The 55,416-nt window shown below is 70.0% G+C and carries 56 protein-coding genes (1 of these 56 only partly in view); 25 read left to right on the top strand and 31 right to left on the bottom strand.

All coding sequences use genetic code 11. From position 1 onward, the window contains the following. The 7 genes from DJ69_RS05010 to DJ69_RS04980 all read left to right on the top strand — a co-directional run. Window positions 1-132, top strand: partial view of an NTP transferase domain-containing protein gene (locus tag DJ69_RS05010; protein WP_099254590.1) — the 3' end only. It extends 552 nt beyond the left edge of the window; only the last 132 of its 684 coding nucleotides appear in the window; its start codon lies beyond the left edge, outside the window; it ends in the stop codon at window positions 130-132. Continuing rightward, window positions 129-1,187 (top strand): aminotransferase class I/II-fold pyridoxal phosphate-dependent enzyme, encoded by a 1,059-nt coding sequence (locus DJ69_RS05005; RefSeq protein WP_099254589.1) that lies wholly within the window; start codon window positions 129-131, stop codon window positions 1,185-1,187. Before DJ69_RS05010 ends, DJ69_RS05005 begins: the two co-directional genes overlap by 4 nt. Further along, entirely contained in the window at window positions 1,180-1,923 is a 744-nt protein-coding gene (locus tag DJ69_RS05000) for an adenosylcobinamide amidohydrolase (protein WP_099254593.1), read from the top strand. The genes DJ69_RS05005 and DJ69_RS05000 overlap by 8 nt, the downstream gene beginning before the upstream one ends. Next, entirely contained in the window at window positions 1,920-2,666 is a 747-nt protein-coding gene (locus DJ69_RS04995; protein ID WP_099254588.1) for a cob(I)yrinic acid a,c-diamide adenosyltransferase, read from the top strand. Before DJ69_RS05000 ends, DJ69_RS04995 begins: the two co-directional genes overlap by 4 nt. Before the next feature lie 25 nt (window positions 2,667-2,691). Further along, window positions 2,692-4,239, top strand: a complete 1,548-nt coding sequence (locus tag DJ69_RS04990; RefSeq protein WP_099254587.1) for a cobyric acid synthase — start codon at window positions 2,692-2,694, stop codon at window positions 4,237-4,239. A 55-nt stretch (window positions 4,240-4,294) separates the two neighbouring features. After that, complete coding sequence (locus DJ69_RS04985; protein WP_099254586.1) at window positions 4,295-4,477, top strand: hypothetical protein; 183 nt, start codon at window positions 4,295-4,297, stop codon at window positions 4,475-4,477. Window positions 4,478-4,614: 137 nt separating this feature from the next. Then, window positions 4,615-6,360 carry a globin-coupled sensor protein gene (locus DJ69_RS04980; RefSeq protein WP_245851515.1) on the top strand — a complete coding sequence of 582 codons (1,746 nt, stop codon included), beginning with the start codon at window positions 4,615-4,617 and terminating at the stop codon, window positions 6,358-6,360. On the opposite strand, the gene DJ69_RS18245 is transcribed toward DJ69_RS04980, so the two are convergent. Further along, a complete protein-coding gene (locus DJ69_RS18245) occupies window positions 6,345-6,515 on the bottom strand; it encodes a hypothetical protein (RefSeq protein WP_180271726.1) in 171 nt (56 codons plus the stop codon). The genes DJ69_RS04980 and DJ69_RS18245 overlap by 16 nt on opposite strands. 71 nt (window positions 6,516-6,586) lie before the next feature. Then, window positions 6,587-6,892 carry a MazG-like family protein gene (locus tag DJ69_RS04975; protein WP_099254585.1) on the bottom strand — a complete coding sequence of 102 codons (306 nt, stop codon included), beginning with the start codon at window positions 6,890-6,892 and terminating at the stop codon, window positions 6,587-6,589. A gap of 101 nt (window positions 6,893-6,993) precedes the next feature. On the opposite strand from DJ69_RS04975, the gene npdG reads away from it, so the two are divergent. Together npdG and DJ69_RS04965 are read left to right on the top strand one after the other, a co-directional pair. Beyond that, on the top strand, window positions 6,994-7,662 hold the full coding sequence (gene npdG / locus DJ69_RS04970) for an NADPH-dependent F420 reductase (RefSeq protein ID WP_099254584.1): 669 nt from the start codon (window positions 6,994-6,996) through the stop codon (window positions 7,660-7,662). A 58-nt stretch (window positions 7,663-7,720) separates the two neighbouring features. Further along, window positions 7,721-8,563 (top strand): polyprenyl synthetase family protein, encoded by an 843-nt coding sequence (locus tag DJ69_RS04965; protein WP_099254583.1) that lies wholly within the window; start codon window positions 7,721-7,723, stop codon window positions 8,561-8,563. A gap of 121 nt (window positions 8,564-8,684) precedes the next feature. On the opposite strand, the gene DJ69_RS04960 is transcribed toward DJ69_RS04965, so the two are convergent. From DJ69_RS04960 to DJ69_RS04940, 5 genes are all read right to left on the bottom strand, one after another. Beyond that, complete coding sequence (locus DJ69_RS04960; protein ID WP_099254582.1) at window positions 8,685-10,016, bottom strand: oligopeptide/dipeptide ABC transporter ATP-binding protein; 1,332 nt, start codon at window positions 10,014-10,016, stop codon at window positions 8,685-8,687. Continuing rightward, window positions 10,009-11,238, bottom strand: coding sequence for an ABC transporter ATP-binding protein (locus DJ69_RS04955; protein ID WP_099254581.1), 1,230 nt, complete (start codon window positions 11,236-11,238; stop codon window positions 10,009-10,011). Before DJ69_RS04955 ends, DJ69_RS04960 begins: the two co-directional genes overlap by 8 nt. Further along, a complete protein-coding gene (locus DJ69_RS04950) occupies window positions 11,235-12,254 on the bottom strand; it encodes an ABC transporter permease (RefSeq protein ID WP_099254580.1) in 1,020 nt (339 codons plus the stop codon). Before DJ69_RS04950 ends, DJ69_RS04955 begins: the two co-directional genes overlap by 4 nt. 139 nt (window positions 12,255-12,393) lie before the next feature. Beyond that, window positions 12,394-13,413, bottom strand: coding sequence for an ABC transporter permease (locus tag DJ69_RS04945; protein ID WP_099254579.1), 1,020 nt, complete (start codon window positions 13,411-13,413; stop codon window positions 12,394-12,396). A gap of 6 nt (window positions 13,414-13,419) precedes the next feature. Further along, window positions 13,420-15,078: an ABC transporter substrate-binding protein gene (locus DJ69_RS04940; RefSeq protein ID WP_099254578.1), complete on the bottom strand. Its 1,659-nt coding sequence runs from the start codon at window positions 15,076-15,078 to the stop codon at window positions 13,420-13,422. Between the two features lie 153 nt (window positions 15,079-15,231). On the opposite strand from DJ69_RS04940, the gene DJ69_RS04935 reads away from it, so the two are divergent. The 5 genes from DJ69_RS04935 to DJ69_RS04915 all read left to right on the top strand — a co-directional run bounded on the left by DJ69_RS04935 (window position 15,232) and on the right by DJ69_RS04915 (window position 18,931). Continuing rightward, window positions 15,232-15,687: a DUF7529 family protein gene (locus DJ69_RS04935; RefSeq protein WP_099254577.1), complete on the top strand. Its 456-nt coding sequence runs from the start codon at window positions 15,232-15,234 to the stop codon at window positions 15,685-15,687. Window positions 15,688-15,794: 107 nt separating this feature from the next. After that, a complete protein-coding gene (locus DJ69_RS04930; protein WP_099254576.1) occupies window positions 15,795-16,508 on the top strand; it encodes a phosphoribosyltransferase family protein in 714 nt (237 codons plus the stop codon). A 126-nt stretch (window positions 16,509-16,634) separates the two neighbouring features. Then, window positions 16,635-18,014: an NCS2 family permease gene (locus DJ69_RS04925; protein ID WP_099254575.1), complete on the top strand. Its 1,380-nt coding sequence runs from the start codon at window positions 16,635-16,637 to the stop codon at window positions 18,012-18,014. A gap of 188 nt (window positions 18,015-18,202) precedes the next feature. Beyond that, window positions 18,203-18,457: a glutathione S-transferase N-terminal domain-containing protein gene (locus DJ69_RS04920; RefSeq protein WP_099254574.1), complete on the top strand. Its 255-nt coding sequence runs from the start codon at window positions 18,203-18,205 to the stop codon at window positions 18,455-18,457. Window positions 18,458-18,541: 84 nt separating this feature from the next. Next, complete coding sequence (locus DJ69_RS04915) at window positions 18,542-18,931, top strand: DUF192 domain-containing protein (RefSeq protein WP_099254573.1); 390 nt, start codon at window positions 18,542-18,544, stop codon at window positions 18,929-18,931. Window positions 18,932-18,961: 30 nt separating this feature from the next. On the opposite strand, the gene DJ69_RS04910 is transcribed toward DJ69_RS04915, so the two are convergent. The 4 genes from DJ69_RS04910 to DJ69_RS04895 form a co-directional block, all read right to left on the bottom strand. Continuing rightward, window positions 18,962-20,380 (bottom strand): sensor histidine kinase, encoded by a 1,419-nt coding sequence (locus DJ69_RS04910; RefSeq protein WP_099254572.1) that lies wholly within the window; start codon window positions 20,378-20,380, stop codon window positions 18,962-18,964. A 66-nt stretch (window positions 20,381-20,446) separates the two neighbouring features. Then, window positions 20,447-23,044: a DNA topoisomerase I gene (locus DJ69_RS04905; RefSeq protein ID WP_099254571.1), complete on the bottom strand. Its 2,598-nt coding sequence runs from the start codon at window positions 23,042-23,044 to the stop codon at window positions 20,447-20,449. A gap of 139 nt (window positions 23,045-23,183) precedes the next feature. Beyond that, complete coding sequence (locus DJ69_RS04900; RefSeq protein WP_099254570.1) at window positions 23,184-24,392, bottom strand: DR2241 family protein; 1,209 nt, start codon at window positions 24,390-24,392, stop codon at window positions 23,184-23,186. Window positions 24,393-24,394: 2 nt separating this feature from the next. Further along, the gene (locus tag DJ69_RS04895) at window positions 24,395-25,264 is read right to left on the bottom strand and encodes a CbiX/SirB N-terminal domain-containing protein (RefSeq protein ID WP_099254569.1); all 870 of its coding nucleotides are present in this window, start codon (window positions 25,262-25,264) and stop codon (window positions 24,395-24,397) included. Window positions 25,265-25,404: 140 nt separating this feature from the next. On the opposite strand from DJ69_RS04895, the gene DJ69_RS04890 reads away from it, so the two are divergent. The 3 genes from DJ69_RS04890 to DJ69_RS04880 all read left to right on the top strand — a co-directional run bounded on the left by DJ69_RS04890 (window position 25,405) and on the right by DJ69_RS04880 (window position 27,294). Continuing rightward, the gene (locus DJ69_RS04890; protein WP_099254568.1) at window positions 25,405-25,956 is read left to right on the top strand and encodes a DUF7523 family protein; all 552 of its coding nucleotides are present in this window, start codon (window positions 25,405-25,407) and stop codon (window positions 25,954-25,956) included. Between the two features lie 132 nt (window positions 25,957-26,088). Beyond that, window positions 26,089-26,895 carry a prephenate dehydratase gene (gene pheA, locus DJ69_RS04885; protein ID WP_099254567.1) on the top strand — a complete coding sequence of 269 codons (807 nt, stop codon included), beginning with the start codon at window positions 26,089-26,091 and terminating at the stop codon, window positions 26,893-26,895. Between the two features lie 99 nt (window positions 26,896-26,994). After that, entirely contained in the window at window positions 26,995-27,294 is a 300-nt protein-coding gene (locus DJ69_RS04880) for a hypothetical protein (RefSeq protein WP_099254566.1), read from the top strand. Between the two features lie 6 nt (window positions 27,295-27,300). Here DJ69_RS04880 and cysS read toward each other — a convergent pair whose 3' ends face one another. From cysS to DJ69_RS04865, 3 genes are all read right to left on the bottom strand, one after another. Beyond that, on the bottom strand, window positions 27,301-28,800 hold the full coding sequence (cysS, locus tag DJ69_RS04875) for a cysteine--tRNA ligase (protein WP_099254565.1): 1,500 nt from the start codon (window positions 28,798-28,800) through the stop codon (window positions 27,301-27,303). Window positions 28,801-28,897: 97 nt separating this feature from the next. After that, window positions 28,898-29,275 (bottom strand): YccF domain-containing protein, encoded by a 378-nt coding sequence (locus DJ69_RS04870; protein WP_099254564.1) that lies wholly within the window; start codon window positions 29,273-29,275, stop codon window positions 28,898-28,900. Window positions 29,276-29,869: 594 nt separating this feature from the next. Then, window positions 29,870-31,255 carry a cryptochrome/photolyase family protein gene (locus tag DJ69_RS04865; RefSeq protein WP_099254563.1) on the bottom strand — a complete coding sequence of 462 codons (1,386 nt, stop codon included), beginning with the start codon at window positions 31,253-31,255 and terminating at the stop codon, window positions 29,870-29,872. A gap of 254 nt (window positions 31,256-31,509) precedes the next feature. Between DJ69_RS04865 and DJ69_RS04860 the strand changes: the two genes are divergently transcribed. After that, the gene (locus DJ69_RS04860) at window positions 31,510-32,931 is read left to right on the top strand and encodes a sodium-dependent transporter (RefSeq protein WP_099254562.1); all 1,422 of its coding nucleotides are present in this window, start codon (window positions 31,510-31,512) and stop codon (window positions 32,929-32,931) included. Between the two features lie 127 nt (window positions 32,932-33,058). Further along, window positions 33,059-33,433, top strand: coding sequence for a PLD nuclease N-terminal domain-containing protein (locus DJ69_RS04855; RefSeq protein ID WP_099254561.1), 375 nt, complete (start codon window positions 33,059-33,061; stop codon window positions 33,431-33,433). 37 nt (window positions 33,434-33,470) lie between these two features. Here DJ69_RS04855 and DJ69_RS04850 read toward each other — a convergent pair whose 3' ends face one another. The 13 genes from DJ69_RS04850 to ahaH all read right to left on the bottom strand — a co-directional run bounded on the left by DJ69_RS04850 (window position 33,471) and on the right by ahaH (window position 46,557). Next, window positions 33,471-33,866: a DUF6276 family protein gene (locus DJ69_RS04850; protein WP_099254560.1), complete on the bottom strand. Its 396-nt coding sequence runs from the start codon at window positions 33,864-33,866 to the stop codon at window positions 33,471-33,473. Window positions 33,867-33,913: 47 nt separating this feature from the next. Continuing rightward, complete coding sequence (locus DJ69_RS04845) at window positions 33,914-34,615, bottom strand: V-type ATP synthase subunit D (RefSeq protein WP_099254559.1); 702 nt, start codon at window positions 34,613-34,615, stop codon at window positions 33,914-33,916. 83 nt (window positions 34,616-34,698) lie between these two features. Continuing rightward, on the bottom strand, window positions 34,699-35,562 hold the full coding sequence (locus tag DJ69_RS04840) for a lycopene cyclase domain-containing protein (protein WP_099254558.1): 864 nt from the start codon (window positions 35,560-35,562) through the stop codon (window positions 34,699-34,701). Window positions 35,563-35,730: 168 nt separating this feature from the next. Then, entirely contained in the window at window positions 35,731-36,477 is a 747-nt protein-coding gene (locus tag DJ69_RS04835) for a bacteriorhodopsin (protein WP_099254591.1), read from the bottom strand. Window positions 36,478-36,598: 121 nt separating this feature from the next. Further along, window positions 36,599-38,263: a PAS domain-containing protein gene (locus DJ69_RS04830; RefSeq protein ID WP_099254557.1), complete on the bottom strand. Its 1,665-nt coding sequence runs from the start codon at window positions 38,261-38,263 to the stop codon at window positions 36,599-36,601. Between the two features lie 147 nt (window positions 38,264-38,410). Next, entirely contained in the window at window positions 38,411-39,832 is a 1,422-nt protein-coding gene (locus tag DJ69_RS04825; RefSeq protein ID WP_099254556.1) for a V-type ATP synthase subunit B, read from the bottom strand. Between the two features lies 1 nt (window position 39,833). Beyond that, entirely contained in the window at window positions 39,834-41,612 is a 1,779-nt protein-coding gene (locus DJ69_RS04820; protein ID WP_099254555.1) for an ATP synthase subunit A, read from the bottom strand. Window position 41,613: 1 nt separating this feature from the next. Next, window positions 41,614-41,943: a V-type ATP synthase subunit F gene (locus DJ69_RS04815; RefSeq protein WP_099254554.1), complete on the bottom strand. Its 330-nt coding sequence runs from the start codon at window positions 41,941-41,943 to the stop codon at window positions 41,614-41,616. Next, a complete protein-coding gene (locus DJ69_RS04810) occupies window positions 41,940-42,986 on the bottom strand; it encodes a V-type ATP synthase subunit C (RefSeq protein WP_099254553.1) in 1,047 nt (348 codons plus the stop codon). The genes DJ69_RS04815 and DJ69_RS04810 overlap by 4 nt, the downstream gene beginning before the upstream one ends. Next, complete coding sequence (locus DJ69_RS04805) at window positions 42,983-43,561, bottom strand: V-type ATP synthase subunit E (protein ID WP_099254552.1); 579 nt, start codon at window positions 43,559-43,561, stop codon at window positions 42,983-42,985. Before DJ69_RS04805 ends, DJ69_RS04810 begins: the two co-directional genes overlap by 4 nt. A gap of 22 nt (window positions 43,562-43,583) precedes the next feature. After that, window positions 43,584-43,835, bottom strand: a complete 252-nt coding sequence (locus DJ69_RS04800; protein WP_004049078.1) for a hypothetical protein — start codon at window positions 43,833-43,835, stop codon at window positions 43,584-43,586. A gap of 180 nt (window positions 43,836-44,015) precedes the next feature. After that, window positions 44,016-46,196 (bottom strand): V-type ATP synthase subunit I, encoded by a 2,181-nt coding sequence (locus DJ69_RS04795; RefSeq protein WP_099254551.1) that lies wholly within the window; start codon window positions 46,194-46,196, stop codon window positions 44,016-44,018. A gap of 4 nt (window positions 46,197-46,200) precedes the next feature. After that, window positions 46,201-46,557: an ATP synthase archaeal subunit H gene (gene ahaH / locus DJ69_RS04790; RefSeq protein WP_099254550.1), complete on the bottom strand. Its 357-nt coding sequence runs from the start codon at window positions 46,555-46,557 to the stop codon at window positions 46,201-46,203. 156 nt (window positions 46,558-46,713) lie between these two features. Here ahaH and DJ69_RS04785 point away from each other — a divergent pair, with 156 nt between their 5' ends. Beyond that, complete coding sequence (locus tag DJ69_RS04785; protein WP_099254549.1) at window positions 46,714-48,210, top strand: nucleotide-binding protein; 1,497 nt, start codon at window positions 46,714-46,716, stop codon at window positions 48,208-48,210. A gap of 49 nt (window positions 48,211-48,259) precedes the next feature. On the opposite strand, the gene DJ69_RS04780 is transcribed toward DJ69_RS04785, so the two are convergent. After that, a complete protein-coding gene (locus DJ69_RS04780) occupies window positions 48,260-49,231 on the bottom strand; it encodes a transcriptional regulator (protein ID WP_099254548.1) in 972 nt (323 codons plus the stop codon). Between the two features lie 175 nt (window positions 49,232-49,406). Between DJ69_RS04780 and DJ69_RS04775 the strand changes: the two genes are divergently transcribed. After that, window positions 49,407-50,855, top strand: coding sequence for a tRNA(Ile)(2)-agmatinylcytidine synthase (locus DJ69_RS04775; protein ID WP_099254547.1), 1,449 nt, complete (start codon window positions 49,407-49,409; stop codon window positions 50,853-50,855). A gap of 36 nt (window positions 50,856-50,891) precedes the next feature. Here the strand turns inward: DJ69_RS04775 and DJ69_RS04770 are convergent, their stop codons facing one another. Then, complete coding sequence (locus DJ69_RS04770) at window positions 50,892-52,217, bottom strand: outer membrane protein assembly factor BamB family protein (RefSeq protein ID WP_099254546.1); 1,326 nt, start codon at window positions 52,215-52,217, stop codon at window positions 50,892-50,894. 125 nt (window positions 52,218-52,342) lie between these two features. Here DJ69_RS04770 and DJ69_RS04765 point away from each other — a divergent pair, with 125 nt between their 5' ends. Next, a complete protein-coding gene (locus DJ69_RS04765; RefSeq protein WP_099254545.1) occupies window positions 52,343-52,708 on the top strand; it encodes a VOC family protein in 366 nt (121 codons plus the stop codon). Window positions 52,709-52,776: 68 nt separating this feature from the next. Here DJ69_RS04765 and DJ69_RS04760 read toward each other — a convergent pair whose 3' ends face one another. Continuing rightward, window positions 52,777-53,004 (bottom strand): DUF7543 family protein, encoded by a 228-nt coding sequence (locus tag DJ69_RS04760; protein WP_099254544.1) that lies wholly within the window; start codon window positions 53,002-53,004, stop codon window positions 52,777-52,779. 89 nt (window positions 53,005-53,093) lie between these two features. Then, window positions 53,094-53,237: a hypothetical protein gene (locus tag DJ69_RS18240; protein WP_180271725.1), complete on the bottom strand. Its 144-nt coding sequence runs from the start codon at window positions 53,235-53,237 to the stop codon at window positions 53,094-53,096. 96 nt (window positions 53,238-53,333) lie between these two features. On the opposite strand from DJ69_RS18240, the gene DJ69_RS04755 reads away from it, so the two are divergent. The 3 genes from DJ69_RS04755 to DJ69_RS04745 form a co-directional block, all read left to right on the top strand. Then, window positions 53,334-54,443 (top strand): aminopeptidase P family protein, encoded by a 1,110-nt coding sequence (locus DJ69_RS04755; protein WP_099254543.1) that lies wholly within the window; start codon window positions 53,334-53,336, stop codon window positions 54,441-54,443. Window positions 54,444-54,682: 239 nt separating this feature from the next. Then, window positions 54,683-54,970, top strand: coding sequence for a DUF5789 family protein (locus DJ69_RS04750; protein ID WP_099254542.1), 288 nt, complete (start codon window positions 54,683-54,685; stop codon window positions 54,968-54,970). Window positions 54,971-55,129: 159 nt separating this feature from the next. Then, window positions 55,130-55,416 (top strand): DUF302 domain-containing protein (locus DJ69_RS04745; RefSeq protein ID WP_144050387.1); only part of this gene is annotated, 287 nt, incomplete at its 3' end.

The following is a 55,416-nucleotide window of genomic DNA, read 5'->3' as shown; positions in this document are numbered from 1 at the left end:
CTCACCGACGACGTCCGGATCGCCGTCAACGTCAACTACCCGTCGGACGCGCGGACCGCGGAGCGACTGCTGAAGCACGACGTGACGCAACCACCGGTCGACGGTTCGGTCGACCACCACACGGACCAATGAACCTCGACACCGCGCTCGGACTCGACTGCGAACCGCACGGCAGCAGCGACGACCCCGACCTGCTGGACTTCTCCGCGAACACCAACCCCGAGGTCCCGCCGGGCGTCGAGACCGCGTACCGCGAGGCGTTCGCGGCCGCGCGGTCGTACCCCGCGGACCCGCCGGCGGCGTACCGCGAGGCCGCGGCCGAGTACGTCGGGTGCGACCCGGAAGCGGTCGTGCCGACGCCCGGCGGGCTCGCCGCCATCCGGGCCGCGATCGCGCTCGCGGTCGACGCGGGCGACACCACCCTGCTCCCGGCGCCGAGCTTCGGCGAGTACGCCCGCGAGGTGCGCCTGGAGGGCGGCGAACCCGTCTTCGTCGCCGCCGACGCGGTCCTCGACGCCGATCCGACCGATCACGCGCTCGCGGTGGTCTGCGCCCCGAACAACCCCACCGGGACCGACTACGAGCGCGCGGAACTGGAGCGGTTCGCCGCGCGGTGCCGCGCGGCCGACACGCCCCTGCTCGTCGACGAGGCGTTCCGCGGGTTCACCGACCGCCCCTCGATCGCTGGGACCGCGGGCGTCGTCGTCGCCCGGTCGCTCACGAAGCTGTTCGGCCTGCCCGGGATCCGGGCGGGGTTCGCGGTCGCGACGGGCGAGTTCGGCGCGGCGCTCGCGAGCGCCCGCCGCCCGTGGAACGTGAGCGTCCCGGCGCTCGCGACCGGCACGCACTGCATGCGGCGAGACGCGTTCATATCTGCCACCCGCGAGCGCGTCCGCTCGGAGCGGGCGCGGATGGCGGCGGCGCTCGAGGAGCGGTACGACGTGACTCCCTCCGAGGCGCCGTTCCTGCTGCTCGACGTCGGAGCCGACGGCCGATCGGTCGAGGCGGTCGTCGAGGGGGCCCGCGACCGCGGCGTCGCGGTCCGCGACGCGACCTCCTTCCGCGGACTCGACTCGCACGTCCGGGTCGCGGTGCGCCGGCCCGCCGAGAACGACCGCCTGCTCGCGGCGCTGGGCGTGGGCGACGACCTGACCGGCGGTGGAGGATCGGGGGGCGACGATGTTTGACGCGACCGTGCGCGAGGGCGTGCTCCGCGTTCGCCGGCCCGAGACGCGCTGGCTCTCGACCGGCTGGAACGGGGGACGATCGCGCGGCGACGCCGCCTACAACGCCTCGGTCCCGGAGGGGTTCGACCGGACGGACCTCGGCGCGTACCGCGACGAGCGACTGGCGCGGGCGGGGTTCGAGACCGGGACCGTCCCGCCGGCCCTGTTCACCGGCGTCTCGCTGTCGCACGCGCGCGGTGCGCGCCTCGGACCGGTGATCGCGTACGCGACCGCCGGGCTGTCGAACCCCGCGACGCTGCCGATGGAGCCGGAGCGAGCGGCAGCCGACGCCGACGCTGGGAGCACCGAGCGCGACGCCGCGACGCCGATCGGTGAGCCGTCGCGGCGCCCCGGCACGGTCAACCTGATCGTCGGGACGACCCGTCGGCTCGCGGACGGCGCGGCGGCGAACCTCGTCGCGGTCGCGGCCGAGGCGAAGGCGGCGACGCTGCTCGCGACGGCCGGCGTGCCGGGGACGACGAGCGACGCCGTCGTCGTCGGCGACGACCCGACCGGGGAGCCGGCGGCGTTCTCGGGCAGTGCCACTCCGGTCGGGTCGGCGGCCCGCGTCTGCGTCCGGGACGCGGTCCGCGCGAGCCTGCGGTCGCGGTATCCGGACGGCGACTACCCCGGCCCGCCGGCCGACGCCGAACACGGCGTCGTCGGCGACGACCGGGCGACGGTTTTCGAACCATGACACACGACGACACCACTCGCGACGACGGCGACAGCGACGACGAATCGACGGACGGAGCGCCTACCGAGAGCGACGATCCCGCCGCCGCGCGGACTCCCGGCGGCGGTACGGCCCCCGAACCGCAGCCGATCGAGCCGAGCGCCCCCGCGGAGTTCGGGCTCGTGCAGGCCTGGTGGGGCGACGGCAAGGGGAAGACGACGGCGGCGATGGGGATGGGGTTCCGGGCCGCGGGCCACGGCTACCGCGTCCACATGCTCCAGTTCATGAAGGGCGGCGCCGACAGCGTCGAGGGCGTCAGGGGCGAGTACAACGCGATCGCCGCGATGCCGGGGTTCTCCTACGAGAACGCCGGCCACTACGGCTGGCACGGGCTCCTCGACGGCTCCGCGGACGACGAGCACGAGGCGAAGGCGAGCGCGGCGTTCGAGCGCGCCGAGACGCTCGTCGCGGGCGCCGCCAACGCGGACCTGACCGACGCGCTCCCGCTCGACGGCGACCCCGACGACGGCGTCCACATGCTCATCTTGGACGAGGTGTTGTACGCCGCCGACCGCGGGCTCGTCGACCCCGAGGAGATCGTCGCGCTCGCGGCGTCGAAGCCCGAGGGCCTCGAGCTCGTCCTCACCGGGAGCCACGCCGAGCCGGCGTATCTGGAGGGAGTCGCCGACCTGATCACCAACGTCCGGAAGGAGGCCCACCCCTTCGACGCGGGCCACCGCGCCCGGCGGGGAACGGAGTACTGAGTCGCGTGACCCCTCGGAGTCGCACGTGACCGCCCCCGACACCGACACGATACTGGTCGCCGGCACGGCGAGCCACGCCGGCAAGAGCACGCTTGCGGCCGGGCTCTGCCGCCACCTCTCTCGGAACGGGGCCGCCGTCGCCCCGTTCAAGGCCCAGAACATGAGCAACAACGCCCGGGTCGCGCTCACGCCCGAGGGCGAGTGGGGCGAGATCGGCGTCTCTCAGTACGTGCAGGCCCGGGCCGCGCGCGTCCCGCCGTCGACCGACATGAACCCCGTGCTGCTCAAGCCGCGCGGCGACGGCGAGAGCCAACTGGTGATCGACGGCGAGGCGGTCGGCGACGCCGCGGCCGGCGAGTACTACGAGTCGCACTGGGAGGGCGCCCGCGAGGCCGCCGTCGCGGCGCACCGCCGCCTCGCGGCCGACCACGACGTGATCGTCGCCGAGGGGGCGGGGAGCATCGCCGAGATCAACCTCCACGATCGGGACCTCGCGAACGTCGAGTGCGCCCGCTTCGCCGACGCCGCGGTCCTGATCGCGGTCGACATCGAGCGCGGCGGCGCCTTCGCGAGCCTCTACGGTACCCTCGAACTCCTCCCCGACGACGTGCGCGAGCGCGTCGCCGGCGCGGTCATCACCAAGTTCCGCGGCGACCCGTCCCTCTTGGCGCCCGGCATCGCGGAGATCGAGGAGCGGACGGGCGTCCCGATCCTCGGCGTCGTGCCGCACGACGACCCGGGGCTCCCGGCGGAGGACAGTCTCTCGCTGCCGGACGAGACGGCCGCCGGCGATCGGGGCGTTCTCGGCGCGGACGACGCGGTTCCCGAGGAGGCGGCGGTCCGGATCGCGGTCCCGCGGCTCCCGCGCATCTCGAACTTCACCGACCTGGAACCGCTCGCTCGCGAGCCCGGCGTTCGGGTCGCGTACGTCCCGCTCGACGGCTCCGGCGACGCTCCGCTCGACGGCGCGGACGCGGTCGTCCTCCCCGGCTCGAAGAACACGGTCGACGACCTCCTCGCGCTCCGCGACGCGGGAGTCGACGAGGCGCTCCGCGAGTTCGAGGGCCCGATCGTCGGCCTCTGCGGCGGCTACCAGATCCTCGGCGAGCGGATCACGGGCGCCGACATCGAGGGCACCGGCTCGGCGTCGACCGTCGAGGGCGTCGGCGTGCTCCCCGTCGAGACCCGCTTCTCGCCGGAGAAGCGCGTGGAGCGCGTGAGCCGAACCGTCGACGGGGTCGGTCCCCTCGCCGGCGCGTCGGGGACCGCGACCGGCTACGAGATCCACATGGGTCGGTCGTCGCCGACCGAGCCGGTCGCGCGGCCGCTCGGTCCGGAGAGCGCGGCGACCGATCGCGCGCTCGGAACCTACCTCCACGGCCTCTTCGAGAACGGGGGGGTCCGCGAGGCGTTCGTGTCGACCGTCTTCGCGGCGGCCGACGCTTCGCGGCCGACGGACCGCCCCCAGCCGACCGGCGGCGCGGACGGCGGACGGTCCCCCTACGACCGCGCCGCGGACCTCGTCGCCGACAACGTCGACCTGAGCGCGCTCGGGCTCGGCGATGTCGCCTGAGCGCGCCGGTCGGGCGGCCGCAACCGATTTGACGGTGGCGACCGACGAGCCGCGCATGGTCTCCCGCGAGAACGCCGTCATCGGTGCCTGCATCCTCCTCACCGTCGCCCTCGCCTTGGCGATCGAATCGCTCGATACGACGTACCCGGAGTGGCTCCCGATCGCGCTGTTCCTCGGCGGCGGCGTCATCGTGCCGCTGGCGATCAACGGGGCGCTGGACCGCCGAGAAACGGCGTAACGCGGACTCCACGGCGATTCCCCTCCACGAGGTCTCGAACCGACGCCGCGCAGTTTCGGGTCCGCGTCGCCCGGACCAGTATCACCCGTGAGACGCGGATGTTATGTCTTATATAACGGGACAGGGGAGGGCCCAGCATGGCTATCCCGAGAGAGTACGGTCGGGACGACTTCGGGCAGGGCGGCTTGAACGACAGACTCGACGTTGCCGAGCTCGTCGAGGAGATCGGGCTCGACGCCGACGAGATCGCGTGGCGAAAGGAGTTCGTCGGCTTCGACGAGGCCGACGAGCGGCGGCTGCGCCAGTACGAGGACGCGTTCGCGGAGAACGCCGACCAGATCGCGGCGGACTTCTACGAGAACCTCACCGCCCACGAACAGACCACCGACGTGATCGGTCGGTCCGACAAGGGGATCGACCAGCTCAAGCGGACCCAGTCGGCGTATCTCGTGACGCTCGCGCAGGGCGACTACGGCCCGGAGTACTTCGCTGACCGGGCGCGGATCGGGAAAATCCACGACCTGCTCGAGATGCCGATGAAACACTACATCGGTCAGTACGCCGTGTACTACGACCTCATCCTCCCGCTCATCGGCGATCGGCTCGTCGACTCGCTCACAGACCGGCTGGCCGACGCCGGAGCCGGCGAGGCGGTCGCCGCCGAGACCGAGGCGGCCATCGAGGAGGAGGTCGACGACGCCGTCGAAGATCTCCTCTCCGTCCTCCGGATCGTCAACCTCGACATGCAGGTCGTCACGGACACGTACATCCACTCGTACAGCGAGAAGCTCTCCGACGAGGTCGAGCGGAACGAGCGTCTGATGGCCGAGGTGGAAGCCGAGGTCAGCGAGCCGCTCAGCGACCTCCGGGAGTCGGCGGCGGACGTGGCCGACAGCGCCGCCGAAGTGGGTGACGCGTCCGAGGACCAGTCTCAGCGCGTCGCCGAGATCTCCTCGGAACTGTCGAACCTCTCGGCGACCGTCGAGGAGGTGGCGTCGACCGCCGACGAGGTCGAGCGCACGAGCAGCCGGGCGGAGGCGATGGCCGACGACGGGCGCGCGGCGGCCGACGACGCCGCGGCGGCCATGGACGACATCGGCGCCGCGGTCGAGGAGGTGGCCGACGACGTCGCGTCGCTTCAACGCCGCGTCGAGGAGATCGACGAGTTCGTCGACGCGATCAACGGGATCGCCGACCAGACGAACCTGCTCGCGCTGAACGCCTCGATCGAGGCGGCGCGGGCTGGCGAGGCCGGCGCCGGGTTCGGCGTCGTCGCCGACGAGATCAAATCGCTCGCCGAAGAGTCACAGCAGCACGCGAGCGACATCGAATCGATGGTCGAGGGGATCCGGACGGACACCGAGGACACCGCCGAGAGCCTCGCGGAGACGACCGAGCGGGTGGAGGAAGGGAGCGAGCGCGTCGGCGACGCGACGGAGAGCCTCACCTCGATCGCCGAGGCGGTGACGGAGACGGCGAGCGGGATCGACGAGGTCTCCGACGTGACGGACGAGCAGGCCGCCGCGGCCGAGGAGATCGCCGCCACGGTCGACGAGGTGGTCCGGCAGTCGAACCGGATCTCCGACGAGATGCAGGACCTAGCGGCCGAAAGCGAGCGACAGTCCGAGGCGGTCGAAACGGTCGAGCAGACCGTGCGCCGGTTGGCCGAGAGCGACCGAGACGACGCCGGGTCGGCTCGAGCGTCTCGCACCGACGGCGGGGCGGTCAAGAGGGGGTCTGCCGGCGACCGATCGGTTCCGGCGGGACTTCCTGACGGGATACCCGACTTCGTGATCGACCGGCTCTCCGACGAGGAACTGCGGGCGGTCGCCGACGGGGAAATGGACCCCGCGGATCTCGGACTGGGTCACGGCGCGAAGTAGGCGTCCGGTCCCCGAACGCCGCGGAGCTCTCGGAGCGGGCGGGCGCCACACCGGGCGCAGGCGTCGGGCTCCGCGGGGTCGTCGGGCAGCGCGAACACCGTCCCGCAGGCGTCGCAGACGACGTAGCGCAGCGCGAGCGACGGAGCGTCTGTCATGTGTCCGGTACGCGGCCGGCCCACTTGAACCGACGCCTACTTCGGGAGGTCGGCGGTCGGACGCGCGGCCGCTATCGCCCCGACCCGGCGTCGCCAGACGCGTCGATCCGGGCCTCGTACTTCGACAGCGACGCCGCGAGCGCCTCGTCGGCGTCGATCCCTGTGGCCTCCGCGAGCGCGAGCAGCGCGAACAGCGCGTCGCCGACCTCGTCGGGCGCGACCGCGGCGGCGTCGGGGTCGCTCCCGTAGTCGGTCGAGGTCGTCACCTCCTTCGCGATCTCCCCGACCTCGCTCTCCAGGTCGAGGACCCGGTACGCGAGGTCGGTCTCCAGCCCGTGCTCGGCGACGAACGCGGCCACGCGGTCTTGCTCCTCCATACGGGTGCGTCTGCGAGAGCCCAAATGAGTCTCTCGGTCCGAACCGCGGCGAGGACGGCCGGTCGCGCAACCCCTAAGACGCGAGCGGTCCCACTGATCCCATGAAGATCGCGATACTCGGCGGCACCGGCGACATCGGCGAGGGGTTGGCCCTCCGGCTGGCCGCCGACACGCCGCACCGCGTCTCGATCGGTTCGCGAGAGGCGGAGAATGCGGAGAACAAGGCCGAGGAGTACACCACGGAGCTGGAGAGCCGCGGTCTCGACGCCTCGGTCGAGGGCGCCGAGAACGCGACGGCCGCCGCCGCGGCCACGGTCGTGGTCCTCGCCGTGCCGCCGTACCACGTGGGCGACACGGTCGAGGCGATCGCGGACGAGCTGGACGACGGCGACGTCCTCGTCTCGCCGGCGACGGGGATGAAACGCGACGACGAGGGGTTCCACTACCACAAGCCCGGCGCGGGGTCGGTGACGCGGATCGCGGCGGACGCCGCGCCCGACGGCGTCGACGTCGTGGGCGCGTTCCACAACCTCGCGGCCGACCGGCTCGCGAACCTCGACGCCGACCTCGGGATCGACACGCTCGTGATCGGCGACGACGAGGACGCCAAGCGGACGGTCACGGACATCGCGGAGGGGATCGAGGGGCTCCGCGCGCTCGACGCCGGCGGCATCGCTAACGCGCCCGAGATCGAGGCGCTCACGCCGCTTCTCATCAACGTCGCACAGCACAACGACGGGCTCCACGACCTCGGTATCCAGTTCACGTAAGCGGAGGCCGGGCGCCGTTCCGTTAGGCCTTTGCGCGACCGGCCCCACCGTGCAATAGATGGAGTACCTGGAGCGCCGGGTCGCGCTGGTCGAAGACCGGCTGGAGGCCGTCATCGACGAGGTCGAACCCGACGAGCTGTCCGCTGAGGTCGGCCACGTCGTCCTCGCCGGCGGCAAGCGGGTCCGCCCCGCAGTGACGATCCTCGCCTGCGAGGCGTTCGACGGCGACCCCGACGCGGCCGTCGACTTCGCGGCCGGGATCGAGTTCGTTCACAACGCGTCGCTCGTGATCGACGATATCATCGACCGCTCCGAGGTGCGTCGCGGCACGCCGTCGGCGTGGGCCGAGTACGGCTACGGCCCGGCGATCATCGCCAGCGACGGGCTCCTCGGGGAGGCGTTCGCGCTCTTCTCCGCCGAGCCCCGAGCGATGCGGACCGTCGCCGAGGCGCTCGTCGAACTCGGCGAGGGCGAGGCCACCGAACTCGCCGACCGCCCGACCACCGAGGCCGAGTATATGCAGCTGGCTCGCCGCAAGACCGGCGCGCTGTTCCGCGCGGCCGCCGAGCTGGGCGCGATCGCCGGCGGCGCCGACCCCGACGCGGTCGACTCGTTCGGCGAGTACGCGGAGCGCGTCGGCGTCGCCTTCCAGATGCGCGACGACGTGCTCGACGCGACCGCCGACGCCGACGACCTCGGCAAGCCGACCGGGCAGGACGCGGAGATGGACCGCCCCTCGGTCCTGCAGGTCACGTCGCTGTCGCCCGAGGAGATCGACGAGCGCGCCCGCGAGCAGTCAGACCTCGCGCTGGCCGCGCTCGACGACGCGGATCCCCCGGAGACGGAGGCGATCGAGTACCTCCGGGACCTCGCGGAGTTCGTCGTCGTCCGCGAGCGATAGACGAAGCGGCTCCGGGGTTCTCACCGCCCTCGTCCAACCCTCCTCCCCGATCTCTCCTCTCACTACTCTCTCCTTTCGCTACTCTCTCCTCTCGCTCGACTACCGAAAAACACGCGAGACGCTACTGCGACGGCGTCCCGACTCCCGACGCGTCGTGCTCCGCTTCCCACTCCTCGCGGGCCGCTTCCACGTCGTCCGGCTGTTCGTTCAGCAGGCACGCGTCGGGGTGGTCTCCCGCGGGGAGCGCGGGTTCGACCGCCTCGCAGGGCGACCGGTACCGCTCCCGAAGCGTCGCGGCGGCGGTCTCGCGGTCCCCGTCGGCGAGCGCGCGGATCGCCTCACGGACCGTCTCCTCGTCGGCGTCGGGCAGCGGTTCGTCGAACGCCTCCTCGCGGAGCGAGTCGACGAACGCCGCCCGGTCTTCGCGGTTCGCGTCGCCGACCTGCTCCCACCGCAGGTCCACGTCGATGTCGCCGTTCTCGATACGGGTCCTGAAGTCGCTGATCTCGCGGAACGTCGCCTGCGGCACGTCCAGTCCCGGCGGCTGAATCAGCTCCGGGCACCGCGTTCGGAACGAACATCCCGACGGCGGGTTCCGCGGCGAGGGTACGTCGCCGCGGATCGTCTCGACGACGCGGTCCCGCTCGTCGGTGTCCGCCCGCGGCACGGACTCCAACAGCGCCTTCGTGTACGGATGTTGCGGGCTCTCGAAGATCTCCTCGGTGGGACCGATCTCGACGACCTCGCCGAGGTACATCACGGCGACGCGGTCGCTGATGTGCCGCACCACCGACAGGTCGTGCGCGATGAACAGGTACGTCAGGTCGCGCTCCGCCTGCATGTCGGCGAGCAGGTTCAACACCTGCGCCTGGACGCTCACGTCGAGCGCCGACACCGGCTCGTCGAGGACGATGAACTCCGGATCGATGGCGAGCGCGCGGGCGAACCCGATGCGCTGGCGCTGTCCGCCGGAGAACTCGTGGGGGTACCGATCGATCTGATCGGCGGAGAGGCCGACCTCCTCCAGGAGGGTCTCGGCGCGCTCGCGCCGCTCGGCGACCGTCCCCACGTCGTGAATCGCGAGCGGCTCCGTGATGATTTCGCCGGCGGTCATCCGGGGGTCCAGACTGGAGAACGGATCTTGGAACATCACCTGCGCCCGCCGCCTGAACGCGTCGAGGTCGTCGCCCGAGAGATCGTACACCGGGTCGCCGTCGAACGTCACGGAACCCCCCGTGGGCTCGCGGAGCCGCATCAGCGTCTCCGCGAGCGTCGACTTCCCGCAGCCGGACTCGCCGACGACGCCGAGCGTCTCGCCCTCGCGGACCTCGAAGGAGACGCCGTCGACCGCCCGCACGGCCTCCGGCTCCGCGCCGGTCAGCCGGTCCAGCAGCGTGTCGTTCTCGTAGTAGTACTTCTCGAGGCCGTCGACGCGGACCAGCGGGTCAGTCATCGCTCACCTCCCCGTCTGGCGCGCTCGACCCGTCCGAGGCGGCACCTGCGCCGCCGTCGGTCGGCCCCGAGAGCCTCGCGTCGGAAACCGCGTCGGCCTCGCTGTACTCGCGCTCGGCGAGCACGCAGCGGGCGCGGTGGTTGCCGCTCACCTCGTACTCCGGCGGTCGCGTGAGACAGTCGGTCATGGCTTTCGGACAGCGGTCGGCGAAGTAGCAGCGGTCCGGCATGTTCGCGTCGACGAGGTCCGGCACGTTGCCGGCGATGGGTTCGAGCCGCTCGCCGGGGCGGTCGATGTCCGGGACCGAGCCCAGCAACCCCTTCGTGTACGGGTGGACCGGGTCGTCGAACACGTCGTCGAGGGTGCCGCGCTCGACCACCTCGCCGGCGTACATGACGCTCACCCGGTCGGCGACCCGGGCGATGACGCCCAAGTTGTGGGTGATGAGCACGACGCTCATCTCCATAGTCTCCTGGAGGTCGGCGAGCAGGTCCAGGATCTGCGCCTGGATCGTCACGTCCAGCGCGGTCGTCGGCTCGTCGGCCACGAGCAGATCCGGATCGCCGGCGAGCGCCTGCGCGATCATCGCGCGCTGTAACATCCCCCCGGAGAACTGGTGGGGGTACTCCTCGGCGCGCTCGGCCGGGTCCGGGATGCCGACGCGCTCGAGCAGCTCCACCGCGCGGTCCCAGCTCTCCTCGGAGGTGTACGAGCGGTCGGGGAGGACGCCGTCGAGGAGCATCCGACCCAGCCCGTACCCCTGCGTCCGCGACCGGGTCGAGCGCGGGTTCGCGCTCGCGCGGCGCTGCACCTCGGCCGCCTCGGCGATCTGCTCGCCGACGGTGATCGAGGGGTTGAAGCTGCTCATCGGGTCCTGGAAGATCATGCTGAACGCGGAGCCACGGAGCGACCGACGCTCCGCTTCGGAGAGCCGGCGGAGATCGACGAAGTCGCCGTCGACCGCCTCCGGCCGGTCGCTCTCGACCCGCTCCGCGAGGTCGGCGTTGTTGTACCAGATCTCCCCGCTCGTTATCTCTCCCGGCGACTCGACCAGATCGATGAGCGAGAGCCCGGTGACGGACTTCCCGCTGCCGGACTCGCCGACGACGCCGAGGACGGAGCCGGCCTCGACGGTAAAGGAGACGCCCTCGACCGCGTTGATCTGTCCCTCCTCGGTGAAGAAGCGCGTCGAGAGGTCGCGGACGCGCAGCAGGTCGGTCACGACGCACCCCCCTGTCCCTCGATCCCCGGATCGAGGGCGTCGCGCAGCCAGTCACCGATCAGGTTGATGCCGACGACGGCGGCGACGATGGCCAACCCGGGGACGGTCGCGATCCACCACGACGACGAGAGGTACTGCCGCCCCTGCGCGATGTCGAAGCCCCACGAGAGCTGTGCCCCGGAGAAGCCGAGGAACGACAGCGAGGACTCGAGCAGGATGATCGCGGCGATCTGGATCGTCGCGAGCACGAGGATCGGCGTCAGGCTGTTCGGGAGCACGTGTTTGAGTATGACGTGGAGGTCGCTTCCGCCCATCGATCGCGCCGCCTTCACGTACTCCTGGTCGCGCACGGAGAGCGCCTCCCCCCGCGCGACGCGGGCGAACCACACCCAGTTCACGAGCGCGACGACGGCGATCACGGTCCCCGGTAACACGATGCTCTCGGGCATCGTCTGGGAGGCGATTCCGGACGCGACCAGCGGGTCGGGGAGACGGAGCGAGGCCTGTCCCCACAGCCCGATGAGCGCGATCGCCAACACGAGCGACGGGAACGCCAACATCACGTCGGCGAAGCGCATCAGCGCGTCGTCGATCCGGCCGCCGTAGTAGCCGGCCGTGATCCCGACGGTGACGCCGAGCACGACGGCGATCGCGGTCCCGAACAGGCCGACCAGCAGCGACGTGCGCGCGCCGAACATCGTCCGCGAGAGCACGTCCCGGCCGAGCGAATCGGTCCCGAGCGGGTGCTCGGCCGTGGTGTTGACGACGACTTGCTTCTCGACGATCTTCACCTCGCCGTCGACCATCTCCGAGGTCGTCTGGTTCTCCGTCGCCGTGAAGCCGAGCGGCGGGATGTTCGTGTTGTCGAGGTCCTGCTCCGTCGGGTCGTGGGGCGCCAGGAGCGGAGCGAACAGCGCGATAAACAGGATGACCGCGAGGATCGCGATCCCGAGCTTCGCGAGGAGGCTCCGGGAGAGCTCGCTCCGGAGGTTCCGGAGCGTCCGGGGCGAGATCATCGGACGCTCACCTCGGGAGCGATCGTCGGGGGCTCACGTCGGGGGGACTCCCCGCGTGCGACCTCGATCGGCCGGCACCCGACGCCGATCGGACGACACTCGACACCACGTGAGCGAGCGGAGCAGTTTCGGTTCATCATCAGTGGACCACCCGCGGATTGAGGTACGCGTACAGCGCGTCGACGAAGATGTTGATCAGCACGAACCCGGTCCCGATCACGATCAGCGACCCCTGGATCAGCGGCCAGTCGCGCACGTTGATCGAGTCGATGACGAGCGTGCCGAGCCCGGGCCACGAGAACACGGCCTCCGTGATCACGGCGCCGCCGATCAGGGTCCCCAACTGGAGTCCCAACACGGTGACGATCGGGATGAGGGTGTTCTGGAGCGCGTGCTTGTACTGGATCAGCGACTCCGGAAGCCCCTTCGCCCGCGCCGCGCGCACGTACGGCTGTCCGAGCTCCTCGATCATCCCGCTCCGCGTGAGCCGGGTGACGAGCGCGGTGAAGTACGTCCCGAGCGTCACGGCCGGGAGCGCGATGTGCCACAGCCACGTCCGCAGCCCGGCGAGGAACGCGCCGACGTTCATCGGGGCGGCGATCCCGTTGTCGACCGTGACGAGGAACGTGACCGTCTCGAAGAGGCCGATCGGCCGCCGGCTCGTCGGGAACAGGTCGAACTGCACCGACAACACCAGGATGAGCATGATCCCGAGCCAGAAGTTCGGCGTCGAGATCCCGACCAGCGAGAACAGGGTCGCCCCGTAGTCGGCGGGCTCGCGCCGCCGCGTCGCGCTGATGACGCCCAGCGGGATCGCGATCACGATCGCGACGACGGTCGCCGCGACCGCCAGCTCGACCGTCGCCGGCACGCGGGCGAGCACGATCGTGCTCGCCTCCGTCCCGCGGAGGTACGAGTAGCCCATATCTCCCTGCAGCAGCCCGACGATGTAGTCGGCGTACTGGACGTACAGCGGCTGATCGAGACCTAACTCCGCGGCTATCTGGGCGCGAAGCTCTTGGCCCGCGTCCAGCGGCGCGACGAACGTCACCGGGTTGCCCGGGGTGATGAACCGCAGCAGGAACACCGCGGTCACGACCCCCCACACGACCAGCACGCCTTGGATCCCGCGTTTCAGGAGGAACCGTCCCAGCGCCATCGGGCCTTAGTTTCCGCCCGGGAGGTTTTGGGAGTCGGCCATCAGCTCGTCGACCTCCTCGTCTTCCCGGTAGCTGGAGAGCGCTCCGTCGGAGGTGAGCAGCGGGATGATCGTCTGGCTGGCGTCGAAGGTGGTGTTCCCCCAGCCGAGGAGGTAGAAGTGCGGCATATCCTCGATGTTACCGCTCGTCACCTCGCCCGCGAGCGAGGCGAAGTCGCGCTGCTCGACCTCACAGGAGACGTTGGAGAGCTCGTTGATCTGGCTGGCGACGGCCTGCGCGATCTCCACGTCGCGGAGGTACCGGCCCACGGGCGTCTCGAGCGTGATCTCGGCGCCGGCGTGGCCGGAGTCCTCGACGAGCTGTTCGGCCTGCTCGACGTCCTGCGGGTACGGCTCGACGTCTTGGTTGTCGCCGACGAACCCCTCGAGGGTGGGTTGGCCGGTCGGGTCGGCGAACCCCTGCAGGATGCTCTCGATGATGCTGTTGAGATCGATGGCGTAGTTCATCGCCTGCCGGAACTCCGGGCTGGAGAAGGGCTCCACGTCGTACCGCATCGCGTTGAAGATGACGCGGGTGCTCGGCACCGCCGTGACCTCCGTGGTGTCCTCGTCGCGGACGCGGCTCACCTCTTGGGGCGGCACGTTGACGATGAGGTCCGTCTCGCCGGCGAGCAGCTGCGAGACGCGCGTGCTCGACTCGCTGGCCGCGCGGATCGTCAGCTCCTCGATCTCCGGCGCGTCGCCCCAGTAGTCCTCGTAGGGCTCGTAGACGATCTCCACGTCCTGTTCGTACTCGACGACCTGGAACGGGCCCGTCCCGTTCATGTCGGAGTTGATCTCCGAGGAGTCGCGCGACTCGATCCAGTCCTGCTGGACGACCTTACAGTACGAGGCGAACAGCGAGAACACGATCGGGTTGACCCCGTCTGAGGTCACCTCGACGCCGCCGTCGACGACCTCGGCGCCCGTGACGCCGGCGAGCTGGTCGCTCTGCGGGCTCTCGATCCCGACCTCGGAGTCGACGACCCGGTTGACGCTGTAGGCGATGTCCGACGGCTGGAGCTCGTCGCCGTTGTGGAAGGTGACGCCGTCGCGGATCTCGAACCGGACCCGGCCCTCTTCGAGCCGCTCGTAGTCGGTCGCGAGCCCCTCGATGATGTCGCCGTCGGCGTTGCGGCCGAGCACACCGTCGTGAGCCTGCACGACGATGTTGTCGGTCGGCGTCTCGCGGTGGTCGTGGGGGTCGAGCCCCGAGTCCATCGACGACTGGGTGATCGTGACCGACGGCTCGCCCTCGGTCACCGAGATGGCCTGCGCCTCGATCCGCTCGTCGCGGCGGGCGGTCCAGTCGAGCCGGCTCGCGATGCCGTACACGCTGTACTGGCGGTTGAGGAAGACCCACGGCGCGCGCTGGTTGAGCCGGAGGTTCGCGCGCTGGAGGTGCTCCTCGCGGGTCTCCGGCTCCGGGAGCTGTTCCCCGTCCTCGCCGTCGGAACCGTCGCCCCCGTCAGAACCGTCGCCGCCGTCGCCGCCGTCGCTCCCGTCGCCCCCGTCAGAACCGTCGCCGCCGTCGCCCGAACAGCCGGCGAGTCCGACGGCGGCCGCAGTGCCTCCGACGTACGTGAGATACGTCCGACGGTTCACGTCCGAGTCGTCGCGTGACATAGGCAGTTCAATACTATCGGGGGATATAAGATCTGTGGTCACGTAGCACGGTTATCGCCGGTGTCAGCGCCGCGCATTCGGTCGATTCGCGTGCCGATCGACCCGCGCGCCGAGGCGGGAAGGTTTAATTTCCAGCGGCGTCGCTCCCTCCCTATGAGCAGAGCCGACCTCGGCGAGCGGTGGCAGCGCGTGTTCGACGACACCGAGGCGACCGCGGCGGAGTACCGCGACCGCGGGTGGGAGGCGCTCGCGCTCCACCCCGGCGACGTGAACCCGATCGCCGACGAGGCGCGGCTCCACGTGTTGTTGCCGGGATCGGAGTTCGACGAGGTCAACGAGCTGCTCTCCGAGGCGGCGATCGGATCGGTCCGCGTGTACGCGGCGGCGGGCGAGACGGTCAGCTACCGGCTGGTTGTCGCGGAGGACGCGACGGCGGAGATCGCCGTTTGCCTCCCGACGTACGTCCTCGACTCGGACGAGGACGCGCTCGAAGCGGCCGCGGCCGACGCGGGGCAGCTGACGCTCCGACTCCGCCCGCTCGACGACCGCGACCGGGTCGAGTTCGCCGTCGACGACCCTGCCCTCTTCTTCCGCGACCCGGCGGAGTAGCGCCGTCCGTCGCGGAGCGAGCCGGTCGCACCGAGACCCACGTTCGTGGCGATCCCTCCGTCCGTGGACTTCGACGTATTCATACTTGTGCGATCACGATCATCTACATGAACCGAGCTGAGAAGGCGGCCCTCCAGCTGCAGGCGGTCGCCGTGTTGCGGATGCTGAAGGAGACGCGAACCTACGAGGAGCTGTCCGAGGTCACCGGGCTGCCCGCGGGCGACCTGAACAGGTACGTCAACGGTCACGTCCTCCCCGGCACGGACCGCGCGAGCGAGGTCGTCGAGGCGGTCGGCCGCGAGGCGCTCGCCGACGAGCTCCTCGCCCGCGTCGAGTTCGACGACGAGGGGTACGTCGACAACTCCGGCGTCGTCTTCGACCAGTCGTTCCTCGACCTGGTGGCGCCGGTCGCCGCGGAGACGTTCGAGTTCGAGTCGCCGGACGTGGTGCTCACCGCGGCCACGGACGGGATCACGCTCGGGGCGGCGATGGCCTCCTTCTTCGACGCCCGGCTCGCGTACGCCAAGAAGTCGAAGGAGACCGCCGTCGAGGAGTTCATCGAGTCGCGCCAGCGGCTGGCCTCGGGCATCGAACTCACCTACTACCTCCCCGCGAGCGCGATCGACGCCGGCGACACGGTGCTGGTCGTCGACGACCTGATCCGCTCGGGCGAGACTCAAGAACTCCTCCTCGACATCGCGCTCCAAGGCGACGCCGACGTCACCGGCGTGTTCGCGCTCATCGCGGTCGGCGACGAGGGGATGGACCGCGCGCGAGCGATCACCGACGCGCCGGTCGGCGCGCTGACGACGTTCGAGTAGCCACGTTCGCGCATACTATTCGGAGATAGACAGGAAATCACCCCATTTCGATCCGTATTCATGTATTACTGAGCGCGGCGTTCAGCAAGCCTTATCACCCGATCCGGGGGAATCTCCACCCGTTCAATGGGGCTTTCAGACACGCTGGCCGCGCGGTTCGACGTGGAGGCGCACGGGTCAGACGTCCGCACCGAACTGGTCGCCGGACTCACGACGTTCCTCGCGATGTCGTATATCATCGCCGTGAACCCGTTCATCTTGGCCGACGCGATCCAGATACCCGGGTACGACTTCTTCGAGGTGGTCCAGATGATCGCCATCGCGACCGTCCTCTCGGCGGCGGTGGCGACGGCGGTGATGGCACTGTACGCGAACCGGCCGTTCGGGCTCGCGCCCGGGCTCGGCCTCAACGCCTTCTTCGCGTACACGGTTGTGGATGGGCTCGGCGTCCCGTGGCAGACCGCGCTGGCCGCCGTCTTCGTCGAGGGAGTCCTGTTCATACTCCTGACCCTGGTTGGCGCGCGCGAGTACGTCATCCGGCTGTTCCCGGAGCCGGTGAAGCGCTCGGTCGGCGCGGGCATCGGGCTGTTCCTGCTTTTCATCGGGCTTCAGGAGCTCCAGATCGTCGTGCCGGACGACACGACGCTGGTCACGCTCGGCGGCGTCTTCGCGAACCCGTGGGCGATCCTCGGGATCATGGGGCTGGTGTTGACGTTCGTGCTGTGGGCGCGCGACATCACGGGCGCCATCGTCATCGGCATCGCGACGACCGCGATCGCCGGCTGGGCGCTCACCCTCGGCGGCGTCTTCGCCCGCGGGACGGTCACGCCGGAGACGCTGCCGTCGGCGCAGTACGACATCACGCCGCTCGCGGGCGCGTTCGTCGACGGGCTGGCCGACATCGACCCGCTCACGTTCGTGCTGGTCGTGTTCACGTTCTTCTTCGTCGACTTCTTCGATACCGCGGGGACGCTCATCGGCATCTCACAGTTCGGCGACTTCCTCGATGAGGACGGCGACCTGCCCGACATGGACAGGCCGCTGATGGCCGACGCGGTCGGGACCACCTTCGGCGCGATGGTCGGCACCTCGACGGTGACGACGTTCATCGAGTCGTCCGCGGGCGTCGAGGAGGGCGGTCGCACCGGGCTCACCGCGCTGGTCGTCGCCGCGCTCTTCCTCGCGTCGCTCGCCGTGATCCCCGTCGTCGCCGCGATCCCCGAGTACGCCTCCTTCATCGCGCTGATCGTCGTCGGGATCATGATGCTTCGGGGGCTCGTCGAGGTCGACTGGGACGACCCCGCGTGGGCGGTCTCCGCGGGTCTCACGGTCACCGTGATGCCGTTCGCCTACTCGATCGCCGACGGACTCGCTGCCGGCATCGTCGCCTACCCGCTGATCAAGGTCGCGGTCGGCGAGTACGACGAGGTCGCGCTCGGCCAGTACGTCATCGCGGCGCTGCTCGTGGTCTACTACGTGCTGCAGACGCGCGGCATCATCCTCTGAGACCGGGCGTCGTCCGTCCGATCCGGGTCCGGCGTTTGCGTCCGGTCGCCCCGAATCACTCGTATCCGATCGCCCGCTTCCAATCGTCTGCTTCCAACCGCCCGCTTTCCCGTCTCTCTCACCGCCCGTGCGCGCGGCGTGCACCGCCCACCGTACTTCTTTACGGGTCTGTACCGTATGGGGAACCGATGACGGATCTGACGCTCTACGAACTGGAAGGCTGCCCGTACTGCACGAAAGTGAAGACCAAACTCTCCGAACTCGGGCTGGAGTACGAGTCGGTGTTGGTGCCGCGCTCGCACGGCGAGCGCACCGAGGTGGAGGAGATCAGCGGACAGACCGGCGTTCCCGTCCTCGTCGACGAGGCCAACGGGATCGAGGGGATGTCCGAGAGCGACGACATCGTCGAGTACCTCGACGAGACGTACGGCGACGCGAGCTAGTCGCGGGTCGCCCGGAACCGATTCCGACCGCGCACCGTCGGTCCCGCCGCCCGATCGCGAGGCTATTTATCCGCCGCCCGCCACGTGTCCGGCGTGCGACTCGTCCATCGACGCGCTTCCTCTGACCACGGCGATTCGCCGGACGGCGACGACGCGTCGTCGCTCCTCGCGAGCGACGTCGACGTGGCGCGCTCGACGCTCGAACAGGGCCGCGGGCTGATGTTCCGGCGGTCGATCCCGGACGACTACGCGCTCGTGTTCCCCTTCGACGCTCCGGACACGCAGTGGCTCCACATGCTGTTCGTCCCCTTCGCGATCGACGCGCTGTGGCTCGTCGACGGCGAGGTCCAGACGACGAAGCGGCTCGCCCCGTTCGTCGGGCTGGGTCGCGGGCGCGCAGACACGGTGATCGAGCTTCCGGCCGGCGCGGCCGACGCGGTCGCGGTCGGCGACGAGGTCCGACTCGTCGAGTGACGCCGCCCGGCGGACCGACCGCTCTCCGCCTCACCCGCCGTTCGGCGTCTGTAGCTCCATCTCGACTCGCGTCCCGCCGGTCTTGCTCTCGCTGATGTCGAAGCCGCCGCCTCCGGTGCCGACGATCCAGTTGACGTACCAGAGGCCGAGCCCGCTGGCGTGCTCCAACGGCGTCTCCTCGCCGGTGAGCACCGCGCGCTCGGCGGCCGGCATCCCCGGCCCGTCGTCGGTGACGACGAGCGACGCCCACGACTCGCTCGGAAGCTTGGCGGCCGTGATCTCCACCTGCGGGCGCTCGGCGTCGTTGTGGCGGATCGCGTTGTCGACGAGCTCTTCGATCGCCTCGGCGAGGTAGCCGATCGCCGACACCGTGATCCCATCCGGCACGTCGACCTCGATGTCCGCGCTCCTGCGGAGGTCGGGCGAGAGCGAGAGCAGCGCCTCGTCGACCGCGTCGGCGAGGTCGATCGGACCGGGCGCGGGGCGGTCGGCGAGGAGCCGCTCGACGCTCCGAGAGGTCTCGCCGACGCGGAGGAGGCGCTCGGCCGTGTCGACGACGCGTTGGAGCTCCGTCGCTCGCGTCGGGTCGTCGGTGCTCTCGAGGGCCCGCTCGGTGAACCCGATCACCACGTTGAGATCGTTCCGGAAGTTGTGTCGGAGCACCCGCGTCAGGGCGGCGAGCCGCTCCTCGCGGATCGACGCCTCCGTGCGGTCCTCGCCGACGCCGACCGCGCCGACGACCTCGCCGCCGTCGACGATCGGCCCCAGCGCGAGCCGGTAGGGAACGCGCTCTCCGGCCCGCGTCAGCAGCGTCGCCTCGCAGTCGGCCGGCTCGTTCTCGCGGTACACGCGCCGGAGCGCCTCGGCGACGGCACCGCGGGTCTCGTCGTCGAACAGCGCCGTCAGGTCGGTCCCCGACAGCTCCTCGCCGCCGCGGTCGGCGTCGTCGGCGAGCCGGGCGTTCCATCGCGAGAGCGTTCCGTCCGCGGAACACTGGAACAGCGCGGTCGGCACGGTCGAGGCGATGGCGTCGACGATCCGCAGCTGCGACCGGAGATCGGCCTCTGCGACCACGCGGTCGGTCACGTCGGTCAGCCCGACGATCAGCCACCGCTCGTCGGCGATCGTCGTCGTGTGAAGCGACAGCGAGAGCCGTCGGCGTCCCCGCTCTCCGCCGATTTCCCACTCGAACTCGGTGACGCCCTCCCGGTCGACCGCGTCGGCGACCGCCGCGGACACCGGCTCGCCGTCGGTCGTTTCGTCTGCTTCGCCCAGGTCCGAGAGCCCCATCAGCGTCAGGGTCCCGCGGTCCTGTCCGAGCAGCGCGGTCGCCGGCGTGTTCGTCGCCCTGATGGCGTGCGTTTCGGGATCGCAGGCTACGGTCGGGGTCGGAACTGCCTCGACGAACGACCGCACGACACGGGGTGTCGACTCGCCGTCACGACCCATTCATGACACGTCTGACGGGCCCTGAGCGTATAAACTGTGAGGGATGCCGCCGCCGCCGGCCACCGATCAGTCCGCCTTCGCCTGCCAGTCGCGGACCGTGTCCGCGCCGACTCCGTCGACGTCGGCGGCCAGATCGTCCGGATCGATCGACTTGAGATCGTCGACGCCGTCGACGCCGGCGTCTTTCAGCTTCTCGGCGGTCTTCTCGCCGATCCCCTCGACGGTCTGCAGCTCCGTCCCCTCCTGCCGGGCGGTGAACTCCCGGTAGTTGCAGATGGGGCAGCCGAGTTCCCACGGCTCGTCGCCGGAGTGGACGCGGAGGTGCGGGAGGTCGTGCTCCTCGCAGGTCTCGTCGGTGACCTCGATCTCGCCGCGCCGGGGAAGCGGGAGCGAGTAGTCGCAGTCGGGGTAGCGCGTGCAGCCGACGAGCCGGGAGCCGGAGCGAAGCCGTTTGATCGCCAGTTGGCCCCCGTGTTCCTCGCCGCAGTCGGGGCACGTCCCGATCACCTCGTCCTCCTGCTCGTCGGCCTCGTCGGCCTTGCACTGTGGGCAGCCGTGGACGAACGTCTTCCGGCCCGCGAGCATCTTCACGTGGCGGAGGTCGTGCTCCTCGCAGGTCTCGTCGAGGATGAGGGGCTTCCCCGTGGACGGGAGCGGCAGGGTGTACTCGCAGTCCGGGTAGCCGTCGCAGCCGACGAAGTACGACCCCTGCCGGGACTTCCGGACGAGGAGGTCGGCGCCGCACTCGGGACAGGGACCGAGCGTCTTGTCCGCCTTCAGCGACTTCTGGAGGTGGTCGCCGACCGCCTCGCGCGACTCGGTGAGGTCATCGAACACGCGCTCGAGGAGGGCCCGCGACTCCTCGGTCACCTCGTCGTACTCCTTCTCCCCCGCGGCGATCGCCTGCATGTCGCGTTCGAGCTGCGCCGTCATCTCCTCGCTCACGATGTGCTCGGCGAACTCCTCGGCCGCCTCGACGACCGCCTCGGCGAGTCGGGTGGGCCGCGGCGGGTCGCTCTCGATGTAGTTGCGGTCGTACAGCTTTTCGAGCGTGCGGTGGCGGGTCGCCTTCGTGCCGACGCCGCGCTTCTCCATCTCCTCGATCAGCCGGGACTGCCCGTACCGACGGGGCGGCTGGGTCTCCTTCGCGTCCGTCCGCCGGTCGGTGAGCGCGAGCGTCTCGCCGACCTCGACGTCGGGGACGATGCGCTCGTCGCTGGAGCGGTACGGGTACACGTCGTGGTAGCCGGCCTGCAAGAGGCGCTTCCCGTTCGCCTTCAGTCGGAGCCCGCCGTCGGCGGCGAGGTCGCCGGGACCGGACGCCTCGTCCGGGTCGCGGAGGGCGGCGAGACCGTCCGCGCCCTCCGCGATCGCGGTCGCCTCGCCGTTCGCGAGCGCCACGACCCGGAGCCGCTCCCACGTCGCGGGCTCGGCGCAGGTCGCCAAGAAGCGGCGGACGATCAGCTCGTACACCTCCCACTCGTCCTCCGAGAGGTCCGACGCCGAGGGTAGCTCCCCGGTGGGGTGGATCGGCGGGTGGTCGGTCGTCTCCTCGTCGCCCTCGGTGGGTTCGATCTCGCGGTCGGCGTCCAGCAGGCTCTTCGCGTCCGCCCCGAACGTCGAGGCCGCCGACAGCTCCTCGATCAGTTCGCGCGGGTCCAGATCGTCGGGGTACACCGTGTTGTCCGTCCGCGGGTAGGTGACGTAGCCGGCGGTGTACAGATCCTCAGCGAGCGACATCGCGCGCTGTGCGGAGTAGCCGAGCGACCCCGCGGCGCGGATGAACGCCGTGGTGTTGAAGGGGGTCGGCGGGTCGTCGGTGCGGGTGCGGCGGCGCACGTCGTCGACGACCGCCTCGCCGGCCGCGTCGAGCGCCTCGGTGAGCACCTCGGCGACGTCGCCGTCCCAGACGCGCTCGGCCTCGTTGCCCTCGTCGTTTAAGTAGAAGTAGCGCGCCTCGAAGGGGTCGCCGCCGGACTTGGTCAGGTTCCCGTACAGCTCCCAGTAGGACTCGGGGTCGAACGCCTGGATCTCGCGCTCGCGGTCGACGATCAGCTTGAGCGTCGGTCCCTGGACCCGGCCCACCGAGATGAAGTCGTCGCCGAGCTGCCGGGCCGACAGCGAGAGGAAGCGGGTCAGCGCCGCCCCCCACGTCAGATCGATCACCTGTCGGGCCTCGCCGGCGGCGGCCAGATCGAAGTCGAGCTCGTCGGGGTTTGCGAACGCCTCCCGCACCTCGTTTTCGGTGATCGAGGAGAACCGGACTCGGTCGATCGGGGCGTCCTCGTTCACCTCGCGCACCAGCTCGTACGCCTCCTTGCCGATCAGCTCGCCCTCGCGGTCGTAGTCGGTCGCGATGACGACTCGGGAGGCGTTGCGCGCGAGCTTCCGGAGCGCGGCGACGATCCCCTCCTGGGTCGGCTCCTTGGTGACCGGCGCGTCGATCAGCTCGACCGGCTCCACGTCGCGCCAGTCGTTGTACTCCGCGGGGAAGTCGACGCCGACGACGTGGCCCGAGAGGCCGATACACCGCTTGCCGCCCCACTTGTACACGTTCACGTCGTTCTCCCGCTCCGCCGTCGCGGACTCGCCGCTCAGGATGTCGGCGATGCGACGCGCCGCGTTGTCCTTCTCCGTGATGATCAGTTCGGGGCCGCGACTCATTGCCCCGGAGTAGGCCGCTCCCCCGTCTAAAGCTTTCGCGACAGGGTTTATGATCGCCCGCATGCGCGGCTGTACGCGTGACTACCCGAAGTCAACGCGGTGAACGTCGGGGCCCTATTCCTCCCCGATGCCGGGGGTGTTACTCCTCGCCGTCCCCTTCGGGCTCGGCCGGCACGCCGCCGAGGTTCCCCTCGTCGTCGAACAGCTTGGCGCGCAAAAACCGGGTTCGGTAGCGGTTCGCGCCTTCCTTCGTGTCGGCCTCGCGGATCTCGTCGATCCGACCGTCCGCGACCGCGTCGATGATGTCCTCCACCTGCTCCTTCTCGCTCGGCGTCAGTTCGAACTCGTAGGTCCGGGGCTGCTCGCTTTCGAGCCGCGTCCACTTGCGCGCGGCCGAGACGACGACCGAGCAGGGCTCCCGGCAGGGGAAGACGCCGTCCCCGCCGTCGACGTCGAGATCGGTCTCGTCGTCGTACTGCCACTCGCGTCGCTTCAGACACTGCGAGTCGTCACAGCACGCCTCCGCCACCCAGTCGACGTGTTCGTGCCCCTCGCCGCGGTCCCACGTCTTCACCACGCCGTAGATGCCGGACTGGCGCGCCATCGTCTCGCGCCAGTGGTTCACGTCGAGCTCGCCCTCGCGCTCCCGGTGCCAGTTCGCAACGGTCGCGGGGTAGATCGTCTCGACCGCCTCGTACGCGTCCCGCGGGCCGAGGTCGGGGAAGGCCCAGCCGCCGGCGAGCGACGGCGCGGTCTTGAGGGGGCGGTAGCGCCCCTTCTCGTCGAGCGTCACGAGATCGCGGGCGTCGAGGGGGTCGTCGTACGCGTCGAGCTCGTCGATCGGGACGCCGTCGTCGTCGGCGTGGCGCACGTCGTACCGCCGCTCGCCGCGGTCGGTGACGGTGGCCGTGATCGTCAGTTCGCCCCACGCGCGCTCGATCCCCTCCGCGAGCGCGGCGTATCGGGCCGCCACCGTCGCGCCGTCGGCGTCTTCCAGCCAGCGCAGGAAGGCGCGCCGCGGGCCGAACTCGCCGACCACGCGCTCGAAGACGTACCAGTCGGTGACGGCGGGCGCGTGCTCGGCCAGCGCCTCGTGGAGCTCTCGCTCGCTCAGCCCGGTCCGGCGGTCGCCGTCGACGAGGACGTACCCGCCGGCGGTGTCCTCGGCGGATGCGCTGTCCTTCTCGTCGTCCTCGCCGCTCCGCACCACGCTGAACCCTTCGAACCGGAGGGGGTCGCCGGCCTCGCGGTCGGCGAGCGCGTCGAGGACCGCGTCGAAGGCGTCGCTCGGGAGGTCGATGTCAGGCACTGCGGGCTCGTCGGTCGCCGCGGGAGTAACGTCGCTCACGGTCAGTCCCCCGTGGCGACGCGGGTCGTCTCGCGCACGTCGTCGAGCGCGGTCCCGAGGTCGGCGCCGGCGTCGGCCGCGCGCTCCAGGATCACGTCGGCCATCAGCGGTTCGGTGCCGACCGCGCCCGCGTACCAGATCCGGGTGCCGTCGACCGTCTCGGGCACGTCGTATCCCTCGGTGTGGTCCTCACAGAGCCCCACGTCTTCCGGGATGTCCTCTTGGGTGTGGTAGCCGTCGGCGATGAACAGCGGGACGAGGACCACGTCGTCGCTCTCGAAGAACTCGGGGAGGTCGTCGACCTCGGGGTCCTCGTCCATGTAGAGCGCGCGCACCTCGTCGAAGCGGTCGCGTTCGGCGATCCGGTCGGCGTGGTACTCGATCGCCTTCGCGCTGTTCTCGTTGCGCTCGGTGCCGTGACCGACGACGGCGAGGCCGAAGTCGTCGCCCACGTCGGGGTCGCCGGTGACCGACTCCGCGCGCCGGACGATCACGTCGGTCATCGCGCGGTGGGTCCCCACGGGACCGCAGTAGTGGACCTCGCGACCGATGTCCTCGGCGACGAGGGTGGCCTGGTCGGCCGAGAGCCCGTCGGAGTCCCACTCGGAGACGTCCCAGCCGTCGAGCCGGAGCTCGCGGGGGATCACCTGTTCGGTGAAGTACCCCTCGGAGACGAACAGCGGGACGACGTAGATCTCGTCGCCCTCGACGGTGCGGAGCACCTCCCGGAAGTGCGGCTCCTCCTTCCAGAAGCCGGTCGTTACCTCGTCGAACGCGCCGGTCGCGCGGATGGTGTCCGCGTGGTCGTACGTCGGCGCGCTCGACTCCGGATTGAGGTGTGAGCCGTGTGCGACGATGACGAGCGACTGCATACACATGCTGGGGGCGCGCCGCTCTTAGGGACTTCGGAGCGTGTGAGGTCGCGGGAATACGGCGCTGCGATGTCTCGCCGACCCAGCGAGTCTCGATCCCGACCGAAACCGCCATGGCGCCCCGCGCCGCAGGTCCGGCCATGTCGCTCGCAGCCGAGACCCGCGAGGCCGCCCGGGCCCGTCCCTTCGTCCTCGACGCGCTCCGCGCCGGCGTCCTCAACCACAGCGCCGCCGCCGCGTGGCTGGTCGACGAGGCCGGTCTCGGTGGCGACGGCGACGGCGACGCCGACACCGACGCGATCGCGACCGCGCTCCGCCGGTTCCGCGAGGAGCTCCCCGACTACGCGACCGCCGACCGCGCGGCCAGCGTGTCGATGCAGAGCGGGGTGGGGATCGCCGAGGTCGAGGCCGAGGCCGAAGACGCCGCCGTCACCGAGGGCGACCCCCTCCTCCGCGTCGGCGGCGCGGCGGTCGTGCCGGAGGGACGCGACACGGCGCTCCTCGCCACCGGCGCGGTCGACGCCGCGGCGCTCGCGGCGGTCCTCCGCCGGCTCGCGGCCGCCGGCGTCGCGGTCGAGGCCGCCGGCGTCGCCGGTGGGACGCTCGTCGTCGTGGTGGGGCGGCGCGACGGTGCGACCGCGGTCCGGGCGGCGGAGGCGGCGCTGGCGGCGGTGCCGACCGAGGGGGAGTGAGGCGGCGATCCGTCGCCCCTACCGGCGAATCGACCGCCGCCCTCCATCCGGCCAATCGCGATCGCCTCACCCGTCCAGCCAATATCCGTCCGACCCGCACGCTTTTCTAACGCGGTCTGATATGTAGTGTCGATGAACGCCGTCACGCTCGGTCCCGCCGGCACGTACTCGCACCGTGCGGCGCGGGCCGTCGCCGCCGAGGTGTCGTTCCGCGAGTCGGTCACCGCCATCGTCGACGCCGTCGCGACCGGCGAGTTCGAGCGGGGGGTCGTCCCCATCGAGAACAGCATCGAGGGCTCCGTCACGGAGAGTCTCGACGCGTTAGCGAATCACGACGTGTCGGTCACCCGCGAGGTCGTCACCCCCATCCGCCACGCCCTCCTCGCGCAGGGGTCGGAGTTCGAGGTCGTCGCCAGCCACTCGCAGGCGCTCGCGCAGTGTCGCAACTGGCTGGAGGCGAACTATCCGAACGCGGGCCTCGAAGCGGTCGCCTCGACCGCGCGCGGCGTCGAACGCGCCCGCGAGGACGCCCGCATCGCCGGGATCGGCCACCCGGACAACGCCGGCGACGACCTCACCATCCTCGCCGAGGACATCCAGGACCGCACGTCCAACGCGACCCGCTTCCTCGTCGTCGCGCCCGAGTCCGCGCGCTCCGACGCCGGCGGGAAGACGACCCTCATCGTCTACCCGAACGCGAACTACCCCGGTCTCCTGCTCGAACTGCTGGAGGCGTTCGCCGACCGCAACCTCAACCTCTCGCGGATCGAGTCGCGTCCGAGCGGCGAGCGCCTCGGCGACTACCTGTTCCACTTCGACGTCGACGCCGGGCTCTACGAGAAGCACATGGCGAAGGCGGTCGAGGACATCGAGGCCATCGCCGACAACGGCTGGGTCAAGGTGCTCGGGTCGTACGACACCGAACACGTGTTGGAGTAACAGCCCGCTCGCGAGGGTGCGATCACGGACACCTCCACACCTCTGACGGGACGCGGTCGGCACACATGTTATGCGTGTCCCCGCCGTTAGCTGTCGGCTATGAGGCGGCTCGCCTTCCTCGGCGTCGCGTTTCTCGCGGTCGGATCCGCCGTCGTCCTCGCGCAGCTGGCCAACTTCCCCGGCCTGTTGGTCGGCGGCTGCACCGACGTCGGCGTCCCGGAGGCACAGCGGCAGGGAGTCGGCCTCGTCGGTCTTGCGGGGTCGGACCTGCTGTACACGCCCGACGGAACGAACGAGTGCCGGCTCCCGATTCCGGCGGCTCTCCTCCCGATCGGACTCATCGCTGTCGGCGGCGGGTTGGTTCTGTTCACGAGGCGCCGTCCCTCTTCGGCCGAGTAGCGACCGCTACTCGAACCGGTACGTCGCGCCGTCCGGGCCGTCCTCGATCTCGACGCCGACCTCGTGGAGCGCGTCACGCAGGTCGTCGGCGCGCTCGTAGTTCCCGGCCTCGCGTTCGGCCTCGCGCACGTCCAACACGAGCTCGACAAGCTCGCCGGCGAGGTCCACGTCGCCGTCGGTCGGCGACTCGAACTGGAGCCCGAGCACGTCGCCGCCGAGCGCCTCGAACGCGTCGACGGCCTCGCGGAGGGCGCGGTAGTCGTAGGCGGACCCGGCGTCGTCTCCCGCGTCCTCGACCGCGTCAACGTGGCGGTTCACCGCGTCGGTGAGGTCCAGGAGCGCCGCGGTCGCCTCCCGGAGGTTCAGGTCGTCGTTCATCGCGGCCGCGAAGTCGTCGCGGGCGGTTTCGACCGCCTCGCGCAGGTCGTCGTCTTCGGCCTTCGCGCGGGCGTCCACGGAGTCGAGCGCGTCGACGGCGCGGTCGTAGGTGCGCGAGAGGCGCTCCCAGCGCTCCTCGGCCTCGGCGATCGTCTCCTCGGTGAGCGCCTGCTCGGAGCGGTAGGCGGCGCCGGCGTAGAAGGTTCGGACGACGTTGACGCCGAGCTCCTCCAACGCGTCCGGCACGGTCCAGAAGTTGCCGATCGAGGAGGACATCTTCTCGCCGTCCATCGCCAGCAGGCCGACGTGGAGCCAGTGGCGCGCGAACGTCTCGCCGGTGGCGGCCTCCGACTGCGCGATCTCGTTTTCGTGGTGCGGGAACACCAGGTCGCGCCCGCCCATGTGGATGTCGAGGGTGTCGCCGAGGTGCGTCGTCGACATCGCCGAGCACTCGACGTGCCACCCGGGGCGCCCCTCGCTCCACGGGGAGTCCCACGTCTCACCGGTCGGCGTCGTCTCGCCGTGGTCGTGTTTCGCGTGCTCTCGCGCCGCGGTCTCGCTCACGCCGTCGGCCTTCCACAGCGCGAAGTCGGCGGGGTTCCGCTTCTCCGACCGCTCGTCCGGTTCGCCCTGCGCTTCGAGCGCGTCGATCTCCTGGTTCGAGAGCGCCCCGTAGTCGTCGAAGCGCGTCACGTCGAAGTAGACGGAGCCGTTCGACTCGTAGGCGTACCCCTTCTCGATGAGGGTCTCGACGAGGTCGACGATCTCGGGGACGTGTTCGGTGACGCGGGGGTACACCTCGGCTCGCTTGAGGTTGAGGCCGCGCATCGCGTCGAAGGTCGTCGCGGTGAACGTCTCGGCCACGTCGCGCTCGTCGCGCCACGCGTCGCGCTCGCCGACGCGGGCCGTGATCTTCTCGTTCACGTCGGTGACGTTCTCGACGTGGCGCACGTCGTAGCCGACGTGTTCGAGCCACCGGTGGAGCACGTCGGCGTGGAACCACAGCCGGGCGTGTCCGAGGTGGGGGTCGTCCGACACCGTCAGACCGCAGACGTACAGCGTGACGTCGCCGTCGGCCGTGAACTCGACGCGCTCGTCTGCCAGAGTGTCGGTAACGACGAGACTCATTACCGGGTGATTGCTGAGGTGAGAGTTTTAACCCGTCGGATCGGGCGAGGATACGGACCGCCGACCGGTCGCCCGACCTCGACGACCGTCCCCGTGCTCACCCGTGAAACCGGTACAGCGACGTGACGTACGGCAACCGATTGAGCATCCAGACGGCGACCGGCAGTCCGACGACCGTGATTGCGAGGACCGACGCCACGTTCGCCCACAGCAGACTCAGCCACCAGCCGACGAAGACGAAGTAGACGGCTCGGACGGCGAGCGAGCGCTGCCCCCGCTCCGCGTCGGGATCCGAAAGCGACCGCGGCTCCGCGAGAGTGAGCACCGTGGGTACGAGGTTGATCAGTTTGATGCCGATCGGGAGGAGGACGACCGTGACGTTGAGCAGCCACGCGGTGTTGACGACGACCGGCGTCGCCCACCACCCGACGAAGACGAACCAGAGCGCGCGAACGGGGAGAGACCGTTGTGCCATCGGTCCCGCTACACTCCCCGACGGTAAACCCGTATCGCCGACCGCTCGATCCCGTCGACGTGACGCTTGCTTCCGGTCGCCGCGAGCAACGGACGGCGCATTCTCGGGCCCGAAGTCGACTCCGCAGACGGGGGAGCCGCATGAGTGACGATACGGGACGACGAACCAGCGGAGCGCCCCAAGACCACTCCGACGGCTCTGCGGGCGACGAGGCCGGCGAATCGGTGATTGGCCGGGTCGCACTGCGACTCACTCCGGGGTGATCCGCCGGAACTACCGAGCGAAGCTCGTCATCTCCATCCTTCTCGTCGCTCTCCGAGCGCGCCGCCCGGCTCTCGGACACACTCGATCAGTTCGAAACGGATGTCGGCTCAGTCGACGGCGACGAGGCGGTTCCCGACGCCGACACGCCTGACGATGCGTCGGTGAGAGTCCCCGAACGGGGCGGCGTCGACAGCACGGGAGTCAGTCCGGGGTCGACGGACGCGGGGCCGCGAACGGAAGCGGATCTGGACCGAGCCCACCGCATGCGAAGTGCCACCGCTCTGGACGGCCGGAACCCCGTCGCGGCTTCCGACCGGGTCGGCGACCGTCTCACCGCTTCCCGAGCGCCTCCTCGAACACCCGCTGGGCGCGCTCGTACCCGTCGTCTCGATCGACGATCGGGTGCGGGTAGTCGGGCGCGAGCCCCTCACGCTCGTCCCGCGAGAGGGTCGGCCAGTCGACGACCTTCTCGGCCGGTACGTCGCGGAGCTCGGGGACGTACGCCTTCACGAACGTCGCGTCGGCGTCGTATTTCGCCATCTGCGCCACCGGATCGAAGATGCGTACGTCGACCGAGTCGGTGCCGGTGGAGGCGGTCCACTGCCACGCGCCGTGGTTCGAGGCGTAGTCGTGGTCGATCAGCTGTTCGGTGAAGTAGCGCGCCCCGCGCCGCCAGTCGATCAGGAGGTGTTTCGCGAGGAAGCTCGCGACCACCTGTCGCGGGCGGTTGTGGACGTACCCCTCCGCGTTCAGCTGACGCATCCCGGCGTCGACGAGCGGGTAGCCGGTCTCCCCGCGCCTCCACGCCTCGAACTCCCCGTCGGCCTCGCGCCACGCGATCGGGTTCGGGAAGGACTTGTAGTTCGCCACGGCCAGATCGGGGTTGTAGTACAGCAGGTGGTACATCTGCTCGCGCCACGACAGCTCGTCGCGGTATTTGTCGACGTTGCGGCGCGCGTCGCCCGTCGCCGCCTCGAACGCGTCGGTCGCGTCCGCCCACGTCTCCCGGATCCCGATCGCCCCGGTCGCGAGATACGGCGACATCCGGGAGACCGCGTGCGTCGGGGCCTCGACGGCCCGCGCGAGGTCGTCGCGGGTGTCGGCGTACGACCGGATCCCGTAGTCGAGGAACTCGTCGAACCGCTCGCGAGCGGCCTCGTACCCAGCGCCGGGGAGGTCGACGTCGGTGTCGGCCTCGGGGACGCCCGTCTCGTCCCGCACGTCGGCCAGCGCGTCCGGCTCGGGCTCGGGGTACGGGTCGGCCTTCGGAACCCCCGCCCAGTCGTCGTGAAACCGCCCGTGATTCGCGTAGCGCTCCGCCAGCCGCCCGGGATCCACCAGCACGGCGTCGGTCCGCGCCTCGCTCTCGACGCCCGCGTCGGCGAGGGCGGCGTCGACGGCCCGCCGGCGGCTCTGCCGAACCGGGCGGTAGTACTCGTTGTAGAAGACGGTCTCGGCACCGTACTCGCCCGCGAGGGCGGGGAGCACCTCGTCTGGATCGCCCGCCCGAACGATCAGGTCGCTCCCGAGTTCCCGATAGCGCGCCTTCAGCCGTTTCACGTGGCGGAGAGCGAACGCCCGCTGGCGTGCGCTCACGGCCTCGAACGGGTCGGTGTCGTGGACGAAGACGGGGAGGACGGTCCCCGCCTCCGCCGCCGCCGCGAGCCCGGCGTTGTCGCGCGTCCGCGGATCCCGTCGGTGCCAGAACAGCTGCATGAAGCCGATACGGGCTCGACCGGATAGTGTCCTTCGGCCGGAACGCCGACGGAGACGTACTGGGCCTGAACACCGGCGGATCGAACCCCCTCCGCGTGATCGTCTTCCTCGGCCGCGCTAACGCCTCATCCGTGCGCCTTCGCGATGTCGGCCACCATCGAGAGCCCGAACTCGGTCCCGCGGTCCGGCCTCCCGTTCGACGAGCAGCCGAACCAACACAAATTTGCGCGTATACCGGCCACCATCGTACACTGATGGTCGATCGTGACTCGTGGGTCTCGAATGTGGGGTTCGTCCTCGCGGCTGTCGGCAGCGCGGCCGGCCTCGGGAACATCTGGCGGTTCCCGTGGCTGACCGCTGACAACGGCGGGAGCGCCTTCCTCGTGCTGTACCTGTTCCTCGTCGTCGGCGTCGGCGTTCCGGGACTGCTCACCGAGTTCGTCCTCGGGCGGCGCGGCCGCCAGACGCCGATCGGCGCACTCCGCGCGCTCATCGGCTCTCGATGGGGCACGCCGGTGGGCGCGTTCAACGTCGTCACGACCGTCGTCATGCTGTCATTTTACTCGGTCGTCGGCGGCTGGATCCTCAGGTATGCGATGTCGTCGCCGACCGGGGCGTACTTCGCCCGGCCACAGCAGTACTTCGGCCAGGCGAGCCACGGGCTCCCGGCGGTCGCCTTCCACCTGGTTTTCCTCGCGATCATCGCCACGATCGTCTTCTTCGGCGTGAGTCGGGGGATCGAACGCGTCTCGAAGGTCATGCTTCCCGCGGTCGTCGTGTTGCTGGCCGGTCTCGCCGTGTGGACGGCCACCCAGCCCAACACGGCCGCGGGGTACGCATTCTACCTCGACTTCGACGCGGAGTACCTCACGGCGCACTTCTTCGACGTACTCGGGCCAGCGGCCGGACAGGCGTTGTTCACGCTCTCGCTGGGTGCCGGTTCGATGCTCACCTACGCCTCGTACCTCGACGAGGACGCGTCGCTCCCGCGCGACACGCTCGTGATCGCCGTCTCGAACACGGCCATCGGCGTGCTCGCCGGGCTGGTCGTCCTCCCGCTGCTGATCTCACAGGGGACCCCTCCCGGTGAGGGCGGCCCCGGCGCGCTGTTCGTCGCGCTCGCGACCGCCTTCGCCTCGCTCCCCGGCGGCCCCCTCGTCGCGACGGTCTTCTTCACGACCGTCCTCTTGGCGGCGGTGACGAGCGGCATCAATCTGCTCGAAACCCCCGTCGCAACGCTCGTCGACAACTACGACGCGTCGCGCCGGTCGGCGACGCTGCTCGTGACGGCGCTGATCGCCGCGACCGGAAGCGCGCTCGCCCTCGTCGGGCCGGCGTTCCGGTTCGTCTCCGGGCAGGTCGTCGACGTCATGCTGACGGTCGGCCTGTTCGCCTTCCTCGCGATCGGCGGTTGGGTGCTCCGGGACGAAGCGGTCGCGGAGTTCCGGCTTGGCGCCGGCCGCCTCGGCGGCTTGGCCACGCCGTGGATACTGGCGGTCAGCTGGGTACTCCCCGTCGTCGTCATGTTCTCGCTGACGACCACACTCGTGTCGATCGTCCAACTCCCGCTGGGGTCCGTCTCGCGCGTCGCGATCGCCGTACTCACGACTCTCGCGTTCCGGATCGCAGTCACTCGGTCGACACGCGGCGGGCCCGGCCGCGGCGAGCGTCACTGATCGGAGCCACCGGCGCCACCGCTTGCGGGGCGAGCCATCGGGTCGGCCGACGGGTGTCCGCTCGGCCCCGTCGACTCGTTCCCCGTCACCACCCGTGTGTTTAAGCCGATGAGCCCGAAGCGGAAGTATGGAGCCGTTCGTCGCTGTCATCCTCGTCGGCGTCCCGCTCGGCTGGCTCGTCGCGTTCGCCGCCTACGCCTACCTCGACGCGCCGAACCACGGGATGAATCGGAATAAGTGGGCGCTCATCTGCTTTTTCGTCCCGCTCTTCGGCTTCTTCGCGTACGTTTTCGAGCGCGGCGAGCGCGACTACGACCCGTCGGAGGACCCCTACGCGCCGGGGAGCGACTCGCGCACGGCCGGTCTCGCCGTCCACGAGCGGCGGCGAGGGGAGAAGGGGCTCGGCCCGGCCGGGACCGAGGCGGACGACGGCAGCGACGGGGCGGACGGAGAGAACGAGTGGAACGATCCGGACGGGATCGACATCGACGACGATCGGTGAGCGGGCGGCGCCTTCGACGGCGACCGTGGGAGCTCGGCTACAGCAGATCGAGTAACGCCGACCGCCGCCGTTCGAGGTCGAACGCGGCGTCGGCGGCGTCGAGTCGCTCGAAGAAGGCGAAGGCGTCCGCCCCCGACCGCTCCGCGTGCGCGACGAGCGCCTCGATCGACGCCCGGTTGAGCGCCAGCGACTCCAGCTGCCCGCAGGCGAGCGCGAGGGCGATACCCGCCTCGCCGGCGGGGAACGCGGGGTCGACCGCCGAGAAGTCCGGACCGGACCCGTCGGTGGCGCGCTCGTCGGTCGGGGCGTCGCTGGCCGGGTACGTCCGGAGACACCGCGTGCAGATCGCCGTCGTCGGAGCCGGCGCGTGCTCGCGGAGCGCGGGCGGGACGGCGAACGCGACGACGGCGGCGTCGCAGTGGGGACAAGACATAGAGACGAATCGATTTGACTGCTAGACGCGCGAGCGGGCGGCCGGGGTCAGTCCGCGGGCTCCGGGTCTCCGGTTTCGGCCGCTGCGGCCTCGGCGGCGGCCTCGGCTTCCGCTTCCGCCTCCTCTTCCTCCTTTTTGGCCTTGATCTTCTTCATGCGGAAGATCTCCTCGCGCTCCTGCTCTTCGAGCTTCTGCTCGATGTACTCCTGGTTCTCGTACAGGGTCGGGAGGAGCGTGAACTCCAGCGCGTTCACGCGGCGCTTGGTGGTCTCGATCTCCGTGAGCATCTTCTTCATCGCCGTCTCGACCTCGGCGGCGAGAATGATCTTCTCTAACAGCTCCTCGTAGGCGTCCGCGGCCTCGTCGATCCGCGCGGAGGAGCCGAGCAGCCCGTAGCCGCGTTCGTCGAGGCTCTTCCGCACCTTCGAGGACTCGATCTGCGGGACCACGACGCCCATGATGTTCTTCGACTGGGTCGTGATCTCGGGGTGTTCCTTCAGCGCCGCGGCCGCGCCGCGGACGGCGACGTCGCCCTCCATCGCCCGGGCCATGTCGATCTTGCGCTGGGCCGTCTCGTAGTTCTCGGACACGTCCGACCGGACGTCCTGCGCCTGATCGAGGATGTCCATGAACTCCATGATGAGGCCGTCACGCTTCTGCTCGAGCGTGTCGTGACCGCGCTCGGAGAGCTCGATGCGGTCCTCGATCGCCATCAGGTTCTTGCGTGTCGGTTTGACGTCCTTGGCCATCTATTGGAGGGAGATAACGAACCGAGCCTGTTAACCTTTTATTGTTCGTCGACGGACTCCAGCGTTCGTCGCTCTCTCGTCTGTCAGCCGCCGGCGTCCTCGAACTCGCCGTCGACGCCGGGACCGACGCGTCCCCGCTCCCCATCGCCGGAAGCCCGCCCGGCGGCCGACTGCTCGTCGCCCGCCGTCCCCGTCGCCCACCGGATCGTCACCAGCCGGTAGAGGATCACTCCCTGTACGACGAACAGGTTCGTCACGAGGAAGAACGTCGCCTCCTCGATCGGAAGTCCTCCGATCGCGACTCCCGTGGTGTACCGGGCGGAGAGGACCCAGACGCCGAACTCGATGGCGATCCGGTCGGCGAGACAGAGGTACAGCGCCGGGAGCAGCGTTCCGAGCGCGACGACCCGCCGACGGGCCCAGAGCTGCGGCCCCCCGACCGCCCACTGCAGCGCCACCACCGGCGCCGACCACGCGAGGACCGCACCGAGGTAGAACCCCCCGTCGGTGCCGAGCAGTCGCCATCCGGCGAGGCCGACCGCGAGCGCCGCCCCGACTCCGACGACCCGCCCCGCCACGGGGCGTGCCGATAGTTCCCACGAGTTGTCGGCATCGAAGTGCGAGAGCCACAACGCGGTCAGCCACGGCTGGACGACGATGAACAGGTACTCTTCGATCGGGGCGTTCCAGATCCGCAGCGCTGTTCGCCCGTCACCGTACCACCACACTCCTCTGGCGATGAGGTAGTTGTCCCACGGGGTCGTGTACGCCAGCGCGACGGCCGTGATGATGACCACGCCGGCCCAGTAGTGTCGCCAGCCGTGCGACTGGCCGGTCTCGCTTCCGTCGCTCGACGACCGGCTCACGAAGCCGGTCGCGACGAGGAACAGCACGGCCGGGACGAGGAACGCGAGGTGAAACTGGACGTAGGTGAACGGAACGTTCATTGGTGGTAACCGCGGTGACCGCACGGATCGGTTCACACGACGCGTCGGACGGACCGACGCATCATCGATCGAGCACCTCGCCGCTCCGCCGGTCGACACCGACCGGCGTCCCGAGCCGGGTGTGGCGCGCCGATCCCGTCCGGAATGTCGGTCGCGCGTCGGCCCCCGTTAGTCCGCCGCTCCGGGCTCCGCGGTCGCCGAGCCGGCGGCGTCGAGGACCTCGCGGCTCGACAGCAGGATGAACCCGAATCCGACCTTCGCGACCAGATCGAGCACCATGAATCCCGCCGTCTCGACGTTGAGCGAGATGATCTGCAACCCTTCGGTGCCGAGGATCCACCAGACCGGATACACCAGCCAGACGACGACGATCAGCGTCCGGAGGGTGCTGAACGTCGACGCGGCCGACCCCGACAGCTCGGACGCCTTCTCGTCGAGCGACCCGTACAGCATGTACAGGAGCACGAGCAGGAACCCGGTGGAGACGCCCCACCAGACGAGCCGCGTCCCGCCCGCGGAGAGCACGGCCGCGCTCGTCGACAGCGTCGCGATCGCCCCGGTGGCGATCATCAGCACGTCGAGGCCGACCAGCGACGCGAGCTGGTTACGGGTCGCTCCGGCGAGCAGGCCGAGGTCGATGAGCAGGAGCGGCGTCGTGAACAGCCAATCGGTGTACCGGGCCCAGTATATCGGCAGCTCCTCGCCGCCGAGCGTCACCGTCGTCAGCCCGAATCCGAGCGCCATCGCGAGATAGTTGACGAACGCGATGGCGGTGATGAATATCGTCACGATGTAGAACTCCTGCCGCCGCCTGTCGGTCTCCCCCCACCCCCTGGCGATGAAGTACACCATCCCCAGGAGCATACCTAGCGTCCCTATCCAGAGCCAGATCCCTTCGCTACCGGGTTGTGCCATCATGGCGCACGTAAACATATGGAAAGATCAGATGTAAGCGGCGTACACAACTAGTGTGGCCGTCCGAGTGACCCGGACGAAACTTCCCTAACGGCAGGCGTTCGCCGTCGATCGAGCCCGTTCAGCGTTCGAAGATCGCCGTCGCGATCTTGCGCTGTGCCGCTCGCAGGTGCTGGTGAAACGTCGACCGGGTCACGCCCATGGAGTCGGCGATTTCCTCTCCGTTCGTCTCGTGTGGCCACTCGAGGTACCCGCTCGTGTACGCGCGGATCAGCGCGGCCCGCTGTCGCTCCGTCAGTTGCGACTCGATCTCCGCGGCGAACCCGCGGGGCGTCTGGCGCGTCTGTTCACGCCGGCAGTAGCTGCGGAGGTCTGCGTCCGGCAGTTGCTCCATCGCATCGGTCGCGAGCGACCGCGCCAACGCCTCTCGACCGACCTCGATCGTTACGACCGCGACGTTCTCCTCGACCGCCCAGCCGCACACCTCGCCGCTGTACTCCCTGAGCAACTCCTCCAGCTCCGTCTCCTCCACGGACACCTCGATCACGGGAACGTCGGTCTCCGCGGCGAGAACCGCGTGGACCGTGACGCCCGCCGCCTCGCCGGCCGCGCGGATGCGTTCGGCGTCGACGCCCGCCGCTCCGTCGGTCTCGAACAGCAGCGACCGCTCGTCGCGGTCGCCGACGGTCCCCGCGTGGCGGAGCGAGCAGGACAGCGCCTCGGCGAACGAGCCCAGCGGGTGCCCGCGGAACGCCAGTTCGAACTCGACGACGCCCTCGCCCCGGAGGGTCCGCTGGCTCTCGAGCGCGTTGATCCCGAGCGCGACGGTCCGCCCGAGCGCAGTCAGTACGTCGCGCTCGTGCCGCCGGAACGCTTCGGTCTGTGCGTAGACGGCGATGACGCCGTAAACCGCTCCGCCGAAGTAGAGCGGCACCCCGGCGACCGCGGACGCCTCGCCCTCCTCGTCCGGGCCGATCGGTTCGAGCTGTACGCGCCGACTGTCGATCGCCGCCGCGACGGCCCGCTTGACCGATTGCCCGTCGGAGTCGGCGGTCGCGATACTGATCCGTCCGGTCTCCGGACCGACCTCGCCGGCCGCCGCTCGCGGTTCGATCGCCTCGGTCGCCGGGTCGTACGTTCCGATCCACGCCCCGGTGTACGTGTCCGCGATGCTCCGAACCACCTCCTGCCGGAGGTCCTCGCGGGACGACGCCCGCGTTACCGCCTCGGTGACGTCGGCGACGACGCCGTCCAACCGCTCCAAGAGGCGCGCCTGCGCGACCCGCTCGTGTTCGATCCGCGCCGCCCGGTTCGCGGCCGCCTGCTCGGCGCGCTTGCGACGCGTGACGTCCTGTTGAAAGCCGACGTAGTACGCGACCTCACCGGCGTCGTCCCGCAGTGGTGCGATCGTCACCTCGTTCCAGAACAGCTCGCCGCTCCGTCGGTAGTTGCGGAGTTCGACCGTCGTCGCCTCGTCGTCCTCGATGGCGGCACGCATCTGCCCGACCGGCTTCTCCCGCGTCGCCTCCCCCTGCAGGAACCGGCAGTTGCGTCCGACCGCGTACGACGGCGAGTACCCCGTCATCCGCTCGAACGCGGCGTTCACGTAGATCAACGGCATATCCGGCTGCGTCGCGTCCGCAACCGTGATCCCGACCGGCGCCTCGTCCATCGCACGGGTCTTGAGCGCCTCATCGACGGTCTCGGTACTCGCCGATGTCACCGTTCCAGACGCACGCGCCGGTCGTTCGGTCCCCGCGTCGGTCTGGAGCCCCGGGCGTGTCATACACTCTCAATGTGTCGGACAACCAAAACGTGTGGGGTAACCGGGGGTGTCCGGTCGGAGGCCGATCGACTCACGTTCCCGGCGAGTCGCGCGCTGCCGCCGCTGGTCGGGACGGCGTGCGAAAGAGCGGAAAGAGAGCAGCCGCGATCAGTCGGCCGCTTCGACGACTTCGCGCTCGGAGTCGTCTTCGCGGTAGTACTCCTCGATGAACTCCTCGTCGATCCGGTTGAGGGCGTCCTTCGGGAGCATCGAGAGCAGGTCCCAGCCGATCTCCAGCGTCTCCTCGATGTCGCGGTTCTGGTCGAAGCCCTGGTCGACGAACTCCGACTCGAACGCGTCCGCGAAGTCGAGGTACTTGTTGTCGAGCTCCGAGAGCGCCTCGCGCCCGACGATGTTCACGAGGTCGCGCAGGTCCTCGCCCTCCGCGTACGCCGCGAACATCTGGTCTTTCACGTCGGCGTGGTCCTCGCGGGTGAGCCCCTCGCCGATCCCGTCGTCCATCAGCCGCGACAGGCTGGGGAGGACGTTGATCGGGGGCTGCAGGCCCTGACTGTTGAGGTCGGGGTCCACGTAGATCTGCCCCTCCGTGATGTACCCGGTCAGGTCCGGGATCGGGTGGGTGTCGTCGTCGCCCGGCATCGTGAGTATCGGGATCTGGGTGACCGAGCCCTCACGACCCTGAATCCGGCCGGCGCGCTCGTACAGCTGCGCCAGGTCGGTGTACATGTACCCGGGGTAGCCGCGTCGGCCCGGGACCTCCTCGCGAGCCGCCCCGATCTCGCGGAGCGCCTCGCAGTAGTTGGTCATGTCCGTCAGGATGACGAGGACGTGGTAGTCCTTCTCGAAGGCGAGGTACTCGGCCGTGGTGAGCACCATCCGCGGGGTGACCGTCCGCTCGACGGCGGGGTCGTCCGCGAGGTTCATGAAGACCACGGAGCGCTCCAGCGCGCCGGTGCGCTCGAAGTCCTGCATGAACTCGTTCGCCTCCTCCTGCGTGATCCCCATCGCGCCGAAGATGACGGCGAACTCGGAGCTCTCCTCGTCGTCGCCCTCCTCCTCTTCGGGCACGCTGGCCTGCCGGGCGATCTGCATCGCCAGCTCGCTGTGCGGCTGACCGGAGCTCGAGAAGATCGGGAGCTTCTGGCCGCGAACGAGGGTGTTCATCCCGTCGATCGCGGAGACGCCCGTCTCGATGAACTCCTCGGGGTACTCCCGCGAGTACGGGTTGATCGCCGCGCCGACGATGTCCTGTCGCTCCTCGGGAACGATCTCCGGACCGTCGTCGATCGGGCGACCGGAGCCGTCGAGGACCCGTCCGAGCAGGTCCTCGGTGACGGGCATCTTCATCGTCTCGCCCAGGAAGCGGACGGACGCGTTCTGGTCGATACCGGAGGTGCCCTCGAACACCTGGATGGCGACGACGCCTTCCGAGGATTCGAGCACCTGTCCGCGCAGCGTCTCCCCCTGTGCCGTCTCGATCTCGACGATCTCGTCGTAGCCGATGGCCTCGTCGACCTCGGCGTACACGAGGGGACCGCTGATCTCGGTGATGGTTTGATACTCTTTCATGTTAGTAGAGGCTCCGGAGTTCCTCGGTGATCTCCGCTTTGAGCTCCTCGACGTACTCCTCGTAGTCCTCCTGGACGCCGATCCGGTTGATCCGGGGTGCGGAATCGGTGTCGACGATCTCCTCGACGGGGACGCCCGCTTCGAGCGCCCTGAACGCCTCGTCGTTGAACGTCTCGATCGTCGTCAGCATGAGGTACGTCTTCTCCGGCGGGCAGTAGGTGTCCACCGGGTGGAACGCGTTCTGCTGGAGGTACGCCTCGCGCAGGTACCGCGCGACCTCGAGGGTGAGCTGCTGGTCGTCGGGGAGGGCGTCCTTCCCGACGAGCTGGACGATCTCCTGCAGCTCGGTCTCCTCGTCGAGCACGTCGACCGCCCACTGGCGCTTCTCGGCCCAGTCGTCGGCGACCTCGTCTTCGAACCACGGGTCGAGCTGGTCCTTGTACAGCGAGTACGACTCGTTCCAGTTGATCGACGGGAAGTGGCGGCGCTCCGCCAGGTCCGCGTCGAGCGCCCAGAACGTCTTCACGATGCGCAGCGTGTTCTGCGTGACCGGCTCCGAGAAGTCGCCGCCAGGCGGCGACACCGCGCCGATCGCCGAGACGGAGCCCTCCGTCCCGTTGACGTTCTCGAAGTAGCCGGCGCGCTCGTAGAACTGCGCGAGCCGGGCGGCGAGGTACGCGGGGTACCCCTCCTCGCCGGGCATCTCCTCCAGCCGGGAGGAGATCTCGCGCATGGCCTCCGCCCACCGCGAGGTGGAGTCGGCCATCAGCGCCACGTCGTACCCCATGTCGCGGTAGTACTCGGCGATCGTGATCCCCGTGTAAATACAGGACTCACGCGCCGCGACGGGCATGTTCGAGGTGTTCGCGATGAGCGAGGTCCGGGCCATCAGCGGGTTGCCGTTGGCCGGGTCCTCGAGTTCCGGGAAGTCCTCGATGACCTCGGTCATCTCGTTGCCGCGCTCGCCGCAGCCGACGTAGACGATGATGTCGGCGTCAGCGTACTTCGCGAGCTGGTGCTGCGTGACCGTCTTCCCGGAGCCGAACGGCCCCGGAATCGCGGCCGTCCCGCCCTTCGCGATGGGGAACAGGCCATCGAGGATGCGCTGACCGGACACCAGCGGCGTCCGGGGCGTCTTCTTGTTCGCGGAGGGGCGCGCCTCGCGGACGGGCCACTCCTGGTGCATCGAGACGGTCGTCCCGTTGGCGAGCTCGGCCACCGTCTCGGTGACGTCGAACGAGCCCGACTCGACGGCGGTGACCTCGGTGGTCTCGCCCTCGTCGAGGGCGTCCGGCGGCACCATCACCTTGTGGTCGATGGTGACCGTCTCCTCGACGACGCCGACCACGTCGCCGCGGCCGACTTCGTCGCCGACCTCGACGGTGGGCTCGAACTCCCACTCCTTCTCGAGGTCGATGCCGGGCGCGTCGACCCCGCGGTCGAGGTACGGACTGCCCATCTTGCCCTCCAGCACGTCCAGGGGACGCTGAACGCCGTCGTAGATGGCGTCCAGCATACCCGGACCAAGGTCGACCGACAGCGGCTCGCCCGTGTTCTCGACGGGCTCACCGGGGGCGACCCCGGAGGTCTCCTCGTACACCTGAATGGTCGTGATGTCGCCTTCGATCTCGATCACTTCCCCCATGAGGCCTTCGTCGCCGACGTAGACGACGTCGTTCATGCGGGCGTCGAGGTCGCGGGCGCTCACGACCGGACCGCTCACGCTTTGGATAACACCGTCTTCGCTTGGGGTGGTCTCCGTGGATTCTGCTTTACTCATATTAGTCGTCCTCCTCCATCAAGTCGATCCCGATGGCTCGTTTGATCTGGTCGCGCAGCCCGCCGCTGCCGGCGCCGGACCCGCCGAGAGTCACGAGCACGGGCTCGATGCTCCCCTCCACCGTCTCGCGGGTCCCCCGCGAGAGGTGGTCGAGGTCGTCGTCGTGCATCACGATGATGCCGGTCCCCTCGTCTTCGAGGGTCCGTTCGACGGCGTCGTCGAGCCGCTCGTCCTTCTCGTCGTCCGGTACGTTCTCGAACTTCCGCACGCCGGCGAGCCTGAATCCGGTGGTGAACTCGGGGCTCCCGACGACGGCGATCTCCTGGCTCATGTTATCACCAGCTCCGATTCGATCTGGTCGGCCGACAGACCGGCCTCCTTCCCGCGGGCGATCGCCCGGATGTTCTCGACCTCGCGCTCCTTCGCGAGGATGTACGAGATCACCGGCGTGACCGACACCGGGTGAATCGTGCCGAGCCGGTCGCTGTAAGCCAACAGGGCGGCGTCGATCGCGTGCTCGAACGCGATGAGGCTGCCCGCCTCCTCGAGCTCGCGCAGCGCGGGCCCGAGCTCGTCGCCGTACTGGCTGTCAGCGATGTACTCGACGAGGTCGTCGAGGTTCCGCGCGAGTCGCGCGAGCGACCCCCGGGTGAACAGCTCGCCGCCCTCGATGAAGTACGCCGCGGGGTCGATATCCGCGCCCGACCGGGCGAGCCGGAGGGCGTTCGCCGCGTTCCGGAAGTCGACCTCCGCCTTGAGGAACGCCTCGTACTGGCGGGTGGGCTCGTCGTTGCCCAGCCCCGACAGGAGCCGCTCGTAGAACGCGCGGTCGACGGCGTTCTCCAGCGGCACCAGCACGCCCGTCTCCTCGTACTCGGCGTGCGCCTCTCGAAGCGGGTCCCCGTAGATGGTGTCTTCGAGCACCTCGACGACCGCGTCGATCGAGTCGGCCTCGAGCAGCCGCCGGATCCGTCGGTCGTCGAACTCGCCGGCGCGGATCAGGTCGACTTCGATCGCCGACTGGTCCGCGTCCGTGTAGACGCCGCGGATGACCGTCTTCACGTTCCAGGCGTCGAACTTGCGGAGGTACCGGGCGATCAGGTCGTACAGCGACCCCTCGCTCCAGTCGAGGATGTCGTCGAACTGCCCGGCGAGGTTCCGGTTCAACGCGTACTCGATCAGGTCCACGCCGCCGTGGCGACTGCCGAGGGCGTTGATGTCCGCGCCGTAGCTCGACTCCTCCATGAACCGGGCGATCTCCGCCGGGCCCATCCGGGTCAGCTTCCGGTACTCCTCGTCACCGTAGAGGCTGCCGCGGCGGGCACGAACCCGCGCGACGACGTACTCTGGGTTCGAGCTCCCGACGGCGCTCATTGGTCGAACAGTCGCTCCGAGATGTTCTTCAACTCGTCGTCCCAGACGGACTCCAGGATCGAGTCGAACGTGTTGTTCACGCGAACGCGAGAGGTGTCGCTCTCCGCGACGATACCGCCGAGGCAGTCGATTTCGCCGTCAACCGCGGCGTTGCGGTCTTCGACGAGCTCCTCGACGAGCTCGACGTCCTCGGCGCGAGTGTAGACGGCGACGCTCTCGTCGTCGTCGAACTCCGCGAGGGTCGCGTCGAGCAGCGTCTCGGTCAGCTCGCGGCGGCGGTCGCCGTCGAGCTCCTCGATGGCGGCCTCGACGTCGTCGTAGACGTCCTCCAAGACGTCACGACGGGCCCCGAGCCGCTCCTGTTTGGCCTCGAGTTTGGCCGAGGAGAGCGTCTGCTCACGCTCCTGATCGATCTGTCGATCGACCTCGGCGAGCCGCTCTTCGCGGATGCGCTCGGCATCGGCCTCCGCCTCGGCGACGATCTCGTCCGCCTCGGACTCCGCCGCCTCACGGATTTCCTCTGCACGCGCGCGGGCTTCGTCTCGAACGTCCTCAACGACAGTGTCCAAACTCATTGGTGTGGAAAGGGGGTGCCGCTTAGACGATGAAGACGACGACGAGTGCAAGAATGACAATCGTCTCGGGGAGGACCGTCAGAATGAGCCCGTTGACGAACAGATCGTCGTCTTCGGCCATCGCGCCGACGGCCGCGGAACCGATTCCCCGCTCGGCGTAGCCCGCGCCGAGCGCCGCCAGCCCGACAGCGAGAGCTGCCGCGGCGTTGGCGTCAGTCAGCGTTCCACCGGCCTGCAGTGCGACGTTCCCGAGTTCGTTGGTAGCTTCAAGCATTGGTAGTAGTTGCGGTTGCTCGTCTCCGAACAGTTGCTAGTTGCCGCCACAGTGGTCATAAAGCTTCCCAAAACGACCGAATAGAGCGCCCCTAACGCGGAAGAGAAATGCGACTAACGACGGCGAACTCCGAACCTCATGCGGTGTCCGCGAGGCGGGTCGCGGAGCGGCCCGCGACCGTCACTCCTCGTCGGCGGTGTACTGCCGGTCGTACCCGAACGGCAGGTACGAGTCGCCGCCGCCCTGGTAGAAGTTCCCGAAGAACTCCACGTACTCGAGACGCACCGCCTGAATGCCGGCGGAGGTGACCCCGAGCGCCAGGACCACGATGTGACCGACGACCGCGACCAGGATCCCACCGACGAGCGCGACGATCCCGACCGCGCCGATCGATGCCGGATCGAACGCGGTCGTGATCCCGGCGAAGACGAGCTCGTACTCTTCGGGGTGGCTCTGGATGTACTCGAGGTAGTCGGCGCTGAAGATGAAGTGGAAGCTCCCCTCTCCACCCTCGCCGATATACGCCCCGAACGCGAGCAGGTTCACGGCGAGCGCCATCCCGCCCTTCGCGAGCAGGACGGCCATGATCCGCGCGTACGAGATGACGTTCACGATCGGCGAGAGCACTTCCGCGAGCTCCGGCGGCTCACCGACCGCGAGCAGGCCGATGCCGAGCAGGATGGCCGCGATGGCGACGTAGCCGACCTCGACCGGGACCGGGAAGGTGTCGAACGACACCATCCCGAACGTGAGCAGCGAGAACGACTCGTAGAGGAAGTCCGGCTTCGGACCGGGGAGCTGTTGGCTGAAGACCCAGATCCACGCGCCGTTGAGGATCAGCAGCCACGAGCCGCCCTCGTAGAGGGCGTGCTTCAGGTCGTGCTGCTGGTAGTTGCTCACGAACGAGAGGACGTGCCCCGCGTTCAGGTGGACGAGCCCGAACAGCACGCTGGCGACCAGGAACGACAGCGCCCAGTCGATGTCGGCGGGCGAGAGCCCCTTCCCGTCGACGGGCCAGTGGACGTCGCCCGGCAGCAGCTGGTAGGCGTGGTAGCCGAACACGTCGATCCCGAAGTAGATCCCGAACAGGATCGTGAAGCCGCCGGCCCACAGCGCGACGGCGCCGAGTTCGCGGAAGGTCCCGTCGTACCTGCTGTACAGGAAGGCGCCGATCGCGGCGTACAGCACGCCGTACCCCACGTCGCCGATCATGAAGCCGAACATGAGCGGGAACGTGAGGAACACTAGCAGCGTCGGGTCGAACTCAGAGTACTTCGGCCGCCCGAACCCCTGCACGAGCAGTTCGAAGGGGCCGGCCGCGCTCCCGTTGTCCTGAACGACCGGCGGGTCGTCGTCGCCGTGAGCCGCGTGGCCGCCGTCCGTGGCCGCCGCGGGTTCCGCGCCGCCGTCCGCGACAGCCTCGGTGTGGTGGTCGCCGTCGGGGGTGAAGGAGGCGCGTTCCAGCTCCTCGACCTCGGCGTGGTCACCGACCGCGTCGGTGACGGCCGCCTTCAGGTCGGAGAACGTCTCGGTCGGAACCCACCCCTCCGCGATGAAGGCGTTCTCGGTGGTCGCGAAGGAGAGCGGCGCCTGCTTCTTCTCCGCTTCGATGGTGAGCTGCTCCTCGGCGCGCAGCAGGAAGCCGGCGGCCTCCTCTCGCACCGCGTCGAGCTCCGCTTCGACCTCCTCGAGGTCGCTCCGGAGCGCCTCGCGTTCGCGCTCCAGCTCCGCGACGTACTCGCCCGGGCTGGTGTCCGCCTCCGGAACCTCCAGCAGGGCGATGTCGACGCCGACGAGCGAGTCCTGCAGGACGCCCTCGTCGGCCCCGTCGGCGGGGCGCGCGAAGATCGCGACGACGTCGCTCCCGGCGAACACGTCGAAGGCGTCGATCCCGTCCGCGTCGGCGAGCGTCGCCTCGACCGCGTCCGGCTTCGCCTCGCCGACGATCACTTCGAGCGAGTCGTACCCGCCGAGCAGGTCGAGTTCGATGCCCAGGTCCGCGAACGGCTCCATCCGCTCGATCTCTTCCTCGCGGTCGCGGATCTCGGCTTGGAGGTCGTCGCGGCGGTCGTTGAGATCGTTGACGCGCTCGCGCACGTCGGCGAGCTCCGACTCGAGCGCCTCGTCGTCGAGCGGGCGGGCCCCGTCGACTTCGTCCCCCTCGACGCCGAGGATGCTCTCTAGCGAGCGCACAGTGACGAGCTTCTCGTTGACGGTCTCCGCGCCGTCGAGCGACTCGCCGGGCGAGAAGCCCTCGTAGCGCTCGTCGTAGTCGGTGACGTGCAGGGAGTGGTGTTCGTACGTCGCCTCGATCACGTCGTCGATGACGCGCTTCGAGCCCGTCACCGACACCTTGCTCATCCGCTCAGGCCTGAGCATCCACCGCCTCCTCGGCCTGTTGGTTCACCGCTTCTTCGAACCGTTCGACGGCGTAGTCGACGGCCGAGTCCACGCGGTCGCGGGCCTCGCGTTCGAGCTCGTCGCGGTCGGCACGACCCGATTCGAGGATCTCCTCGCGGCGTTCCTCGATCTCCTCGCGGGCCGATTCGAGCCGCTCTTGGGCCTCGGATTCCGCCGCTTCCTCGGCCTCGGCGCGGATCTCGTCCGCGCGCTCTCGAGCCTCAGCGAGGCGCTCGTCGGCGTCCGACTCAGCCTCCGCGATAATCTCATCCGCGTCCCGTTCGGCCTGCTTGATCGAGTTGAGCACCTCTGGTCTCGCCATGCTACTAATCGCCTGAAACTCTACAAGCGACGTATAAGGTGTTTGCGAAAGTGTGCTCGCGCTTCCGGCGACGCAGACGGTCGATCGCGCCGGAACGCGGCTCCGATCGCGCTGTCGCCGCCTACATTTAAGTACCAGTCGCCGGACCCTCACCGTATGGCAACGGTGTATGCGGTCGCGTCGGCGAAAGGTGGGGTCGGGAAGACCACCACGACCGCCGCGGTTGCGACGCTCCTGGCCGACTCGGGTGCCGATGTCGTCGCGATCGACGCCGATCTCGGCATGGCGAACCTCGCGGCGGCCGTGGGAGTCCCCTCCGGCGGGATCACCCTCCACGACGTGTTGGCGGGAGCGGCCGAGCCCGCCGACGCGGTCCACGAGGGACCGTCCGGGCTCCGTGTCGTCCCGGGGGCCGCGGACCTCGACGCGTACGCGGCGGCCGACCCCTCCGGGCTCCGCGACGTCGTCGAGGCCTTCGACGACGCGGACTACGTGCTCGTCGACGCCGGCGCGGGGCTCTCGCACGACTCCACGCTCCCGCTCGGGCTCGCGGACGAGACCCTGCTCGTCTCCACCGCCGAACAGAGCGCCCTCGGAGACACCGAGAAAACGCGCCAGCTGACCGAGCGGCTCGGCGGCTCCGTCGCGGGCGCCGCGATCACCCGTCTCGACCCCGCGACCGCCGCGGACGACGCTCCGATCGAGGCGGTCGACCGGACCCTCGACGCACCCGTGATCGGGCGCATCCCCGATGACGACGCGGTGCTGCGCGCGGTGGAGTCGGGCGAGCCGCTCCCCGTCTTCGCTCCGGACGCCCCGGCGACCCGCGCGTACCGCGACCTGACACGGGCGCTGACCGGCGCGTCGATCGACGGTCCCGGGCTCGCCGCCGTGGCGCCGGACGACGAGGACGCCGACGATGCGGAAGCGGGCGACGCGGAAGCGGACGATGCGGCGGACGGCGACGCCGGACCTGCCGAGACGGCCGAGGCCGACGATACCGAGCCCGACGACGTTGCGCTGGGTGAGGAAGACATCATCGTCGCCGACGCCGATCGGGGCGGGCTCGGCGACCCGAGCGACGAGGAGGACATCATCGTCGCCGCGGAGTCGCCCGTCGAAGATATCGAGGAGGCCGAGGGGGCCGCCTCCGACGCCGAGGATACGACCGACGAACCCGCCGAGCGCGCCGGTGATGAGTCGTCCGATGTCGCGGGCGCGCCGGCCGCGGACCAGCACGACGCCGTCGACGGCGAGACGGAGACGGTCGGCGAAGACCACGTCGACGGCGACGACCTCGAAGCGATGATCGAATCGGACCTCGACGCGGACCAGTTCGACGAAGGGGACGACGAGCTCGACGACAGCGCCGATACGGACGAGGCCGCCGAGTCGGTCGAGCCGCCCGCGTCCGACACGCCGGCGGAGCCCTCGCCGAGCGAGGCCCGCGACGCGGACGGGGAGTCGGAATCCGGGCCGGGGTCGGAACCGAACGACGGGACCGACTCCGATCCCGACGACGAACTCGCCGGCAGCGTCCCCTTCCGCGACGACGACACGGGGACGATGAACACCGTCCTCTCCGAGGAGGACGACGACGAGGACGACGACGAGGGAGACGGCGGTTTCTTTAGCCGGCTGCTCGGCCGATAGCGGACGGCGTTTCAACAGTCAGAGCGGCGGGAGCGTCTCCCGCCCGCGATCAGGCTTCGGAGGGGGCTTCCGCTCGGTCGCGGATGAGTTCGCGGATCTCCTCGGGGTCGGTGATGCCGGCGAGCTCCTCACAGGAGACGAGCGCGGTGCCGTCGACCGACTCGCGCTTCTCGTCCTCCTCGGTGAAGTAGACGGAGCGGGTCTGGGCCACCTCGCCGATCGAGGACATGATCCGCGCGCGCTTCTCTGCGGCCGGCGTGAACGCCGAGTGACCGGTGAGCACCCGCGTCACGGCGCTCCCCTCGTCCTCGGAGACGGCCTTGAACGGCGCGCGGGCGGTCGGGTGGACGGTGAACCCCGCGTTCGTGAGGACGTGGAGGACGTGCTCGTCGTCCGGGTCGGTCTCGGGCGCAGAGGGGGTGGGGTCGGCGTCGCGGACCTCGTCGGCCCCGTCGAGCACGTCGACCGGGCTGGAAAACGGCTCGTTGAACAGCTCTTCCAGTTGGATCGCCACCTCGATGGAGGCGTTCATCCCGTCCTCGTACTTCGAGACCGTTCGGCGCGAGACGCCGAGTTCGGTCGCGAGGCGGCCGAGCGACCAGCCGCGCTCCTCGCGCTCGTCGGCCAGCAGGTCGCCGTCGAGGCTGACGTACAGGCCGCCGGGCGCCGCGTAGATGAGCGGGGGCATCCCCTCGACGAACAGGTCGTACCCCGTGTCGGGGTTGATCACCGGAACGCCGTGCCGGAAGTAGACGACGCCCGGCTTCAGATCCTCGTTGCGGGTCCGGACCCCGATCACCATCGGCGTCGCCTGCAGGTACTCGCCGAGCCGCCGCATCTCGGCGCCGGTCTCCGCGTCGAGCGCGTCGACGTTGCCGAGGATCTTCAACAGCACGAGGTCCTCGCCGCGGCGTGCCGCCACGTCGAAGCTCTTGGGCCGGACCGCACACCGGTCGCTGACGAGGAAGCCCGCGTCCTCCAGCATCGCGGTGACGTTCTCGATCAGCGCAGTCCGGGACATAGTCGAAACAAGCGGCTCGCCGTATATATGCGTTGTGTCAGTTGTAGCCACTCGAAACCCCTGCCACCCTGCGTTTTTCCCGATCGGGGTGGCGATGCAGTTATATACCCGTTCGCCGGCGCTCCCGCTCGTCCACGCCCGAAACCGGTTTGTCCGGGAGCCCAAAAGGACGCGTATGCCCATCGTCGCCGTCGACGACACCGACTCCCGCGAGCGCGGGATGTGCACGACGTACGTCGGCGCGCGGCTGGCCGAGCGGCTCGACGCGGCCGGCGGTCGCGTCCGCCGCCGCCTCCTCGTCCGACTCAACCCCGCCGTGAAGCACAAGACGCGGGGCAACGCCGCTGTCGCGCTCCACGTCGCCGGGTTCGACGCCGACGCGGCCTTCGACATCGCCGCGGAGGCCGTCCGGGAGTTCGCGGCGGCCGACGACCCTCGGACCTCCCCCGGTGTCGTCGTCGCCGATCTCGACTTTGTCGACGCCGACCCGACCGACCGCGACGCCGCGGGGGACCGTTTCGGGTCGATCACCCCGCCGATCCCGGCCGACGTGGCCGAGTTCGCCCGCCGCGCGCTCCGGCGACGCCTCCCGCTCGACGAGGCCCTCGCCCTCGCCGACGCGCACGGCTTCCGGCACGCGGCGTTCGGCTCCGGCGGCGAGACCGACGCGGAGGCGGTCGCGGGACGCGGGCGGATCGGCGCGCTCGCGGCCGTCGGCGCCCCGGCGGCGTTCGACGACTGGACCGTCGAGCGCATCTCCTACCGCGAGCTGGACCGCTGTGGCACGCCCCGCGACGTCGACGTCGAGAGCCTCTTCGCGGCCGCGGGCCGGGGGTACCCGACCGTGTGGGACACCGTCGACCGCGGGACGGGCGAGGCGGTCTGCGTCCCGAACGCGCCCGGCCCCATCCTCCACGGAATCCGCGGCGACGACGCCGACGCGTGCCGCGAGGTCGCCGAGTCGATCGCCGCCGAGCCGGTCGAGCGCGCCGCGACGTTCCTGACGAATCAGGGCACAGACGCACATCTCGCGCCGGGTGCGATCGGCGACCTGCGCGACGGCGCGGGCTACCGCGTCGCCGGGACCGTTGCGAGCGAGCCGGAGACGAAACGGGGGGGTCACGTCCACGTCGACGTGGCGGCCCCCGACGGCGATCGCGTGGTGCTCCCCGGCGACGACGGCCGCCCACGCCTCCGGTGCGTCGCGTTCAAACCGACGGGTCGGTTCCGCGACCGCGTGCGCGCCCTCCGTCCCGGCGACCGGGTGACGGTGTGCGGCGAGCACGAGGTCCGGCCGGCCGGGGACACCGCCGGAGGCGACGGCTCGGAGAGCGACCGGCCGACGGCGACGCTGAAACTGGAGAAGCTCGCCGTGCGCGACCTCGTCGCGACGGAGCCCGCCGTCCCCACCTGTCCCGACTGCGGGCGGTCGATGTCGTCGGCGGGCCGGGGACAGGGGTACCGCTGCCGCGACTGCGGCACCGACGCGCCCGGAAAAGTCGAGGAACCGATCGAGCGGGAGCTGGAGCACGGCTGGTACGAGGTCCCGCCGAGCGCCCGGCGACACGTCGCGAAGCCGCTCGTCCGCGGCGGCTTCGACGGACCGGTCCACCCGGAGCGGTAGTCGGCGGGAGGCGAGGGAAGCCGGCGCGGGCGGTCCTCAGTCGCTCGCGACCAGCTTGTAGCACATGCCGGCCTCGTCGGAGTCCTCGGGGGCGCGCTCCGCGTAGTAGATCCCGTCGTCGGTCACGGCGGGCGCGCTGGTCACGTCGCCCCGGCCCTCGGCGGTCCAGGTGACGGACCCGTCGTCGCGGTCGAGCGCGTACAGCTTCGCGTCGTACGAGCCGACGAGCACGTGGTCGTTCGTGGCGACGGCGCTCCCGGTGATCCAGCCGCCAGTCGGCGTCGCCCACAGCTTCTCGCCGGTTTGGAGGTCGATCGCGTACGCGTTGCTGTCGTGGCTCCCGACGTACACCTCGCCGTCGTGGACCGCCGGCGCGCACATGACGCCGCCCGTGTCTCCCGGATCGGGGCTCCCCCTCGCCGTCTCGCCGCCGTCGGTCTCGAACTCCCACAACACGGAGCCGTCCTCGACGTCGAGCCCCGTGACGGTCCCGGCCCACGAGGGGACGACCGCGATCCCCTCGCTGATCGCCAGGGGGAGCTTCACGTCGCCGCCGGTGTCGTAGGCCCACTCGCGCTCCAGGTCGGGGAACGACCACGCGTAGCAGTGGCCGTCGTTGGAGCCGAAGATGAGACGACCGCGTTCGCGGTCGATCGCGACCGTCGAGTGCGGGTGGTTCGTGGGGCGCTCGTCGCGCCACTCGATCTCGCCGCTCTCCGCGTCCATCTTGACGACGCTCCCGCTCGGGGTCGCGTGCTCGATGGCGACGTAGAGCTTCCCGTCGTGGTACGTCGGGCTGGCGGCGGCGGCGTCGCCGGCGTCGGTCTGCCACAGGATCTCGCCGTCGTCGAGCGCCACCGACGAGACCACGCCGTCGTAGGTGCCGACGTACAGGCTCCCGTCCGCGATCGCCGGGGTCCCGTGGCTGCCGCGGTCGTCGTCGCTGATCGAGGTCGCCCAGTTCACCGAGCCGTCCGGCGCGATCGACTGCACCCGCCCGGTGTCGTCCGCGAGCACGATCGCCCCGTTCGGCGCCTTTACCGGACTCCCCTTCGAGGCCGAGTGGTCGCCGCGGTTGGCCGGCACCTCCCACGCGGTCTCGACGCTTTCCGGGATCGTCGCGTCGACGTACCCGGTGTTCCGGAGGCCTCGCCGGAACTGCGTCGACAGCCCGTCGTCGGGCCCCTCGGTCGGTCGGTCGTCCTCGCCGTCGCTCCCGTCTCCGGACCCCCCGCTCCCGGCCGTATCGCCCTCGCCGGATCCGTCGGTGTCGAGGCCGGAACAGCCGGCCAGTCCCGCGACCCCCGCGGTGGTCGCGCCACCGAGGGCCCGCAGCCAGTCACGACGCGTTGGTTCGGTCATGCTGGGTTCCTACCCCCAGCGATAATAAAAAGCCACGCTCCTCGGCGCCGCGTTCGCGGGACTCCGGACCGGGACGACCGAAGCCGCCCGGTGCCGTGAAGTGTCCCGTGTCCGATCTCCGAGCCATGTCCGGAATCGTGTTCAACGCGACGGAGCAGCACGACGCAGTCGTCGACTTCTATCGCGAGACGATGGGCGCCACGGTGCGGCTCGAACAGCCCGACTGCGCCATATTGGGTTACGACAACATGCTGTTCGGGTTCTGCGAGCGCGACCACACCGACGACTGCGGGACGATCACGTTCGTGTACTCGGACCCTGACGCCGTCGACGAGGTCCACGAGCGACTCGATGCGGCGCCGGGAGCCGACGCCGTCGGGTCGCCACACCGGAACGACCGCTACGACATCTACCAGTTCTTCGCGGAGGATCCGGACGGCCGGACCGTCGAGTGCCAGGCGTTCCTCGACGACGCGGTGTCACTCCCCTGACCGTCGGCTCGATCGCCTCGCCGGAGTCGCGGTGTGGTGGGGTCGACGCTCCCTGTCGACGCCTCTGGTTACTCGACGTCGCGCTCCTTGCGCCACGTCGCCGCGCGCTCGAGTGCGGCCTCGCGGTCGTCGAACCGCTCGCGCTCGTAGGCCGACTCGTCGGCGGCCTGCTCCATCACGTCGAGGCGGGCGACGAACCCGCCGTCGCCGCGCTCGCGGATCCGGACCGTCGCGTAGTCGTCGGAGCGCTCCCACTCGGTGATCACGTCGTCCTCGCGTCCCACTGACCAGGGCATACCGGAGAGCGCGCGCGGCGCGGCTAAAGCGACGCGGTTCGGCGTCGGGGGTGTGCGGCCTCGGGAGCGGCGTCTCGACGGCGGCGTGATCAGTTCCCGTCGTCCGTCGGCGCCGTCGCGTGCGAACAGACCGGACAGACGGCGTAGCCGAGGGCGTCGTACGGCACCGACGCCGACGGAGCGGTCACGTCGCACTCGGGACAGTCGAACGTCGACTCGGTCTGACTGCTCATACATCATCGTGCGGGTGCTTCGCATATCGTTATGAGGCGCTTGCCGCCCGCTCAACGAGTGCCTACTTATAAGCGGTCGGCGGGACGAAGGCGACCGTGACCGAAGACGTCCACGCGGAACGGCGCGAGCGCGCGGCGGCACGACTCCGGGGCGTCGGCGCCGACGGACTCGTCTGTTTCCCCAGCCGGAACCTCCAGTATCTCACCGGATTCGTCGAGGAGCCGGGCGAGCGACACCTCTTCCTCGTCGTGCCCGCCGCCGGCGAGCCGACCCTGTTCGTCCCCGCTCTCTACGAGACGCAAGTCCGGGAGGCGACCACCGTCGACGCGGTGCGGACGTGGGCCGACGGCGACGACCCGGCCGCCGCGGTCCGGGAGCTGCTCGGCGACCTCGGGCTCCGCGAGGGACGCCTGCTCGTCGACGACACGATGTGGGCGACGTTCGCGCAGGACCTCCGGGACGCCGCGCCCGACGCTGAGTGGGGGCTCGCGAGCGAGGCGCTCGCCGCCCTCCGCGTCCGGAAGGACGCGGCCGAGGTCGACGCGCTGCGCGCGGCCGCGGTCGCCGCCGACGAGGCCGTCCGGGACCTCCGCAACCTCGGCGCCGACGCGGTCGGGATGACCGAATGCGCCCTCGCCGACCAGATCGCCGACCGGCTGGCCGCGCACGGCGGCGAGGGGGTCTCCTTCGAGACGATCGTCGGCGCGGGGCCGAACGGGGCGAAGCCCCACCACGGGCACGGCGACCGAGAGATCCGGGCGGGAGAGCCCGTCGTGCTCGACTTCGGCACTCGAGTCGACGGCTACCCCTCGGACCAGACCCGGACCCTCGTCTTCGACGGCGAGCCGCCGGCCGAGTACCGGCGCGTCCACGAGACCGTCCGCGAGGCGCAGGCCGCGGCGGTCGCGGCGGTCGAACCGGGCGTCGCCGCCGAGGCGGTCGACCGGGCCGCACGCGAGGTCATCGAGGACGCCGGCTACGGGGACGCGTTCGTCCACCGCACCGGCCACGGGGTCGGGCTCGACGTCCACGAGGAGCCGTACGTCGTGGCCGGCAACGACCGGGAGCTACAGCCGAGGATGGTCTTCTCTGTGGAGCCGGGGGTCTACCTCGACGGGCGGTTCGGCTGCCGGATCGAGGACCTCGTCGTCGTCACCGAGGACGGGTGCGAGCGGCTGAACGGCACCGACCGCGGCTGGCGGTGAGACGCGTCAAAACGGACGGGGGTCGGGGGAATCAGTGCGTGCCGTCGCGGCACGACATCGCGGGAGTCGTGTGCGCGATCCCGCCTGACAGTTGTCGCCGGATCGTATAACCACACCACCGAATTGTTTTGGGTGCACCGCCTCGACCGCGGGCCGGCCCCTCCCGGTGCGGCGCCGAATCGCCCCGCACCTTGGCTCGCATCGAAACCATTAGTGTCGCCGGAGCGAAAGCGCGGGGTATGAGCGACAACGACGAGGCCGAAGCGGAGGAGCCGGCCGTCGAGCTTGGCGAGGGGCCGGACGTGGCGGGCGAGCCGATCGCCCGCGTCGCGTCCCGTCTCACGTGGCCCGCGAAGCGCAGCGACCTGCGCGCCCAGGAGGGCGACGCGACGATCCGGACGCCGGAGGGCGCCCGCGACCTCGACGACGTGCTCGCGGCGTCGGAGGTCCCGCTGTTCGAGGGCCGAGGCGAGTTCGTGACCGAGGTCGAGGAGATAATCGGTTCCGGTCCAGTCGCGACCGAGTAGCCGTCCGCCGTTTCTCGCCTCTCTCTGCTTCGTTCGTCTCTCTGCTCCGTCTCTCTCCCCGCTCCGACCCTCTCCCTGCTCCGCCCTCCTCCCCGCGTCCGGTCCGTCTCCCTTCCCGTCCGTCGCGAGGTTTTTGTCCGGGCGACACGGACTCGGCGTATGGCGATTCCCTTCGACCCGCACGAGCTCGATCCCGAGGAGTACGGCGAGACGCAGACCACGCTCGAAACCGACCACGAGTCGGCGATCGAGCGCGTCCGCGAGGTGTGTCTCGACGCGGGGTTCGGGATTCCCGTCGAGTTCTCCCCGTCGGAGATGCTCAACGAGAAGGCCGATGCGGGCCGCGATCCGTACTACGTCCTCGGCGCCTGCAACCCCGAGATGGCCGACCGCGCGCTCGACGCGACCGAGGGGCGGATGGGCGCGCTGTTCCCGTGTAACATGGT

This window comes from Halorubrum persicum, assembly GCF_002727125.1.
Lineage (GTDB): Archaea > Halobacteriota > Halobacteria > Halobacteriales > Haloferacaceae > Halorubrum > Halorubrum persicum.
Note: the sequence above shows the minus strand (reverse complement) of the source record. Positions and strands in the feature narration are given on the sequence as shown.

Coding starts and splice junctions, on each gene's coding strand:
- DJ69_RS05005 (WP_099254589.1), top strand. CDS start 129: ATGAACCTCGACACCGCGCTCGGACTCGACTGCGAACCGCACGGCAGC.
- DJ69_RS05000 (WP_099254593.1), top strand. CDS start 1,180: ATGTTTGACGCGACCGTGCGCGAGGGCGTGCTCCGCGTTCGCCGGCCC.
- DJ69_RS04995 (WP_099254588.1), top strand. CDS start 1,920: ATGACACACGACGACACCACTCGCGACGACGGCGACAGCGACGACGAA.
- DJ69_RS04985 (WP_099254586.1), top strand. CDS start 4,295: ATGGTCTCCCGCGAGAACGCCGTCATCGGTGCCTGCATCCTCCTCACC.
- DJ69_RS04980 (WP_245851515.1), top strand. CDS start 4,615: ATGGCTATCCCGAGAGAGTACGGTCGGGACGACTTCGGGCAGGGCGGC.
- DJ69_RS18245 (WP_180271726.1), bottom strand. CDS start 6,515: ATGACAGACGCTCCGTCGCTCGCGCTGCGCTACGTCGTCTGCGACGCC.
- DJ69_RS04975 (WP_099254585.1), bottom strand. CDS start 6,892: ATGGAGGAGCAAGACCGCGTGGCCGCGTTCGTCGCCGAGCACGGGCTG.
- npdG (WP_099254584.1), top strand. CDS start 6,994: ATGAAGATCGCGATACTCGGCGGCACCGGCGACATCGGCGAGGGGTTG.
- DJ69_RS04965 (WP_099254583.1), top strand. CDS start 7,721: ATGGAGTACCTGGAGCGCCGGGTCGCGCTGGTCGAAGACCGGCTGGAG.
- DJ69_RS04960 (WP_099254582.1), bottom strand. CDS start 10,016: ATGACTGACCCGCTGGTCCGCGTCGACGGCCTCGAGAAGTACTACTAC.
- DJ69_RS04950 (WP_099254580.1), bottom strand. CDS start 12,254: ATGATCTCGCCCCGGACGCTCCGGAACCTCCGGAGCGAGCTCTCCCGG.
- DJ69_RS04945 (WP_099254579.1), bottom strand. CDS start 13,413: ATGGCGCTGGGACGGTTCCTCCTGAAACGCGGGATCCAAGGCGTGCTG.
- DJ69_RS04940 (WP_099254578.1), bottom strand. CDS start 15,078: ATGTCACGCGACGACTCGGACGTGAACCGTCGGACGTATCTCACGTAC.
- DJ69_RS04935 (WP_099254577.1), top strand. CDS start 15,232: ATGAGCAGAGCCGACCTCGGCGAGCGGTGGCAGCGCGTGTTCGACGAC.
- DJ69_RS04930 (WP_099254576.1), top strand. CDS start 15,795: ATGAACCGAGCTGAGAAGGCGGCCCTCCAGCTGCAGGCGGTCGCCGTG.
- DJ69_RS04925 (WP_099254575.1), top strand. CDS start 16,635: ATGGGGCTTTCAGACACGCTGGCCGCGCGGTTCGACGTGGAGGCGCAC.
- DJ69_RS04920 (WP_099254574.1), top strand. CDS start 18,203: ATGACGGATCTGACGCTCTACGAACTGGAAGGCTGCCCGTACTGCACG.
- DJ69_RS04910 (WP_099254572.1), bottom strand. CDS start 20,380: ATGGGTCGTGACGGCGAGTCGACACCCCGTGTCGTGCGGTCGTTCGTC.
- DJ69_RS04905 (WP_099254571.1), bottom strand. CDS start 23,044: ATGAGTCGCGGCCCCGAACTGATCATCACGGAGAAGGACAACGCGGCG.
- DJ69_RS04895 (WP_099254569.1), bottom strand. CDS start 25,264: ATGCAGTCGCTCGTCATCGTCGCACACGGCTCACACCTCAATCCGGAG.
- DJ69_RS04890 (WP_099254568.1), top strand. CDS start 25,405: ATGTCGCTCGCAGCCGAGACCCGCGAGGCCGCCCGGGCCCGTCCCTTC.
- pheA (WP_099254567.1), top strand. CDS start 26,089: ATGAACGCCGTCACGCTCGGTCCCGCCGGCACGTACTCGCACCGTGCG.
- DJ69_RS04880 (WP_099254566.1), top strand. CDS start 26,995: ATGAGGCGGCTCGCCTTCCTCGGCGTCGCGTTTCTCGCGGTCGGATCC.
- cysS (WP_099254565.1), bottom strand. CDS start 28,800: ATGAGTCTCGTCGTTACCGACACTCTGGCAGACGAGCGCGTCGAGTTC.
- DJ69_RS04870 (WP_099254564.1), bottom strand. CDS start 29,275: ATGGCACAACGGTCTCTCCCCGTTCGCGCGCTCTGGTTCGTCTTCGTC.
- DJ69_RS04865 (WP_099254563.1), bottom strand. CDS start 31,255: ATGCAGCTGTTCTGGCACCGACGGGATCCGCGGACGCGCGACAACGCC.
- DJ69_RS04860 (WP_099254562.1), top strand. CDS start 31,510: ATGGTCGATCGTGACTCGTGGGTCTCGAATGTGGGGTTCGTCCTCGCG.
- DJ69_RS04855 (WP_099254561.1), top strand. CDS start 33,059: ATGGAGCCGTTCGTCGCTGTCATCCTCGTCGGCGTCCCGCTCGGCTGG.
- DJ69_RS04850 (WP_099254560.1), bottom strand. CDS start 33,866: ATGTCTTGTCCCCACTGCGACGCCGCCGTCGTCGCGTTCGCCGTCCCG.
- DJ69_RS04845 (WP_099254559.1), bottom strand. CDS start 34,615: ATGGCCAAGGACGTCAAACCGACACGCAAGAACCTGATGGCGATCGAG.
- DJ69_RS04840 (WP_099254558.1), bottom strand. CDS start 35,562: ATGAACGTTCCGTTCACCTACGTCCAGTTTCACCTCGCGTTCCTCGTC.
- DJ69_RS04835 (WP_099254591.1), bottom strand. CDS start 36,477: ATGGCACAACCCGGTAGCGAAGGGATCTGGCTCTGGATAGGGACGCTA.
- DJ69_RS04830 (WP_099254557.1), bottom strand. CDS start 38,263: ATGACACGCCCGGGGCTCCAGACCGACGCGGGGACCGAACGACCGGCG.
- DJ69_RS04825 (WP_099254556.1), bottom strand. CDS start 39,832: ATGAAAGAGTATCAAACCATCACCGAGATCAGCGGTCCCCTCGTGTAC.
- DJ69_RS04820 (WP_099254555.1), bottom strand. CDS start 41,612: ATGAGTAAAGCAGAATCCACGGAGACCACCCCAAGCGAAGACGGTGTT.
- DJ69_RS04815 (WP_099254554.1), bottom strand. CDS start 41,943: ATGAGCCAGGAGATCGCCGTCGTCGGGAGCCCCGAGTTCACCACCGGA.
- DJ69_RS04810 (WP_099254553.1), bottom strand. CDS start 42,986: ATGAGCGCCGTCGGGAGCTCGAACCCAGAGTACGTCGTCGCGCGGGTT.
- DJ69_RS04805 (WP_099254552.1), bottom strand. CDS start 43,561: ATGAGTTTGGACACTGTCGTTGAGGACGTTCGAGACGAAGCCCGCGCG.
- DJ69_RS04800 (WP_004049078.1), bottom strand. CDS start 43,835: ATGCTTGAAGCTACCAACGAACTCGGGAACGTCGCACTGCAGGCCGGT.
- DJ69_RS04795 (WP_099254551.1), bottom strand. CDS start 46,196: ATGAGCAAGGTGTCGGTGACGGGCTCGAAGCGCGTCATCGACGACGTG.
- ahaH (WP_099254550.1), bottom strand. CDS start 46,557: ATGGCGAGACCAGAGGTGCTCAACTCGATCAAGCAGGCCGAACGGGAC.
- DJ69_RS04785 (WP_099254549.1), top strand. CDS start 46,714: ATGGCAACGGTGTATGCGGTCGCGTCGGCGAAAGGTGGGGTCGGGAAG.
- DJ69_RS04780 (WP_099254548.1), bottom strand. CDS start 49,231: ATGTCCCGGACTGCGCTGATCGAGAACGTCACCGCGATGCTGGAGGAC.
- DJ69_RS04775 (WP_099254547.1), top strand. CDS start 49,407: ATGCCCATCGTCGCCGTCGACGACACCGACTCCCGCGAGCGCGGGATG.
- DJ69_RS04770 (WP_099254546.1), bottom strand. CDS start 52,217: ATGACCGAACCAACGCGTCGTGACTGGCTGCGGGCCCTCGGTGGCGCG.
- DJ69_RS04765 (WP_099254545.1), top strand. CDS start 52,343: ATGTCCGGAATCGTGTTCAACGCGACGGAGCAGCACGACGCAGTCGTC.
- DJ69_RS04760 (WP_099254544.1), bottom strand. CDS start 53,004: ATGCCCTGGTCAGTGGGACGCGAGGACGACGTGATCACCGAGTGGGAG.
- DJ69_RS18240 (WP_180271725.1), bottom strand. CDS start 53,237: ATGAGCAGTCAGACCGAGTCGACGTTCGACTGTCCCGAGTGCGACGTG.
- DJ69_RS04750 (WP_099254542.1), top strand. CDS start 54,683: ATGAGCGACAACGACGAGGCCGAAGCGGAGGAGCCGGCCGTCGAGCTT.